We start from the raw sequence: 57,671 nt of genomic DNA, 5'->3' as shown, positions 1-57,671 counted from the left end.
GGTCGCTCCGAATTTCCTCTTCTAGCCATAAATAATTGGGAAAGACTTACTCTGCCCTTGAGTCAATTCACATCGTTGACATCGTACTCTCCAACCTGCAAAAAGACCAAATTATCCGAGTTTGAGTCTCACAGCAGGCTTCGTGTTGGCAATAGTACTCAATTTGCGAGGAAATGACGACAAAGTTGTAGAGTGAGCGATCGCCCCTAGCCAGACCTAGCCAGAAATCGTATCTTTCTGAAGTTCGCCTAGCAGGTCAGTCAACTCCTGTTCGCTGGCATGATACACCGTACTGCAAAACTCACAGGCTGCTTCAGCACCCTGATCATCTTGGATCATCTCTTGCAATTCTGCCTGACCAAACAACTTCAAAGCGTTCAACACCCGCTCATGAGAGCAGCCACAGTGAAAGCGCACCATTTGCACTTCTGGCAAAATAACCAAGCCCATATCGCCCAATAGCTCATCAAAAATGACAGGGAGGGTCTTTCCGGCTTGGAGCAAAGACGTAAACCCAGCTAACTTGCCGAGCCGAGATTCTAGCAACTCAACTAAAGCTTCATCCTGCGCTGCTTTGGGCATGATCTGAATCAGCAACCCTCCCGCAGCAGAAACCCCTTGAGTATCTGTGAATACCCCAACCATAAGCGCCGAAGGCGTTTGCTCAGAGACTGCCAAATAGTGAGTTAGGTCATCCCCAATCTCACCCGACACTAGCTCCACAGTGCTGGAGTAGGGATAGCCAAAGCCCACATCTCGAATCACGTAAACATAGCCATTGTGTCCGACTGCGCCCCCAACATTCAGTTTGCCGTTTGCAGTGGGCAATAGCTCTACTTCTGGATGGGTGACATAGCCACGAACGGTGCCGTCTAGACCTGCATCGACGGTCACACCGCCTAAGGGACCATCGCCTTCAACCCGAATATTGACCCGCGATCCGGGACGTTTCATACTGGAAGCAAACAGAAGTCCGGCTGCCATTGTGCGTCCTAAAGCAGCGGTGGCAACGTAGGATAATTTGTGCCGCTGTCGAGCTTCTTCAGTTAAAGCGGTGGTGATAACGCCAACGGCTCGAATTCCACCCTCAGCGGCGGTTGCGCGAATAAGCTGATCTGCCATGAAAACCTTAAAACTACTAGAGAACATTTCGTTACAGAGTATGCTTCTATTCTAGGATCTTGAGGGAATGGCAGGAGAGATTTGAGTGGAATCCAACAGATTGGGGAAGTTGTGGGCATAGAGACGCTTTGCGAATTGCCTCTACTATTGCGGAAGTCATCTAAATCCGTTAAAACAGGCAGCACGGATGAATGATCAAAGTCGCTTCTGCAATTGCGACTTGCGAGTGTGTATAAACCAGCGTGGTATTGGGTGGAGTAACAGTCTATGTGTGGAATTGTCGGCTATATCGGAACGCAAGCTGCCAGCGGAATTTTGTTAGAAGGGCTGCGAAAGCTAGAGTATCGGGGCTATGACTCGGCTGGCATTGCCACCATTCTGGACGGCACTATTCATTGCGTTCGGGCTAAGGGCAAACTCCACAACCTGCAAGAAAAGCTAGAAGGCGAACAAAATCCTGCTCAAGTTGGCATTGGTCATACTCGATGGGCAACCCACGGCAAACCTGAAGAATACAACGCCCATCCCCATACCGATACCAAACGCCGGATTGCTGTCGTCCAAAATGGCATTATTGAAAACTACCGCGAACTGCGAGAGGACTTGAAAGCCCTCGGTCATGAATTTCGTTCAGAAACCGATACGGAGACGATTCCTCACTTGATTGCTGAGGAGATGAGTCAAGGATCAAAGAGTCAAGGATTAGAAGATAGCAGCACTCAGCAATCGCTGCTATTTTTTGAGGCGGTGCGTCGGGCGGTGAATAAACTCCGAGGAGCCTTTGCGATCGCGGTGATCAACGCCGACTATCCCGATGAACTGATTGTCGCTCGTCAGCAAGCACCCCTCGTCATCGGCTTTGGGCAGGGTGAGTTTTACTGTGCCTCCGATACGCCAGCGCTGGTGCCTTATACCCGTGCTGTTCTAACCCTAGAAAATGGCGAAATTGCCCGACTGACTCCCTTGGGCGTTGAGGTGTATACCTTTGAAGGGCAGCGGCTCAAAAAAGCCCCCCGCACTCTCAACTGGAATCCGGTCATGGTGGAAAAACAAGGGTTCAAACACTTCATGCTCAAAGAGATTTATGAGCAGCCTGGAGTGGTTCGCGCTTGTTTGGAGAACTATTTAAATGACAAATGGGGCAATGAATCGGTGATGGGCGTGATGGATGAAATCTTGGCGACGGATGGAATTCATGCGACCCCTACCCCACTTCTTAATTCTCCGGTTCGCCTCAATCTTCCCCTCGATCTCTACACCAATTTGCAGCAGATTCAAATTGTGGCCTGTGGCACCAGTTGGCACGCGGCGCTTGTGGGTAAATATTTGTTAGAGCAGTTGGCAGGGATTCCGACCCAAGTTCAATATGCTTCTGAGTTTCGCTATGCACCCTCGCCGCTGACTCCTCACACCCTGATGATTGGCGTAACCCAATCTGGCGAAACCGCCGATACGCTGGCAGCGCTAGAGATGGAAATTCGGCGGCGTAAAGATTTGGCTGCCGACTATCAACCGCGATTGTTGGGCATCACAAACCGTCCTGAAAGTTCTTTGGGAAATTTGATACTGAATATTATTGATACCCATGCTGGCATTGAGATTGGGGTGGCAGCAACCAAAACCTTTTCGGCTCAGTTAGTTGCGTTTTATTTGTTGGCGATCGACTTGGCCTATCACCGCAACACTCTTTCAACAGACCAGTTGGAAAAGCTGCTGGATGGGTTGCGGCAACTTCCGGCTGAGATTGAAATGATTTTGGAAAGTCAGGAGCGCTACATCGAAGAACTGGCGCACGCTTTTGCGGAAACTCAGGACTTTATCTTTTTGGGTCGCGGCATCAATTTTCCGATCGCTCTCGAAGGTGCGCTCAAGCTCAAGGAAATCAGCTACATCCACGCGGAAGGCTATCCTGCTGGCGAAATGAAACATGGACCGATCGCCCTGCTGGATGCCAAAGTGCCTGTAGTGACGATCGCGATGCCGGGAACGGTGTTTGAAAAAGTGCTATCGAACGCTCAGGAAGCAAGAGCGCGGGATGCCCAACTGATCGGCGTTACCCCCATGGATGAGAAAGACGCAGAAGATACTTTTGATACCCTGATTCCTGTGCCGCATGTGGATGAGATTTTGTCTCCCCTGGTCACGGTGATTCCGCTGCAACTGCTGGCATACCATATCGCCGCACGGCGCGGCTTGGATGTCGATCAGCCTCGCAACCTCGCCAAATCTGTAACTGTAGAATAGGTCAATCTATGAAACTAGCAGATCTGTAAAGCGCAAACAAACTTCTTTACTAGCAAATAAAGTCGTATACTGCAAAACAAACTTCTTTACTGACAAATAAAGTCGTATACTATTATATAGGGCTGGGAAGTTTGTACTAGCAGAGTACCTCTCCACGTCTAGAGTTACTAGATTTGCTGGATGAAGTTATCCAATGGCTAAACGTAATCGTAGTACTGATCAGCAGAAGATTGAAAAACGACTGAAGGAAGGACGCGGCGAGGGTAGAAGATCTGACTACCAACCCTGGCTGCGAATTCAGGATGTTCCTTCTCAGGGATTAGCTAGCCGTGTCAAAGGCTGGAAAACGGCTAGGGAGCATCATTTGATGAGCAACCTGGAAACCGGCTACCTCTTTGTTTTAGATTGGTCCCAATCAGTACTGGATATCCGAGAACAGTTTCCCTTACTGCCATTGGAGGAAACTCAACAAATTGCAGAGCAGTGCGGATTTATCCATCCTACTGATCCGCAAACTCAGCAATCTGTGGTGATGACCACGGATTTTTTGATCACCTTAAAGCAGAGCGATCGTGAGGTAGAACAAGCGCGTGCCATTAAACCTGCTGCTGATCTCCAGTCACAGCGTACTTTAGAGAAATTGGAGATTGAGCGACGTTACTGGGAGTATCGGAGTATCGATTGGGGAATCGTTACCGAGCAAGAAATGCCCAAAACCTTTATTGAAAATCTCAAATGGCTACGCTCCTGTTACTGGCTTGAAGATTTGGCTCCACTAAATCAAGGTGATATCACACGAATTGAAACAGTGCTAACACCGCAGATTCTACAAGGGAAATTAGCACTAACCAGGATTACAAATGCATGTGATGACCAGTTGGGGCTATCTCCTGGTACTAGCCTGTCAATTGTGCGTCATTTAATCGCTAATCGACGATGGCATGTTGATCTGAGCCAGCGTATTCAACCCAGTAAGACACTTAAACTCCTTTCTACCCCGTCAGCAAGTTTGCACCAGGAGATCGGAGGTGTAGGATGAAGCTCTTTGTAAACTTGCTTTTGGAATGGCAGGACGGTACTGACATTGCGCGTATAGAACGCTTACTCTGGATTGATCCTTCCTACACAGATGTAGCCATAATTGAGTTGCTGAACCCGAAAGCGCTTCCTACTTGGCAGAAATGTAAAGACTTGGAAGAGGCACTCGAAACACAACGAGCTCATGCCTTAGAGATAGACCCTTATGCCTCTCTCCTAAAACCTGAAGATACTATTCCTGAGAAACATCGGGAGCGACGAGACCAAGCATGGGACATAATTGCCCCTCTTGTAGAAGATAAGGATGAGCGCATCTTCTTCTCTCATGGGCGTGGAGCACTTCTAAATGCCTGGGTTGAAAAGACGGGCTGCACAAAGATGACCCTCTATAAGTATCTCAGACGTTACTGGCAAGGCGGCCAGACAAGGAATGCTCTCTTGCCTCTTTTTAGTAAATGCGGTGCGCCTGGGAAAGAACGTCAAAGCCATGGGAAAAAGCGAGGACGGCCAAACAAAATTAGCCAAGTTACTCAAATGCCAGTAGGAGTGAATGTAGATGACAAGATACGAGAGAAGTTTAGTCGAGGCATTCGCCAATTTTATGAGAATGCGCAGGGACGAACGCTTCAGGATGCGTTTCAGAGAACACTGGAGAAGTCCTTTCATAAAGGCTACACGCTTTCCCCGGATGGAGTCTTGATTCCTTGTCTGCCACCAGCTCATGAGCTACCGACCTTTGGACAATTTCGCTACTGGTATGAGAAGGAGCGAGATATAACCCACGCTCTCACTTCACGAGAAGGAAAACGCCGTTATAATCTGCGCCATCGTGAGGTCCTGGGAGATTCAACTCAGATGGCTTTCGGTCCAGGCTCCATCTACCAGATAGATGCCACGATTGGGGACATTTATTTAGTCAGTTCACTTGATCGCACTCGCATCATCGGTCGCCCTGTTATTTACGTTCTGATCGACGTTTTTAGCCGCATGATTACTGGACTAAGTGTCACCTTAGAAGGTCCAAGTTGGCTAGGGGCAATGCAGGCATTGGAAAATGCGGCGGTAGATAAAGTCGAGTTCTGCCAAGAGTATGGCGTTGAGATTACGGAAGAAGACTGGCCTTGCCATCATTTGTCGGAAGTCATCATTGCTGATCGGGGAGAGTTAGAGGGTTATAACGCGGATAATCTTGTAAAAGCCTTGAACGTAACCGTTTCCAACACTCCTCCCTACCGAGCAGATTGGAAAGGGATTATAGAACGCAACTTCCGCTTAAGTAATGACAAAGTCATTCATTGGACACCAGGAGCTGTTTATAAACCGCGTGAGCGTGGGGAGAATGACTACCGCCTTGATGCTGTATTAGATTTACATCAATTCCGGAAGCTCATGATTCTTGCGATTTTAGACCATAACAAAGAACACCGGATGGATTGGTATCGCATGGATGAGTTCATGATCCAAGAGCATGTTGAGCCATATCCCTTAGACTTATGGAACTGGGGCATCCGCAACCGGGCAGGACACTTGAGGATTAAGTCCCGCGATATTCTGCGCTTGAATCTTTTACCTTCTGAACAGGCTTCCGTCACTTATCGCGGCATCCGTTTTCAAGGCTTGTTTTACTCTTGTGACTTAGCTTTACGAGAGCAGTGGTTTGTACGAGCTAGAGAGCGCAGCAGCTGGAAGATTGATGTGGCTTATGATCCTCGTAGCCTGACTGACATCTACTTGCGTCTTGACGGAGGGCAACGTCTGGAGCGTTGCCAGTTGATTGATGCAGAACATACCTTCCGAGGACGAGATTTGTATGAAACTCTTGATTACCTTGAAACTCGCAAGCAGCAGAAGGAGTTGTCAAGAAGCCGCAAGCAGCAATCTAGCGCTGCTCTGAATGCTCAAATGGAGCAGATTATTAATGAAGGTAAGGAACAAACCTCGACGGCGCTAGAGCAGGTGACAGGACAGAGCAAGCGATCGCGCATCAAAGGCATCCGTCCAAATCGCCAAGAGGAACGCGACATGGAACGCGAAGCTCAAGCTTGGAAGTTGGGAGAAAAGCTACTTCCTGATCATTCTGGTAAAGTAATTCCTCTGATTGTGCCAACTGAAGCTTCAGCACCAGAACCAAGTAAGGATGCTGAAGAGTCCCAGCAGGAAGTTTCAGCCGCTGAGCCAATCGCTCATCAAGAAGACTCAACCCATGTTTCGCAATCCCAACTAATCGAAAAACTGCATAAACTGCGTCCAAAAATGTGGAGCGACGATGAGTAGTAATCAACACATTCCATCTCTTTTAGTAGGCAAGGGTAGAGTTGAGCAGGCAACTTACCTTGATCCGGTCATTCCAAACTATCAGGGTAATCCCTTGATTGAAGCTCTTCCTCCTATCTTGACGCAAGATGAAACCGCAGAGCGTCTTGCGTTCTACCCAGAGTATGACGAAGAGCACCGTAAGATGCCTGCCTATCTTCGGCTACATTTGATTCAAAACACATTGCAATTTTTTGCTCCTTTACCAATTCATTTTGATCTGGAGCAACGGTTTTCCCGTATGATTCGGCTAGGATATCAGGCACGAAATCCTGCAATCATAGGCTTTTGGGGAGATGTACAGTCGCGGGTTCAATCTTTGAGCTTGGTTCGCCAATCCTCCCGTTCAACTGCAACAGGATTTACCATTATTGGCATTAGCGGAGTTGGTAAGACCACGGCGATAGAAGCGATCCTGTCTTTGTATCCGCAGGTTATCCTCCATAATCACTATCACGAGCGTGATTTCGGTTTCACTCAAATTGTCTGGCTCAAGTTAGACTGCCCCTTTGACGGTTCGATCAAGGGCTTATGCTTAAACTTTTTCCAGGCAGTAGATGACCTGCTCGGCACTCGTTACTACGACAACTATGCGGGTGGTCGTAAAACAGTGGACGAATTGCTGCCACGTATGGCTCTGGTTGCGTCTCTTCACTCGATCGGTGTCCTGGTCATTGATGAAATCCAGCACCTTAGCCAAGCTAAAAGTGGCGGTTCCAGCAAAATGCTGAACTTTTTTGTTCAGTTAATCAACACGATTGGTTTACCAGTCGTGCTTGTCGGTACATATAAGGCAATCTCGGTTTTGAGTGGAGAATTTCGCCAGACCCGGAGAGGAACTGGGCAGGGCGATCTGGTTTGGGACAGAATGAAAAATAACCATGATTGGCAATGGTTTGTGAAATGCTTGTGGGGGTACCAATATGTCAAGAATCGCTCTCGTCCAACACAAGAACTGCGCGATGCATTGTATGAGGAAACGCAAGGTATTACTGACTTTGCCATTAAGGTCTACATGCTGGCTCAGATTCGGACGATCGCAAATGGCGAAGAAGCTGTAACCGAGCAAGGAATTCGACTAGTGGCTAAAGAGAGCCTACGGTTGGCGTACCCCATTCTACAAGCCCTAAAAAACAAAGACACTCGGCTTCTTGCCAGCGTTGAGGATGTTCATCCCATTGACATCGATCAGTTTTTGCAGAATGCCCAAAATCAATTGAGTAGAGCTGAACAAGGTCAAACATCAACCGTTACGCGAGTAAACAATCTTGACAGGCAATTGCCACCAACCGCCGTTGATGCAACAGAAGCGCAGATAGCGGCTACTGAAGTCGTCCAAAAAGTTTCTAGAAGACGTAAAAAAACTGCCCCCTTGGAAGGAAGTTTACCTGAGATCTCGGCATCGGGAGAAAAGCAAAAGCTTAGTGCCTATGAAGCCCTTCGGCAAGCAGGACTCATTCGTCCTGCTACTGAATACCTGTTGCAGGAGGTGTCTTGATGATCGGATGCTTTCCCGATCCTTACCCAGATGAGTTGCTGTACAGCATTTGTGCTCGTTTTCATCAACGGGTGCAGTATCCCAATAAGAAGGGAACCATGCGGGAGTTGTTTGGAGATGAGGCCGCGATCGCCGTTGTTGATTTACCCAGTAACCTTGGCAGTCTCGTTTCAGCCTTGCCGCCTAGTAGTCCGTATACGGTTGAACGTTTGATCAATCAACATACGCTGTTCCCACTCTTCGCGCCTTTCTTGCATCCTGAACAGGCGCAGCAGCTTTGGGCTGATATGGAAGGGGCACGAGGACCTGCCATTAAAATGCGTTCTGGTGTCATGGCAAGCACTGTTCAGCCTCCAGAGTGGCTCAGGTTTTGTCCTCTTTGTGTACAGCAAGACAAACAAGAATTTAGCGAGTCCTACTGGCATCGTCTTCACCAGCTACCAGGAGTCGAGGTTTGCACTGAACACAATGTTCGTCTAGTGGATAGCCAAGTTCGAGTTCAGAATCCTCAAACGCGGCATGAGTTTATTGCGGCGGACCAAGGCATTCAATTGCCAAAGTCACGCTCATTCAGTTTGCTGAATTCCCATCATGAGATTCTACTGAAAATCGCTCGGGATTCTGCTTGGTTGCTAAAACAGACCACCGCTCCATCTGGATTAGAGGTGCTGTCGAAATGCTATCGTGAGCTTCTTGCAGAGCGAGATCTTGCTACCTATAGCGGTAGGGTACGGGTTAGCGAACTACTCAGAGAGTTTTGTCAGTTTTATCCAAATAATCTCCTACAAAGTCTTCGGTGTGGCATTGATACTGAAAGTCAACATAACTGGTTGTTTCGGCTAGTACGATCGCCCAAAGGATCTCAGCATCCTTTACATCACCTGTTACTGATTCAATTCCTGAGCCACACAGCTGCGTCATTCTTCCAGGCTCCTCATCAGTTTAAGCCCTTTGGCAAGGGACCCTGGCTTTGTCTAAATCAAGCGGCTCCTCATTTTCATCAACCTGTAATCCAAACTTGTGAAATTACTTACACTCAGGATCATGGAAAACCAATGGGTACATTTCATTGCTCCTGTGGCTTCATGTATTGCCGTACTGGCCCAGATAAAACCCAAGAAGATCTATTCCGTATAACGAAGGTTCGAGCCTTTGGCTCCATTTGGGAAGAGAAGCTAGAGAACCTTTGGGCCGACTCAACCGTCAGCCTGCGAGCAATGGCACGGCAGCTTGGAGTTGATCCAACTACTGTCAAATTACACGCTGCTGCATTGGAATTACCCTTCCCACGTCAGAGCAAGCGGCAGACTAACAAGAGTAAGCGGGTACTTATTTCTTCCTTAAAGATTCAGAAAACAGTCTCAAAGTTTAGCCTAGAGAGCTACAGAGCAGAATGGTTAGCTGCGCGAAGAGATAATCCTGCGTTAGGGAGAACTATACTGAAAAATCAATTTCAGAGAGTTTACGCATGGCTGCGACGCAATGATCGTGGATGGTTGGAAGCTAACATGCCAGCAAAAAAACAAGCAGCCTCACCGTTCCTGCGGGTTAACTGGGAGCACCGAGATATTGAACTCGCAGAAGCAGTGAAATCTGTTGCGACTAATTTATACAAGCAGGCAGGGAAACCGTGTCAGGTAACAGTTGCCGCGATCGCTAGAGAAATTGGACAATTAGCACTGATTCAAAAGCACGCTGACAACCTCCCTTGTACATCAAAGGCATTGAGTGAGCTAGCTGAAACACGAGAAGCATTTGCGCTTCGACGCATCCAATGGGCTTTAGAATGCTATGTGCAAGAAGGCGTTTGCCCTCCAAGCTGGCGCTTTACCCGTCGAGCTGGGTTACGCCCGGAGATCGAATTGCTGCCTTCAGTAGAAAATGCTGTCAGTAAAGCACTGTTAGTTCTAGAACGGATTCCACTTCATCAAAGCAACAAAGATGGTTCGTTGCAGCGAATGTCGCTTTGACCGTAATGCACGAACTACCCTCAGTAACTGTAAGCTCTTTGAGCAATAGTCTATAAAATTTTGTTTGTACTTTTAGAATGTTCAGCAGTATGATCGGTTGCTTCCCAGACCCATATCCTGATGAAATCTTTTACAGTATTTGTGCTCGCTATAAAGAACGGTTGATGTATTTAAGTGAGGCAGATATATGTAGAATGCTGTTTGGAAGCCGCTATAGTGTATTGTATCTTGATCGGCCACTTCGTATTAAATATCTTGTCTCATTACTACCTCCTAATAGCTGTTATTCTATAGAACGTATTATAAAACAAAATACTTTAGTCCCTTTCTATCAAACATTTTTTGGTAAGAGTTATCTTGAAGACTATCAAATCGTTATTGAAAGAGATAGTCCAAAGTTTAGAAATAAAGCCCGATATATAAAAAACACACCCCTCCCAATTTCTCTTCAATTCTGTCCATTGTGTTTGAAGCAAGATAAGGAGCAGTTTGGTGAGGCATATTGGCACCGGATCCATCAAATAGCCGGAATAGCACTTTGTTCTATCCATCACGTTTTTCTACAGCAAAGCAATGTCTATATTCAATCGGACTATGGAGCTCAGGGGCTTAAGACAGTAATAGAAGCTACACACACTAAAGCAATCATTAAAGCTGTTGAGAATGGATTTATCTGCCCACCAGACCCTTTAAGTTCTGCTTATGAAGCTCTATTAAAAGTTGCAAAGTGTGCCAACTGGTTACTCAACAAAGAAGACCTTTCAACAGAACCAATGCACTTACAGAATTGTTATAGGTCCCTTTTTCAAGATAAAGGCTATATAAATGATAATGAAACTTATAATGAGTCCTTAAGTAAAGACTTTTTTGAAATATTTTCTGGTTCGAAAAGCATATATCAATTGCTGTTTTATAAGTACTATGGCTATAAATCCATCTATTCAGAGAAGGATGAGGAAATGATTAAAGGAAAATATTTCTACGAATTTCTTAATGATTTTCTTTCGAATCCAAATGAGCATCATCCGTTATGTCATTTACTCATTATTCATTTTCTAGGATACACTGCGAATAGTTTCTTTCAGTTGCTTCAGAGGATATCTTAAAGGAATCAGTCCTTTAAGAATGATGGTTTGACAGCATTCTTTTGATATGAATATCAAACTTGTTTGTTAACTAATGTCCTTATTTAACATGGCGCAAAATACTAAATTAAACTGATTTTCTTATAAGTAACCAAACTAGTAGACTTTGGCTGGAGTAGAGCTAACATTTAGGTAGGTTTACTCCATCGGTAAACCTATGCCTAAACTTGCTCCAACACCCTTGTAACTAATAGAGACAGAGCGGACGCAACTCAAACAATCATCAAATAGCAAACTTCTCATAGAGTGGGTAGTCTGACTCAACTAGCAGCTCCTTCTGGTGAAACACGCGTGCGTTATTTCTCATTAACTGATGTGCAGACCTTGAAGGTCAATCTGCATACTGGTGCAGAGACAAGGATGCGAGGCGCGATCGAAGTCTGGGTAGCACAGGTAGAAGATTTTGGGCTTGCTGCTGGTATGGAACTTGACCACGGTTGCTTCTTCCAGGCGACCAATCGTGCGAGAGGCGCAGCCTTGGTAGAGTCGGAGCAGGGGATTAAGTTATTGATCAGGCGTATGCTTGGCTCTGCGAGAAGCGATCGCACTATCACTTCAACTCAGATGTGTGGCAGGTGCGGCGCTGGTGGGAGGAGAAAAAACCCCAGCTTCAGGCTCTCGTACGGTCGAGAGGCTATCAGTTTCGCGAATTACGAGCGATTTGGGGTCAGGGGCAGAAAATCGAGGTTTGGTCAGCGTTAGATGCGCTAGTGTTGAAGGCGATGGCGATTGTTTTAACCGCACACCTCAAGCCTCATCTCTCTCTGCGGTGTTTTCATTTGGCGGGTAGTGGGGGGATGAAGGCTGCGGTGCGAGAGGTGGCTGCAAATGTTGCAGATAACGAGTTTATTTTTCGGACAGATGTTAAGGGCTACTATGCCAGCATCAATTATCAGATTCTCATGGGAATTGTGGGGCGTCATGTGCAAGATGAAGCTGTTTTGGCGTTGCTTTGGGGCTATTTACGGCGGTATGTCAATGATGGGAGCAAGTTCATCGAGATTACCCAGGGGATCTCCTTGGGGTGCCTGTTGTCGCCGTTGATGGGGGCGCTATATCTGAAGCCGTTGGATGACCGGATGGCGGCATTGGGCTGCTTTTATGTCCGCTTTATGGATGATTGGGTTGTCCTTGCACCAACGCGGTGGAGGCTAAGGAAGGCGATTAAGGTGGTGAATGAGGTGATGGCTGACCTCCGGGTTGAGCAACATCCCGATAAGACGTTTATTGGGAGGGTTGCACAAGGGTTTGATTTTTTGAGGTATTGGTTTACGACCGAGGGATTGGGGATTGCGTCGAAGACGGTGGAGAGGTTCACTGAACGGGTTTCTCAGCTTTATGAGCAAGGTGTGGGGGAGAACCGCATTGAGGAATACGTTCGGCGTTGGTGGCGGTGGGTGAGAAGTGGGGTTGGTTGTTATCGGTTGGGATGCAAGGCTATGCAGCTACATATGCAATCGACACGCTCTGGTGATTGCACTTTTTTCCTCTGGGTTGGTGCGTTACTTCGTTAACGCACCCTACAAGATCGGTGCTTGCACTGGCGCGCTGTCCGGCATTCACCTTACTTTCCTACTCATTGTTTACCCCATGTCCCCCCCTTCCGGAGCGGGATGGGTGCACTCGCACTCGCCGATGCATTGTTTCGTGCTATCCTGTCTAAATTATCAATCCTCGCTAACTCCGCATTGATTTGACCTAACCACCCAACCTCCTTCGCGACCCTTGCTTGGTGTTTGCCTCCATCGTTTGGCAGTGCTTTCTGCATTTGACGATACTTGATTGACCGCTCTAAATCACCTTTCCACTTCTGAAGTGTTCGGGGGTCCGTGGTAGTTCCCCAATTAAGTATACTCATTCCTGCCTCTACCACATCCACCTTCCCTTTTGATTCTTGTACCTTTTTGTTTGCTCTCTCTTCATCGCCTGACCCCATCCCCAACATCCTGTTTATTTCCTCGCCACTCCTTGCTGTCTCCCCTTTCTGCTGCACCACATGAGTCAACTCATGCGCTAACAACTCTTGACCGCCCCGACTCCCTGGATTATATTCACCCAAACGAAAGAACACATCCTGTCCCGTCGTGAAAGCACGCGCCTGAATTGACCGATTCAACTGGTCAGATTGACCATCCGTGTGAACCTTCACCTCACGGAAATCAGCGCCAAACGCCTGTTCCATCGGTTCGCGGTGGTTGTCTGTGATCGCTTTTCCACCACCCCTTGCACTGTTAATGGAGGCTTCCAAATCCGTTGATGCTTCCCCTCCACCAATTGCTTCCCGGCGCTGCACGATCTCGTTTCCAGATTCCCGCTTTAGTTGCAGTTCTGCTTGCTCTGTTTCCTGACTCTGTAAGGTATCAGCTTGCATTTGTGCTGCATCTTGTCCCAGCACTGCGATCGTTTGCGGTGTGTTGATACGCTGTACCACAGACTTCGCTACCTGATCGGCTTCCTGTTCGTATCGGTCATTCGGTTGCCCGATCGTCAGCTTTGCCTGAATTGGTAACTGCGACGATGCTACCCCTAACTCTCCCGATAACCCTGAAAATTGCGGGCGTTGAGAGATGTCATGAATCTGCTCAATTGCAGCACCGTCTTCCGGTTGTTTTGCCAACCGCGAAGCCGACATCGTTTCTCCCAGCGTTTTCGCTGCTGCGTTCCCCTTTCCCCGACTCTGGTGCAAAACTCTCATCATTACAGCCCTCTATAAAAGTGACTAAAATTTGGTGAATGAGGTGATGGCTGAGCTCCGGGTTGAGCACCACCCGATCAAACGTTCATCGGCATGATTAAGCGAGGGTTTGATTTTTTGGGTATTGGTTTACGACCGAGGGTTTGGGGATTGCGTCGAAGACGGTGGAGAGGTTTGCTGAACGGGTTTCTCAGCTTTATGAGCAAGGTGCGGGGGAGAACCGCATTGAGGAAAAGGTGCGGCGTTGGTGGCAGTGGGTGAGGAGTGGGGTTGGTTTGCTGTTGGGGATTGACAGTTGTCGGTTGGAATGGGGGCTATGCTGCTGAATTGGCTTCCGACATGTAAGGGCGACCAAAATAACTCCTCATTTGTGGGGCGTTAACAAAGTAACGCTTACTACCGGATCCGTTTACTCTCTCAATTCTGCTGCTTTTTCGATCTCTCGTTCTCTCCTGATCCCTCTCCATATACACTGGCCATAAAATTCAGCTTTCCACCAGCAGGTTGGTTGGCTATGACCCGTCGCCCCTCCCTTACCTCACCTGGCCGGAATTCTAGGTCGCCTGGAATCGTTGCCATCGCCTTGTGGTTCTCCAGTAAGTACGCTTCGGCGTCTCGCTGTAGCGCCGCCTGCTCGCTAGTCGTGCCTACGAGCTTTATCGACTTTTGCTCGGGTTGTCCTTTTCGGATTTCTCCTATTTGGATTAAGGTCACTTCTCTTCCCCAGTCCATGCGGACGGACTCACAGAACACTCCACATTGCTTCGCGTATCGGGCGAAGGGCTTTTCTCCTTCGCGGTGGAACTGCCCGGCCCCATGCTCACTCGGCACATAACTCCACATCCCACTCGCCCCTTTTACGGCTACCGGTTGTCCTCCTTCGGCCACCATGGTTCTCTCGCCACCTTCTGCGCTGTGTCGGAATACTAGATTTGGGGGAATCGATTCATACCTCGGATAGTTGTTCATTAAGTACTCTTCCGCGTCCCTTATTATCTCCTTCAGGACTCCCCCTGCCCCCTCTATCATGCATTCTCGTTTCGCCGCCGAGCCATAATTATATAACCTCACATCTATCCCGTTTGGTACTTTGCTCGCGTCCGCAAACACGCCCGTTTTTAACCGGTATCTATAAAATAGTATTGGTTTCTTACGATCTACCCATTGCCCATCTTTATTCTTATGTTCCAATCGTTGCCCATGTTTCATCATGCAGCTCCGTACATATTGGCACGATGTCGGCTTCTCATAACGATAAGCTTTTTTCTTGTCGGATGTCGCGGGGTCGGGCTTTTCTTCCTGTCTCGATTTGTCGTCGGATGTCGCGGGGTCGGGCTTTTCTTCCTGTCTCGACTTGTCGTCGGATGTCGCGGGGTCGGGCTTTTCTTCCTGTCTCGACTTGTCGTATTTTATGGTGACCTCGGGAGACTGAAGATCCATTACTCTCCAGGTGCACTCTTCTTCTTCCCAGACATGGAGAAGAATCTGCGTTACTTTCCCATATCTTTGCAACAGTCTTAATGCGGGTAATTCGTCCGTCCAAAAAACATTCTCTTTGGCAAAACCTCCGTCTTGATAGACGTTAACCTCTCCGCGCGTGCCAACCGAAAACCTTCTTGATATTTCTGCCCAGAGTAATGTAGTTAAATGCCAGTTCATGCCTTTTATGTTATATAGAGGCAACTTATCCAATAGCGTGCCGATTGGGGTTGTTTCCAGGGCAGTGCGGCTTTCGGAAGCCTTCTTTTTTGCCTCTTCTCTACTCACGCCCCCGGACCAGAAGATCCGCTCACTTTCGGTTTCCAGAGGACTCAACCCTCCAATATGTGTCAAATTATCCAAAAATTTCTTTACTAAACTAACCTTCTTATGCCGAAAAATGTCGACCATCTGCTCAAACAATGGTTCTATTTTTGATTTCTCTATATTTGGATTGAGTGTGGTCAAGCGCTTCCCGAATTCAACTATGTTCTCTTCTCGTTTCACATTGAAATCTGCTAGATCTATGTTTGAGTCTGACAGATCGGGTTTGGGAATCCCTGTTGTTAGTTTGTCAAAAAATTCTTCTATTGTTTTAATGGTAGGTGTAACGCTTATTCTATGAAACGTGCCGTCGCGAATGTATAATTTCTCCTCTACATAGTAACCGTTTACATTTATTACTGGATACCATGTTGTTTTTGGTGTGGCATTATTAACTGCCTCCTCGCTATCATCCCAGTTGTCCGTACTGTCACTTAGTTGGGAATAATTAAGGTTCGCATGCCTGGTAACGTTGTCTATTTCTACAATATCGCCATCAGAAACGGTTCCATATACCGACTTTACAAAATCCTCTTTCTTAGAGTTACGCTCCAATGTAACTAAGGTAGTTATTCCATGTACTTGTGTATTCTCTGAGGCTGCTTGGATATGGCAACCACTCAAGGATACAGACGGGATTTCAGTAAGGGATTGTTTTAGTAACGGGTTCAGAGGTAAAGGCGATTTCCTCCCCGCTCCTACCCTCTGCTGCACCACATGGGTCAATTCATGGGCGATCAACTCCTGCCCACCCCCACTCCGTGGGTCATACGCCCCCTGGCGGAAAAACATATCCCGCCCCGTCGTAAACGCCTTCGCCTGTACTGATCGATTTAACTGATCCGCCTGAGCATCTGTATGGACCTTTACCCCACTAAAATCCGCCCCCATCGCCTGCCCCATCGACTGTTGCAGATTCAAATCTAAAGGCTGTCCCCCTCCCCTTGCGCTCCTGATGGCAGATTCCAAATTGGTTGAGGCTTCCCCACCTGCTATCTCTTCCTTTCGGTTTATTGTGTTCTTATCTGTTTTTGCCTGAATTGCTTCCCCTTCTCGGGCTTCAGTTCGCTGTACAGACTGCCCCTGAGATGACTGGACTGAAGCAGGGGCATTGATTTGTTGTACCACCTGGGCTGCTACCTGATCGGCTTCCTGTTCGTATCGGTCATTCGGTTGCCCGATCGTCAGCTTTGCCTGAATCGGAAACTGCGACGCTGCTACTCCTAACTCTCCTGACAACCCCGAAAATTGCGGTCGTTGAGAGATGTCATGAATCTGCTCAATTGCTGCACTGTCTTCCGGTTGTTTTGCCACCCGCAAAGCAGACATCGGTCTTCCCAGCGTTCTCGCAACTGCATGGTCCTTTCCCCGGCTCTGGTGCAAAACTCCCATCATTACAGCTCTCGATAAAGGTGACTAAAATCTTCCCTGCCCATAGCGGTAATCTTTCCGATCCTAGGCTCGATCGCCATAGCAAAAACAAAGATTCGCTAAACCTTTAAGCTGTTTTCACTTTGCTCGTTGTTACAATTTTCAATTGATTGCCATAGGGACTTTGCATCATATCTCCCTGCACCAGTACCTTTTTTTGCAACTTGGTACTCTTTGCCGTCAGCTTCACCGTTTCCTGCCCACTCACCGGAGCACCCGCCGGATCTACCCCCGTAAACATAAACTTGCATTCCGCCTCATAGATTACAGATTGACCGCCCACTTTCAGCTTCGGATATGCCTTTACCTGCACTGGCAGGGCCATCCAAGCTCCACTCTGTGCGGCTGGGTAGGGCATTGCCCCTGGCACGGCAACCACATTTCCTTGAAGGGCGATCGCTTTTCCCATAATCTGAACCTTTTACTGAAGCCAGCCGTTTAACTCCGAGACCCGAACTGGCGATACCCAAGATGGTTCATCAAGAGCAGCCATTACTATATGCAAGATGAAACCGAACCATGTCAGGATGAAACAAAAGCTTTGACCTAGCCCGCAAACTCTATCACCATAACTCGGATTATGCCGTCTCACTCTAAGTCGCCTCTAGACGAGTTGCTGCCGGCCCTCCATTTGCTTGATGGTCTGCTAGACCGCAGCCTAGAGTTGGCAGAAACGCTGCATAGCAGCGGGGAAAAAGCAGCAACACTTCCAAATTCAGGCAGTCTCCGCCAGACCGAACTTGCCCTTCCTCCTGGCTATCCTCGCTACAGCCCCGCTCAATCCACTGAAATGCCATCGAGTCAAATCCAGCCCGCTTCCCGGTTAGGGCTGCTGCAACAGCAATTTGGCTTGTCTGCCTTTGACTTAGATGGGATCTTGATTGCTCTAGCCCCAGAACTCGATCGCCGCTATGAGCAAATCTACGCCTACTTACAGCAGGATGGGCGCAGCGTCCGACCTAGCGTTAACCTGGTTTTGAATTTGCTGTGCACCGATGCAGGGGAGAAACTACAACGGCGATCGCTCTTTGCTCCCACTGCCCCGTTGCTGCATCATGATTTGCTGCACCTCTCTCCGCCCCAGCCCACAAATCATTCATCCCTACTGGCGCAAGAGATTAGCCTCGATCCGGCGATCGCACGTTATCTTCTGAATGAAACGGGATTAGATGCCGACCTCAGCTCCAGTTGTTCACTCATCCTGGCAACGATGCCGCTAGAACCAACGAACCTCCCTGCCTCACTGGGGCAGCAGATCGGTGCAATCGCCCAAAGTTCTTCTCCGACTCACCCCCTCCGGCTGTATCTGCAAAGTACCGATGCCGTTACAACCCAACAGTTTGCTCAAGAGCTTGCTCACCAACTGAACTGCCCCTTACTCACCGTCGATTTAAATGTCTTATTGCAGCAACCGGAACAATTCCGACAACGACTCCGGCGACTGGGGCGAGATGCTTGGTTGCAAAATACAGTCCTTTGTCTGCACCCAGTTGATAGCCTGCATCAAGACACCACTAGCTATTTATATTCGCTTTTGATTAACCTGCTGACAGAAACCAATACCCCGATCATTGTTGCCGGTCGTCAACCCTGGCAGCCTTCCAACGATCACAGTTTAGGCATGGTGACGATTCCCCTTGCTGCGCCTGACTTTAGCGATCGTTGTACCTGCTGGAAAGCTCATTTAGCCGCTGCGGGGCTAGCTGTTGAACCATCCACCATTGCTGACTTAGCCGATCGATTTCGCCTCACGTCTACCCAAATTCAAGACGCGATCGCCACGACTCAAAACCAGCGAGCCTACGGGTTAGAATCAGCTTTGATTGAAGCAGTATTGTTTCAGTCTGCTCGAAATCAATCAGGGCATCATCTCAACAGGCTGACCCAACCGATCCAGCCCCGGTATGATTGGTCAGATTTAGCGTTGCCAGCAGTGCAGTTCGAGCAGCTTCGGGAAATCTGCCTCCATCTGCAACATCGGCATACTGTATTTGAAACTTGGGGCTTCGATCGCAAACTGTCCTTGGGCAAAGGAGTCAACGCCCTGTTCGCTGGACCGTCCGGAACTGGCAAAACAATGGCAGCAGAAGTCATTGCTAAGTCGCTCCAGCTAGACCTTTATCGCATTGATTTGTCTCAAGTTGTGAGCAAATATATCGGCGAAACTGAGAAAAACCTGAGCCAGATTTTCACTGCTGCGGCAAGCGCCAACGCCATCCTCCTATTCGACGAAGCCGATTCCCTATTTGGTAAACGCACTGAGATTAAAGACTCCCACGATCGTTACGCCAACATCGAAGTGGGCTACTTATTGCAGCAAATGGAAGCCTATGAAGGGTTAGCCATTCTTACCACGAATCTGAAAAGCAATCTAGATGAGGCGTTTATCCGGCGCTTACGGTTTATTGTGGACTTTCCTCTACCTTCGATTCAAGAACGATCCCGGATTTGGCAGAACATTTGGCCTCAGTCTCTGCCCCTCGACTCAGAAATCAATTGGAGTGTCTTAGCTAAACAGTTTGATGTAACTGGGGGAAACATTCGTAACATTGCTCTAGCGGCTGCATTCCTGGCCGCTAGCAAAAAAGACAAAGTAACCATTTTCCATATCCAGCAGGCGATCTGCCGCGAGTATCAAAAGATGGGCAAACCGATTATGAATGAAGCTTTTGAATACCTATCTTAAGTAGGCACCAAGCCTTAAGATAATAAACTCAAAAAACGAGATTAGATAAATTCCGGGCATTATGTAAGAATCATGAAAAACTGTTCAGATTTTTTTAAGCTCTGTCAGATAAATAACATTTATTTATTTCGGTATGTACTCGGAAGAGCCTAGACGAGGTATTTTTTGACGAGCAATGGCTTGCTACCTAGATTTAAGCTCATTCACAAACAGGCGTTCAAAATGCTTCATGATCTAGATCTGACGCTTGAAGAATTTTTAAAGGCTGAATTGCCAAATCGATTCGGAGATAGTGTTTCTACAACGCCGATCGCAGTCACTTTTGTGACACCTCATCCAGAATTTATAGTTACGCCTCCGGCACTCAATTTATTTCTTTACGATATTCGAGAAAACCAGGAACTCCGCAGTAGCAGTTGGTCTATGACCCGACAAAACGATGGAACAGCAACGCGAGAGCCGCCCCTAGTACGAATCGATTGTTCATATCTAATCACGATGTGGACGAGTGACCTTAAAGATTTTGCAACAGAGCACCAGATTTTAGGCGAAGTCATGCAGGTCTTGATGAGCTATTCCACATTGCCGCCAACTGTATTGCAGGGAAGATTGGCGGACAGCGATTTGCCTTTAAGGGCTTCAGTGTTGGGACAAGTGAAACTGCAAGGCTTGGGCGAATTTTGGCAAGCTATGGGAGGAAAGCCCAAAGCGACCCTCAACTACACGGTAACCATTTCCATGCCTGTGAACACAGAGAGACAAAAACTACCATTGGTAACGAATGCCCTCGTTTCAGGAGAGAGCAATGGTTAGAACATTACCAATCAATCCTATTAATCATCGAGTTGCAATTTACGGTCGAGTCGCAATTGGGTTTAAGTTGCAGGGTAAGGATAATTGGACACTTTTACCCCAGCCAATCCAACAAGCTCAAGTAGAAATTATTGATGCTCCTGCAAGTTTTCAACGTCGGTTATACCTGAAATCCCTTAGCTATGGTCAAAAATGGGAGTCTTTATCTACTCGTCTTGATCGCGCTTCTATAGCAGTCGATGGCTCTTTCTACTTTATAGATTTGCCACCAGGCAAGTACACCCTAAGAGCAACCTGCTTCCAAAAGGCAACCATCCTCCAAGCGGCTGAAAAGGTTATCACAATCGTTGATGGAGAGAAGCCATCATGGATTGATTTAATCCTGATTACAACTGGTATCGTTGGACAAGTCACAAGCATCCCCAAGGTTGCTAGGTCAGGAACAACAAGCACACCTGAAGAAGAATCGGAGATAGTCCCGGTTGCTTATGCACAAGTACAGTTGCAAAACAGTGGAGAACAGACCCGATGCGATCGCGATGGTAAGTTCCAACTTCTAAATTTAGAGGCTCCAGAGAACCCCTCTACCCGCAAACTGCAACTTCAGATTTCTGCTCCTGGATATGACGCTTACACACAGAATGTTGATCTTTTGCGAGGCGCTGTTTACTCCTTGCCTGATATTCAACTCACCAAAAAAGTGCCAGCTAAAGCCAACGGTACCTCCGCCTAATTATTACTTAAGGAATTACCCACAATGACTACTTATCTTTCCCCTGGTATCTACGTCAAAGAAGTATCGTCTGGCGCTGTCTCAATTGCGGGCGTTGGCACCAGCACCGCAGGCTTTATCGGCATTATTAGCTCTGAAGATTCAAGTGATAGGAATTCCTCAGAGAATCCTCCATCTAGCCCTACTCCATCTAGCCCTACTTCATCTAGCCCTACTTCATCTAGCCCTACTTCATCTAGCCCTACTCCATCTAGCCCTACTCCATCTAGCCCTACTCCATCTAGCCCTACTCCATCTAGCCCTACTCCATCTAGCCCTACTTCATCTAGCCCTACTTCATCTAGCCCTACTTCATCTGCCGTGAATTCTCGTTATCGGTTACAAAAGGTGGTTGGCGAAGTTGTTGGTAAGGTAGATGGAACAACGGAAGAATTTACTCTCAGCCGATACCCAGTTGATTCAAAAGATGTAGTTGTTAACGTAAAGGGAGTAACCAATCAGCCTACTGCCACAGTTAAGGATGATACACAGCAGAAAGTTTCCACGATCACACTTAATCCGGCTCCTGCACCTAATGCACAAGTTACAGTCGATTATTACCCGGTATCTGCTGCTGGAGAGGTGCAACTCTGTACCAACTTTACTGAGTTCAAAAAGTATTTTGGTGATTTTTCAAAGGTTGTAGGGCAATCCAACCTGGCCCATGCAGTTTATGGTTTTTTCCGTAATGGTGGCACCCGCTGCTTTGTGACCTGGGTTGCTAAGGAACCCGACATCAGCAGGGAAACCGACATCAGCGGAGCATTAGAAGACTTCGCCGCTATTGATGAAATTGCGATTGTGGCAGCCCCTGGTTCTACCGACAAAGCCGTATTGGAGAACCTTTCCAGTCATTGTCAGGAGTTAGGCGATCGCGTTGCCATCCTCGATGCCCCCCATGATGCAACAGTCACCACTCTAAACCCTGGTGGAAACAAGATGCCAGGGCGATCTAATTACGCTGCGCTCTACTACCCCTGGATTCAAGTCCTTGACCCTGCTACGAATCAGAAGAAGTACGTTCCGCCTAGTGGTCATATTGCTGGAGTCTATGCCCGAGTAGATGCTCAACGAGGTGTTCACAAAGCTCCTGCCAATGAAGCTATTCTAGGAGCCATTGGCTTAGAGACTGCTCTCACCCGCGCTAAGCAGGAGGGGCTAAATCCTCAAGGGGTAAACTGTATTCGCAATCTCAATGGCAATATTACGGTCTGGGGTGCTCGTACCTGGGGTGGAGACGCAAACGGTGAGTTTAAGTACGTCAACATTCGGCGGTTGTTCAACTTCCTACGAGAGTCGATCGACGAAGGTACTCAATGGGTTGTCTTTGAGCCAAATAGTCCTGAACTCTGGGCTAGAGTTCGTCGCAGCGTCACGGCATTTTTGACGATGGTTTGGCGCAGTGGGGCCTTGTTTGGTGCAACACCGGAAGAAGCCTTCTTTGTGCAATGCGACGCGGAAACCAATCCACCAGAAGTGCGTGATGCGGGGCAACTAATTGTCAAGATTGGGGTTGCTGTGGTGAAGCCTGCCGAATTTGTCATCTTTGAGTTGAGTCAGTGGTCTGGAGGGAAGTAATGCAGACCGAACGCTCTTCGCTACCGGGGCTTTACTGGCAAGATGTATTTCCGCCTAGACCCGTTCTGCCCCTCACAGGAGTACCTGCTTTTTTAGGGATAGGCCCTCAAAAATTTGTATATGTAAATAAGGTTAATCCGCCTCAGGTTTTGCACCTCTGGCCTCAGTTTCAAGAAAAGTTTGGTTTTCAAATGCTGGACAACCACCTAGCCCATGCCGTGCGAGGCTTCTTTGAAAACGGTGGTCGGGATTGCATTGTGGTCTGGCTAGAAGACGATTCACCGCAAGCCTTGGAAAATGGTCTGACAGCGGATTCTATTCTGGATACAGCAGACCTGATCTGTGCGCCGGGTATTACTGACCAAGACAGACAAGCCCAAATCTTGAAGCATTGTGCAGAGATGGGCGATCGCTTTGCCATTCTGGATTCGCCCGACTCGTTCGACTTAGACAAGTTGAAAGCCAATGGAGACAAGTTAAAAAAACTACCTGGTAATGACTACGGAGCCATCTATGGTCCCTGGCTCAAAACTCCCCATGGCAAAGAAGCTGTGCCGCCCTGTGGTCATGTAGCAGGAGTGTATGCAGCCTGCGATCGCGCCAATACTCCCCGCGCTCCTGCCAATATTGCCTTGGAAGGAGTTCTGAATGTTGCAGCCTTATCCCGAGAGCAACAAACTCAGTTAGCCCAACTGTCTGAGACGCCGATTAATGGCATTCGCAGCTTGCGAGGACGGGGAGTTCGCATTTGGGGTGCCCGCACGCTCAGTTCTGATCCTCAATGGCGCTATGTGAATGTGCGCCGACTGGCTATCACCATCCGCCGCTGGATTGCTCTCAACCTGTCAGATGTCGCTTTCGAGCCAAATGACTTCCGCCTATGGGTACGAATCGAACGAGAGTTGAATTCTTATCTGCAAACTCTATGGCAGCAAGGGCATCTCCAGGGTGCAACGCCCGATGAAGCCTTTAGAGTGCGCTGCGATGGAGAGACAAATCCTCCACAGGTGCGCGATCGCGGTGAAATCGTAACATTTATTGAATTTGCCCCAACAATTCCTAATGAATTTATTCAACTGCGCCTGATTCATGGTGAAACAGGCGTTGCGATTGCTTCCTCTTAACCAGTTTTTCTGATCTCAAAATTTAAGGAGACCGAAGATGCCCAATGCTAAAGCCCCACATCAACCTGATCCATACATGGGATATAACTTTTTCGTTGAGTGGAATGGCATCATCCATGCAGGATTTCGGGAATGTAGCGGTTTGGCCGCCACTCGCAGCTCCCACGATTATCGGGAAGGCACTGATCCCCCTACAATGCGAAAGCTTGGAGGCATGAAGACTTATCCTAATATCACCCTGCGTCGAGGGACTACCAATAATCGAGAGCTATGGGACTGGTGGCAAACCAACGCCGAAGGAGTTGCAATGCGTCGGGATATTTCGATTGTGATGCTTGACCATACTGGGGAGGAAAAAATTCGCTGGAATCTGATCCATTGCTGGCCCACCACTTGGACTGCACCTGAATTTAATGCCACGTCTGAAGAAGTGGCGATCGAAGCCCTGGAACTGGTGCATGAAGGCTTAACCGTTGATACATGGTCGTGATGCTCATGCAGGAGATTATGCAACAGACAATGCAGCAAACTGAATTTCCTTTTGTGCTACCGCAGGGTTATGTCGATAGTGAAGGCACACTGCACCGAGAAGGAATAATGCGCCTGTCTACTGCCTACGATGAGATCGCTCCCATGCGCGATCCGCGAGTGCAGTCCAACCCTGGTTATCTGGTCATCATTCTGCTATCGCGGGTGATTACCCAATTGGGAACAGTGCATCCCATTACGCCCAAACTGATTGAAGGTTTGTTTTCCGGCGACCTGATTTTCTTGCAAGACTTTTATCAACGAATTAACCAAAACGGTCACAGTCGCCTACAGGTAACCTGCCCCCACTGTCAGGGTGAGTTTCAAGTGGAGACCGTTCCTTTGGGGGAGTCGTAGGCTATCCAGCGGATCGATTGCGGGAAGAAATTGCCTATCTGGTTTACCACTTTCATTGGTCCTATGAGCAGGTGATGGGAATGGAACACTGGGAGCGGCAGCAATGGGTAGCCGAAATTGCCCGTATTAACCAGAAGTTGAATGATGAACGATAGATGAGAGGCATAGAAAATCATGCGTGGACTAACGGGAATATCGGCGATCGCCTCCGATGTATTAGGCGCGAGTTTAAATCCGTACATGCCTTACAACTTTCTGGTGGAGTTGGATGGGCTAGTAACAGGCGGATTCATGGAGGTTTCTGGGCTAGAGAGTGAAATTAAACTCGAATCCTGCGAAGAAGGCGGACAAAACGATTATGTCCATCACTTTCCCACTCGGACAACCTATCCTAATCTGGTACTGAGTAAGGGACTAACTGATGTTTGGACGCTGTGGGGTTGGTACGACGATGCTTGTCACGGCATGATCCGCCGACGCAACGGCACGATTATGTTGCTCGATCACCAGCGATTGCCCGTAAGGTGGTGGAACTTCAAAGATGCTTATCCAGTGAAATGGACGGGACCTCAATTTAATAGCAGTGCCCAAGACGTTGCGGTTGAAAAAATTGAACTGGTACATCGAGGCATCACAATCCCAATGGCAAGCAAAGGGCTCTCTGGAATTCGCACAGCTGATCAAATTGGTCGTTTGGGGGCTTCTCAAGCAGTGGGCGGCATTGGCGGTGCATCGGTCGCTCGCGCTGGTAGGGAAGTGAGTGAGCGCACACGTGTAGTGAGGGATCAAGCATCAACAGGCTTGAGTAACGTAACGAACAACGCTACAAACGCAATTAATTCCTGAGACTTATGGTTCAAACCCTTTGGCAAGATGCCCTTAATCCACAGCTAGCTCAGCGGCTATTGCGCCCCCTAATTTGTCCTGGTGTCATTCCCGACACTCTGGCAGTGGCAATTTTTGAGCGATCGCGCCAGCTCAAGCAACGCCTTAGCCTACTGCATCAGTTTCAGCAGCGATGGAATCAACAATTGGATCTCCAGGTGCCAGAGCAACCCATTGTCTATGCTTATTGGGTTGCTCCAGCAGCACAAAGCATTGTCTCTGAAAATCCTTCTGATCGAAATCAGGAAGGTTCTAGTGAATCGGTACGTATAGAGCACGAACACACTACTTCAACTCAAACCGTGATTCAGCAGCCTGTCAACGGATCAACAGATTCAACTTCCCCCTCTTTGCCACTGGTAGTTCAAGCTAAATATGTGAATCCTGCCGCTTCAACTGCTACCTCACACCTGCTGCCAACCCCATCTAATTCAACGCCTCTTCAGTCTTCGATTATTGAAGATAGAGAATCAGCTTTACCGAGGGTAAGTGCGGGTGCAGCTTCCACGCCCCCGCATCCCCAGCTTTCGATCGTGGCTGCATCACCGCAATCGCCCTTAATAGAGTCAGAACTCAATAGGGGAAGATCTTCTGTAGAAGAGCAAGCCTTGGTGGTTCAAGCAAAAAATCAACCTGCACTACCAACTTCATCCCAACTGCCAGAACAGAAACCTCTAATGTCTGCTGTAGAAGAGCAAGCACAAAGGCTTGCTCCAGCAGCACAAAGCGTTGTTTCTGAAAATCCTTCTGATCGAAATCAGGAAGGTTCTAGTGAATCGGTACGGATACGGGAACACACTACTTCAACTCAAACCGTGATTCAGCAGCCTGTCAACGGATCAACAGATTCAACTTCCCCCTCTTTGCCACTGGTAGTTCAAGCTAAATATGTGAATCCTGCCGCTTCAACTGCTACCTCACACCTGCTGCCAACCCCATCTAATTCAACGCCTCTTCAGTCTTCGATTATTGAAGATAGAGAAACTGAGGATAGAGAATCAGCTTTACCGAGGGTAAGTGCGGGTGCAGCTTCCACGCCCCCGCATCCCCAGCTTTCGATCGTGGCTGCATCACCGCGATCGCCCTTAATGGAATCAGAACTCAATAGGGGGATAGCTGCTGTAGCAGAGCAAGCCTTGGTGGTTCAAGCAAAGAATCAACCTGCGCTGCCAGCTTCATCCCAACTGCCAGAACAGAAACCTCTAATGCGATCGCCAGCAACCAACCAGCTAACGCTTTCAAGTGCAACATCGCCACCAACTGGTTCAGGTTTAAACACCGCGATCGCAGCCTCAAAGTCTTTATCCCAACCCTTAGAAGAACTGCCCCTCATCAAGGCAGAAACAACTGCTGCATTGCCTTCATCTCAAACGCCCAGACAGCCAGGTCAACCGCTGGTGTTTGCCCGTCCTGCATCGATTTACACTCCTTCCAGCAAACAAGAATCACCTATGACGACCGCTTCTAAGCATCAGTCAACTGAGCGATCGCCTATTGTCAACGCTCAACCTGCTGATCAGAGACGATCTACCTCAACAGTCTCTCCAACCCAACCACCGGCTGTAGATGTTAGCTACTTAACTCAGCAAGTGGAACGAAAACTGATGCGGAAACTTACAGTAGAACGCGAGCGTAGAGGACAACGGACATGGCATTAGTCAAACTCGTTATTGCGGTAGAAGATAAAAATCACGGTTTCTCCACAGCAATTAAGGTCTTGTATAATCCCAACCAAATTACAATTACTAAAACAGGTTGGACTACTGATGCAAAGATTAAGAAACCTTTTAGCAAACCCAGCCCAGCAACCTTAAGCGTGAATCTGTTTTTCGACACCAGTATACCAACTGATATGGCAGGTTCAGACACGGAGCGTTTCTATAAAGAGTCCTTTGGTATCAATAAGTATACATATGAAACTGTTGATGTTCGCAATTATGTTAACCAGATTTTTAACTTAACTAATCCTAGATCTGAATTAAACCGTCCTCCTATTTGCCGTTTAATTTGGGGTGGTAAAAACGAAGCTCTCTCCAGGCTGGAGGGATACAAAGGAACAGTTATGTTCCAGGGGGTATTGCAAAACGTTACAAAGACATTTACTCGGTTTTCAGCAGAAGGGATTCCTGTAAGAGCAAACCTCAGTTGCACGTTTCTGGAATATGAAGACCCTGTTCAAAATGTGAAAAAGCTCAATCCTATTGATGATCCGATTCGCATCATTAAGCAAGGAGAAAGCTTAAGCAGCATTGCTCAAGAGGAATATGGTAATTCGGCTCTGTGGCGAATTATTGCTGATGCAAATCGACTGGTAAATCCCCGCCAATTAACAGTTGGCAGTTTGCTAACTGTGCCACCTTTACCTCGCTAAGAAATCCAGAACAATGCTATTTCCCCTATCTACGTTAAATGCCCCATCTGGGGATGAACTAGTACCAAGAGCCGAGATTTTGATTGGCGATCGCCCTCTTTCGCCTTTGGCTGAAGCGAGTGTGTTGGCTGTAGAAGTCTCCGGGGATATTGATGCAGTGGGTATGTTTACCCTAGAACTGGACAATTGGGACTTGCAAAACCAGACCGTACTCTGGTCTGATGCTGCTGAGTTTGAACCAGGTAACACCGTCGAGATCAAGTTTGGCTACGGCAACCAAACAAAAGCGGTTATGGTGGGAGAAATCACCGGGCTGGAACCCGATTTTTCTGCTGACCAGGCTCCTCGATTAATTGTGCGTGGGCATGACTTAAGCCATCGCCTGATGCGAGGCACCAAAACCCGATCATTCACTGGAATGCGAGACAGCGATATTGTGGCGCAGGTTGCCAGTGCTGCCAAACTAACGGTACAAGCTAGTCGTACTCCAGAACCGTTAGAGTACGTGTTGCAAAGGAATCAAACTGACCTAGCTTTTATTCGCGATCGCGCCTCTCGGCTTGGGTACGAAATTCTAGTTGAGGGCACCATGTTAATCTTTCGTCCCTTGCAGCCTAATGGTGGAGCAGAACTGACGCTAAACCGAACAGATTTGTTGGAATTCTCCCCCCGCTTGAGCACCTTAGGGCAGGTGAATGAAGTGGAAGTTCGGGGCTGGGATGCTCGGCAAAAAGAGCATACTGTGGTGGGGAAAGCCAGCAATAGCGATGTAGTAGCAATGGGCAAAACCAGTGGTATCAGTGCCACCGCCCGTGAATTTGGCAAGACTACCTATGTCGTGATTGACCAGGCAGCAGCTACTCCTCAAGCAGCCAAAGATATTGCTCAGGGACAAATTAATCGAATGGCCCTGGACTACATCACAGGTGAAGGGTCCTGCCAGGGCAACGTAGCTCTGCGAATCGGTCGGGTTATCGAAATCGTGGGGCTGGGGAAGCGTTTTAGTGGAGACTACTACGTGACAGCTACCAACCATCGCTATGCCGTTGGGGAAGGCTATCGCACCGAGTTTAGCGTGAGAAGGAATGCAACCTGATGCCATTAGGAGATTTAGCGAGTTTATTAACACCGGTGGAGACGAACGATCGCATTTATGGGGTCACGATTGCGATCGTCACTAACATCCAAGACCCGCAAAAATTAGGTCGCATGAAGATCAAACTGCCGCTGCTCTCGATGACCGATGAAAGCGACTGGGTGAGGATGCTGACTCCCCTTGCGGGTAATGAGCAGGGGCTATATTGCCTTCCCCAGGTGGACGACGAAGTGTTAGTGGCTTTTGAGCAGGGCGATCCTCAGCGACCCTATGTTTTAGGTGCCCTCTGGAGTGCTAGTGCTATCCCTCCCACAGCCGAAGTGACCCAGCGGCAATTGGTGTCTCGCAGTGGTCACGCGATCGTGTTGGATGACACCAAAGATTCTGAGCAAGTTGAGATTCGCGATCGCACAGGCAAAAACCGCATTGTCATTACCAGTAAAAACAATAGCCTGACGATCGAAACCGAGGGTGAGATCACGATTAAAGCGAAAGGCAAGCTAACCCTGTCGGGTAAGGGAGTAGAGATAGATGCCCAAGGGAGCGAGGTAAATGTCAAGGCTAGCCAGATGGAGGTGAAGTGAGAAATGGATAGCGACTTTTTAGGAGTCGGCTGGACTTCGCCTGTAACGCTTGACGGGGATGGACAAATTCAGTTAGGCCGTTATGAAGAAGCCGTGCGCCAATCGATTCGTATGATCCTAAGCACTGCCAGAGGCGAACGGTTGATGCGTCCTGACTTTGGCTGTAGCCTGCATGATCTAGTGTTTTCTACCAACAGTGCGGCGGCGATCGGTCAGGTAATTAGCGCAGTGCAGGAGTCGTTGATTCAATGGGAGCCTCGCATTGACGTATTGGATGTAACGGCACTTCCCGATGTAGATGAACCCAATCGATTATTAATTGACATTCGTTACTTAGTGCGAACCACGAACAACCGCTTTAACCTCGTTTATCCGTTCTACGTCACCTAACTTTTCTATTCTCCATGCCTCTTCCCTCGCCCAAAATTGATCCCCGTACCTATACAGAACTGGTGGCTAGTGCTGAGTGGCTAGCCCAATGTTTTACCGGCTATGGATTTCTAGTTTTAAGATCTCCTCTTTGGGAAGCACCTCCCCATTGGGAACCACTCTCCGACAGTATTCTGGAATCCCTCAAACTTGATTTGAGAACCCTCAGTAGTGCTAACGACCTTCCTAATGAAGGGTCTGAAGAGTTGAACTTGATATCTAAAGGGTTGAACTGGGTAATTGTTGGCAGGATTGAAGATTCTTACCATATTCGTATCTTTGATAAAGATAAAAGACAAATTTTTGACGCAGGAAAGGGAAAATTTTCACCTGATGAGAGCCTGCGTAAGCTTTTGAAGAATGTGTTTGATCGTAAGGCTAGGGATCAACCAATCGATAAAAAAACGATTGGTGACCTTCTGAGGCAGCTTGCTTTTTCCAAGGAAGGAAGGGGATTAGTAATTGTTGGAAAAGATCAAGACTCGTATCACGTTCGTATTTTCGATTGGGCTGGAAAGCAGATTGTTGATGAATTAATACATGATCCACTTCTCCGCAAACAATTGCAAGATTCGTTTGATTGCCAATCAAATAATCAATTAATTGATGATCAGACAAAGAGTAAACTTCTCAAGAAAATTCAGTCTAGTGTAGGTTTAACTCATGCTTTTCAATGGATTCCTCCAGAAGGCAAAGCTGATGCCGGACGAGCCCTGATTCGCATTTTTGGGCGTATGGCTACGATGGTCACCGATCGCCTCAACCGTGTTCCCGAAAAGCACTTTCTGGCATTTCTCAACCTAATTGGCGCTCAACAGCAACCCCCTCAACCTGCCCGTGTGCCGCTGACGGCTTATCTGGTGGACAACAGCCCGGTCGATGCCCTTGTTCCAGCCCATACTCAGATTGCAGCAGTAGCCCAACCTGGTGCAACCGAAAAAGTTTTGTTTGAAACGGAAGAAGATTTGGTGGTGGTGCGATCGCAATTGCAAGCGGCGATCGTGCATCAGGGTCAGCAATACTGTGATCACCGTTTGACAGCAACTGCCGTTGCCGGAGAGTTTCCGGTATTTGAGATTGAGCAACCCAACACCCTCTATATTGCTGCCGATCAACTGACTACTAAGATAGATTCTCAGGAAATTCAGTTGGCGATCGCCAATCCAGACAACTTGATTCAAGGATGGAACTGGAGCTATTGGGATGGCGAAACTTGGCAAACATTAACTTCAAAAGCTGATAATAATCGACTGAAACTTACAGCGACTGCTCCTGCAAAGGACTGGAAAACACCTAAATCAAAAATGATCGAGGGCATAGAAACTCAATGGCTACGAGGGATTGCGCCTGGAAATTTGCCATCGTTAGCTGAAATTTACCTGGTACGTGCCGAAACTGGAGAGATCGTTCCTGAGCAAGCTTTCTTCAATACCGATGAAATCGATCTGAGCAAAGACTTCCTTCCTTTTGGAGAAACCCCGCGATTTAATGACACTTTTTATGTTGCTAGCCAAAAAATCCTTTCTAGTGCCGCAGCTACTGTTACCGTAAATCTGACTCAAAGCACTCAGAAATCTAAGCCCAAAAAAGTTTCAATCAAGTGGGAGGTATGCACCGGCATATCTTGGGAGCCTGTTCAAAATCTTGCAGAACTCGTGACATCAGATCCAAAGAAAGCTGATTCGGAAAAGTCTGTCACAACAGATTTTATCTCAATCACCTTCAAACTACCTTTGGAGATTAACTTGGTAGAGGTCAATGGCGAAGAAAACTTTTGGCTAAGGGCGAGATTAATAGAAGGAAACTACGGTAATGAACCTCAGTTTAAAACAAAGATAGAGGGTACATCTCCAAATACAGAAACAACTCTAGAACAAGATCCCGATACAGGCTACTTTCCCCCCGTTTTAAAGTCCATTACTCTCAGCCGCAGCAAGATTAGCGATATTGCGCCTAAAAAAGTACTGAAAGCGTTACCGTCCGGGGCTTTTATCCACCCTGACGCTGATACTCTCGTTCCTGATCAGGCTTTTTTCAATATCGATAAAATTGATTTGAGCAAAGACTTCCTCCCCCTTGGAAAAGAACCAAAAATCAACGACACATTCTATGTTGCTAGCCGAAATATTTTCTCTAGCACTGGAGCTACTATCACGATTACTCTAACTAGAAGTGATAGTTATCCCTTTAGTCAAAGCGAGCCTCAACCTCGTGACAACGTTCAAATTCAATGGGAAGCCTGGAATGGAGCTGTTTGGGAGAAAATATCGCAGTCAACTTCACCTGATCTGAATGGTTCGGTTACCGTTACCTTGCCAGCTCGAGTTGCCCCGGTAGAGGTAAATGGAAAAGAAAATTATTGGATAAGGGCAAAGTTGATCACAGGGGACTACGGTAACTCTAGTACAGGCTACTTCCCTCCCAGCCTGAAATCCGTCACTTTTGAAGATGGCTTGTATCTGAGGTTCGATCGCCCCTTCCCCAACCAAGCGATCGCCCTCTACTTACAAGTTGCTCCACCAAAGCCAGGTAAGTTACTGAAATCTAAATCTGTAGAAACGCCTGCAAAACTGAAATGGGAGTATTACGGTGTTGGGGGTTGGCGATCGCTCAGTGTGCAAGACGGCACCCAAAACTTGAGTCAGCGTGGCATGGTGCAGTTTATTGGGCCATCGGATTTTGCCTCGAAAACGCTGTTTGGTCGATCGGGTTACTGGCTGCGATTACGCCTACTGGAAAAAGGGTTTCAGATTCCTCCGCGCTTACAGCAGGTGCTCACGAATACGGTTTGGGCGATTCAGGCAACGACTTACCGAAATGAAGTTTTAGGCAGCGGCACAGGTGATCCGAACCTGGTGTTGCGAATGCTGCATACACCCGTTCTGCCGGGGCAACAGTTGCTCGTGCGAGAACCAGAGCTACCCTCCGCTGAAGAACAGACGGCGATTAAAAAACTGGAAGGCAACGACGCGATCGCCCTTTCTACTGATGCTTCAGGTCAACCGGAAGACATTTGGGTGCGCTGGCACGAGGTCAGCGATTTTTACGCTTCTGGTAGCCGCGATCGCCACTACATCCTCGATCGCATGACTGGCGAAATCCGCTTTGGCGGCGAAGGGCAGGGGTTGGCTCCACCTAGAGGACGCAACAACATTCGCATGGCTTACTACCAGTCGGGTGGAGGCAAGCAAGGCAATTGTGGGGCAGAAACGCTGACCGAACTTAAAACCACGGTGCCCTATGTGAATCGGGTGACGAACCATGAACCCGCCAATGGGGGAGCCGATCTAGAATCGATTGCAGAGGTGCAAGAATCAGCCCCGAAGCAACTGCGCCATTGCAATCGCGCCGTCACCTGGCAAGACATCGAAGACTTGACCTACGCTGCCTCTAGCGAAATTGCTCGGGTAAAAGTGATTACTCCTAAGTTCGATCCAGTAGGGCTGGGCTGGATACCGAACGCAGATGGGCAGTCGTTACCACCTGAAGTAGCGGAGGCAGTGAAGCAAGCAGTGAAGCAAGCAGGTATCGTGACCGTGTTAATTGTGCCACATAGCCCAGCCCTACAGCCCACTCCTAGCTTGGCACTGATAGAACAGGTCAAACGCTACTTGGGCGATCGCATCAGCCCTAGCCTCAAATTACAGGTGACTGAGCCGTTCTGGGTTAAAGTTACCGTCACTGCCCAGGTTGCGCCAGTTTCATTTCAGGCTGCTAATTCACTAGAAGCCACCGTTAAAGCTGCTCTTACAGATTTCCTGCATCCATTGACTGGAGATACGAGAGGACAAGGTTGGTCTTTTGGTCGTAATCCGCATGATTCAGACCTCTATGCCCGAATCGAGCGCATTCCTGGAGTGAGTCATGTAGAGTCTCTCAGTATTGTTAGCGACCCAGCAATTACCAATCTTGCTATGGATAATCGCGATCGCTTTTTAATTTACTCTGGTCAGCACCAGATCACAATTAGTTCGCCGCCTTAGGCTGATCTGCCGAGCTTGTTTCTTCCTGGCAGTTTTGTTGAACGTTTTGTTGAATGCCTTATGCCCCTACCGTTGCCCAATCTCGATGATCATGATTACGCTGACCTGGTGGAAATGGCGCGATCGCTCATCCCTAGCGAATGCCCAGAATGGACGGATCACAACCCCTCTGACACAGGCATTATTCTAATCGAGCTATTCGCCTGGTTAACTGAACTGCTGCTATATCAGGTGAACCAGGTGCCTGACTCATCTCAGCAGGTGTTTCTCCGCCTGCTTAAAGGCGATGAAACCTGGGAGAAACCCAAAAATCAATCACTTCAGGCAGCAACCCAGGAGACAATTTTGGCACTGCGAAAGCGCTATCGAGCCGTCACAGCAGCAGATTATGAAGCTCTGGTGATGGAAAATTTTGCGGTTGGGCGGGTCAAGGTGTTTGAAAACCGTAATTTAACATTAAAAACACAGCCCCCTGAGCCAGTCGCGGGTCATATCAGCCTGGTGATCGTGCCCCAAGAGCCGTTTACTGTCCTCGACCCAGCGTTACAGACAAAGATCGCGGACTTGCTGGAAGAACGACGCTTGTTAGGGACAAAGCAGCATGTTGTCTCTCCTGAATATGTGAACGTTTCTATTACGGCTAATCTGTATTTAGAGGCGGGTCGCGTGTTTGAGCAGGTCAAAGCGGCAGGCATCGCCCAATTACAGCAGTTTTTCCATCCTCTATCAGGGGGAGAAGATAAACAGGGTTGGCCGTTTGGCCGAGCCGTCTATATTTCTGAGATTTACCAGCAGCTAGATCAGCTAGACGGGGTTGACTATGTGGCAAAGGTGGCTGTGACAGTGAAGCCACCAGGTCAGAATGAGTTGCTGTTAAAGAATTACGAATGGCAAGCACACCAATTGGTGAAGCTGAGTCAGAGTCAGATCGTTCTTACTGATCCGGAGGCAAACAGCTAGCCATGAATTTAACTTCCAAGACTGCTAGCAGCTACCTTGACTATCTTCCCGCCGCGCTTCACGAAGACCCATTTTTGGGGCAATTTCTCCTGGCATTTGAAGCCATTCTCAGTGGGGTCTCAGTTGAGGATGTAGTAACTCCGGCTGGGTTTGAGAAAACTTTAGCTGAGATCCATACAAAGTTTTCGGCCAAAACAACGCCGCCAGAGTTTTTACCCTGGCTGGCTGGCTGGGTTGCTCTGAGCCTGCGCGATGACTGGAATGAACAAGTTAAGCGCGACTTTATTCAGCGCATTGTGCCACTTTATAAGCAGCGGGGAACAAAGGCAGCAATGAAGAAGCTGCTTCAGATCTATCTACAAAAGCAAGTAAACCCGCAGGATACATCGGTCACAGAATATGTGGAAATTTTTGAGTTTGATCAAATTCCTCATTACTTTCAGGTGCAGCTTCGCCTCGATAGCCAAGACTTGACCGAGTATCGTCGCAAGGAAACCGTTGCCCGCGCCATTATTGATCGCGAAAAGCCAGCCCATACAATCTATGCGCTGCAAATCTTAATGCCAACGATGCGGTTGGCTTCGTCAGAAAAGCTTTTGGCAGAGGGTGTAAAAAGCGAGGATATTTCCAAACAAAGACTGCGCCTTTTCGCAAACTCTCGTAGCCGAGGTTACAAGATCCATCAAAACAAGACTGCCTTGGGCACAACAACCCAACGCCCCAAATCTACCGATTCCTCCCCCTCAACCTCTAAATAATCCCTAACTATTCTTGAACTGGAGTCATGAATCATGTCAAACGAGTTGAAGCCCCAACCCAAATATGTTGAAAAGCGGCCCCGCTATTTTGATGGTCAATACTTGTCAGTTGATGACTTTGTAAATGAGCAGGAATACCACATTGATCGCCAGCGTCGCATCAGTCAGTTTCTGCATGTTTCTGGAATTCTAGAAGGCTTGCAGGTCACGATTGAAAACACTAGTTTAACGATCACACCCGGAGCCGCGATCAATAACGAAGGGAGACAAATACTGATCGCCCAGAAGATTGAAATTGATTTGTCAAAGCGAGATCTAGCCAAATCAACTACGTATAACCTGTCAATTGCTTGGAACGAAATCGGATCTGATCCGCAGGTGGCGGAGGGAAGTCCGGAAAACACCCGCACTTATGAGGAACCAACAATTGCTATTTCTGAAGAAATATCACCGTCCTCAGTATTGCTGGCTGTCTTAAAACGTCAAGGAACCACTAATTTTTTTGACGCAGATTTAACGAGTTGCCAATATTCTGGCCTCAAATTACCTGCTGAGGATGGTAACGGCGTTACTTTACGATCGCAGAACGGAGCCAGCGATCTCGCAGTTCTCTCTGGCAATTTGAGCATTACTCAGAATCTTGAGATTAATGGCAATGTAGGTATTGGGGGTGCTTCAAGTACAGAAAAGCTGAAGGTAGAAGGAAATACCGCGATCGCAGGCAACCTCTCCGTCACTGGTACTAGCACGTTAAATGGGAATACAGCGATCACAGGTACATTAAATATTACAAGTACTAATGGTGTTAGATTTGCCGTTCCGTCCGGTTTTATGGCTTCGGGATCGCTGACGATCGGCAGCACGAATCAGAATTATGGGGGAGGACAAAGATGGAATGCTAGTACCGCAGGTTTACTCTTAGAAACCCACGACGACACAGAAATTGCTGTTCACGACTCAGATACACGACTTGCTAGCTTCATGCACTACGAGGGTGCAAAGAATAGGTTTACGATTGGCCGTGCTATGAATGGTAATGGTGAAACTAGCGCTGTTGCGATCGCAGGCAACCTCTCCATCACTGGTACTAGCAAATTAGCAGGTAATGTTGGCATTGGTGCAGACCCAGGTATAGAGAAACTGAGGGTGACTGGGTCTGCCGCGATCGCAGGCACTCTCTCAGTCACGGGTGTGAGCTTTGGCTCGAGTATGAGCCAAATGATTGATTTATGGAATAGTGCTTACGGCATCGGCATTCAGGGCGGGACTCAATACTTTCGTACTGACGCGAATTTTGCCTGGTATAAAGGCGGCTCTCACGACGATACTGCGCTGAAAGCAGGCATCAGTGGAACGGTGCAAATGGTCATCAAAGATTGCAATGTGGGCATAAGCACAAATGCTCCAGAATCTAAATTACACATAGACAACGGCAGAGTTGACATTACAGCATCAGATGCAAAAGGTGGCGGTGGAAATCGATTTAATGGATTACTTTCACACACAGAGGGAACGCACAAACGATCGCAGTTAGTTGTGTCCTCTGGTTATAGCGACCTCGTCATTGCTTCCTCTCAGGCAAACGATAATCATGGGAGTAATCTGACATTTGTCACTTCCAATCCTACTGATGCTTCCAAATATCGTAAATGGGTCATCAATCAGGGAAACTGGGGCACTAGGAAGCAATTCTTGGAATTTGGTTATTCAGATAAAGAAACAAGAGCAAATCCTCACGACAATATTAACGACACGGATACAGTTCTTACCCTTGAAGGAGTCGAAAAAAAAGTCGGTATCGGGACACGAACCCCAACCGAGACACTGGACGTCAAAGGCAACATAAAAGCAACAGACGCAACCTTAACAGGCAATCTCTCCATTACAGGTACCAGCACACTAACAGGAAAGGTTGGTATCGGGGGAGCCTCAGGAACGGAGACGCTGAAGGTAACTGGCGATGCCGCGATCGCAGGTGCCTTAGATGTGAACGGAGCGGCAATGTTAGGTTATGAAAGCAACATCACTGATTTTGGCAGTCCGCTCAAGTCAGGATTTTACCAAAATGACGGTAATAAAAAAATTACTGGAAATGTCCCAGATATTTCTTCCGATTGGACGCACTTGATTACAGCTCGGCATTCTAATACAGGCAATAATCACCAGCTTCAAATTGCCGCAAACTATACATCTAATGATCGGCTTTTCTTTAGAAAAATAGCAGTGGGCACGAGTGTAACCTCAAATCCCACGTGGAATGAGGTTGCTACCCGCACTACAAACATATTCAATGGCGATCAAACTATCGTAGGAACCCTGTCCGCAGACGGCCTCAAAATCAAACGTTCGGGAAGCGCGGACGGTGATTGGGGAATCTCGACGGAAGGTGCGTTACAGGTGGCACAGGCTACGATTACCGGCACCATCACCTACCCGGATTTGATCTTAGGGCCCGATCTTCGGATCCGATGGATCGAAGCTCGCAGCAACCGACTCACGGACACTATGACTTTCAAGGAGGCTTACGGTAATGACCACATGGCGCGTAGGGTCGGCGGTGGGCGGAATTACGTAATCCCCCTGAGTGATGGCTATTATGAGGTCTCCCTGAGCGTAACGCCCCCCTCTTCCAGGCGACCGAGCGGCGGGGCGGCGGCCGCGAATTATGTACCGCGGGAGCGGCTCGTCGGACGGGTCGAGGCGATCGATTTATTTAACCGTCTGACAGGCAAATGGAGCGACGCCAAAGGTGACCCGCTCCTATCAACGAGCTTTGACCGGAGTGACCCCAGTGGGATTGATCGGGTCTCCTGAGGGGGGGCTGGGAACCGAACTGCCCCCGAAGTTTCCCCAGGCCACGCCCCCGAAGGAGGAGAAAGGGCGTATGGGAGACGGCCGCGAGCCGCTGCGTACCCTCCGGTGCATCTACCCCGCAACGGATGGAGGATGGACAACACGAGGTGGTGAGGATCACTCTCTGACCACCTTCTAAGCAGAATAGATGATTTTCCCAGGCGGCGTCTCTAAGTGATCGCACGACCAATGAGGGTATTCATTAGGTTACCCGTGCCAGTCGGAAGCCAATATAGCAGCATTGCCCCCAGCCCCACAGACAACGGCCATAGCCGAAGTACAAACCAACCCCACTCTTCACCCAACGCCACCAACGCCGAACATATTCCTCAATGCGGTTCTCTCCCGCGCCTTGCTCATAAAGCTGAGAAACCCGGTCAGCAAACCTCTCCACCGTCTTCGACGCAATCCCCAACCCCTCGGTCGTAAACCAATACCCCAAAAAATCAAACCCCCGTGCAATCCTCCCAATCAACGTCTTATCCGGGTGTTGCTCAACCCGGAGGTCAGCCATCACCTCATTCACCGCCTTAACTGCCTGCCGTAGCCTCCACCTGGTCGGCGCAAGGACAACCCAATCATCCATAAACCGGACATAAAAGCAGCCCAATTCCGCCATCCGGTCATCCAACGGCTTCAGATACAACGCCCCCATCTACGGCGACAACGGACACCCCAAGGAGATCCCCTGGGTAATATCGATGAACTTGCTCCCATCATTGACATACCGCCGAAAATAGCCCCAAAGCAACGCCAAAACTGCCTCATCTTGCACATAACGCCCCACAATTCCCATAAGTATCTGATGATTAATGCTGGCATAGTAGCCCTTAACATCAGTCCAAAAAACAAACTGGTGATCTGCTACATTAGCCGCCACCTCTCGCACCGCAGCCTTCATCCCCCCACTACCCGCCAAATGAAAACACCGCAGCGAGAGATGAGGTTTGAGGTGTGCGGTTAAAACAATCGCGATCGCCTTCAACACCAGCGCATCTAACGCTGACCAAACCTCGATTTTCTGCCCCTGACCCCAAATCGCTCGTAATTCGCGAAACTGATAGCCTCCCGACCGTAAGAGAGCCTGAAGCTGCGGTTTTTTCTCCTCCCACCAGCGCCGCACCTGCCACACCTCATTGTTGAAGTGATAGTGCGATCGCTTCTGGCATAGCCACGCATACGCCTGATCGATGACCACATCCGAGGCAATGAGTTTGAGTAAAGTGCGATCGCTCATCCGCAAGTTGGTTTCATACTTCAACCCAACCCATAAAAGTCTTTCTGATTGTATGGAACTCTGATTGAAATTGCGATCGTAGTTTTCCATCATGGAGTAAAGAAGTGCGATCTCAGCCTTGCTAGATTAGTCTCAAAAAGTGCGATCGCTGATTTGACTTAAGTTTGTGACCCTAAGAGATGCCCTTGCGCTTCAAGGAACTGCCCCAGCAAGGCTTTGAGACTATTTTTTTATCACAGGACATCAAGCAGAGGAGGCTATACACAAGCTTTTGGGCATGTTGAAGAATGGTTTGCATGACCGTCTTCTTATATTTCTGCTTTGTCCTTTCTTTCAAATAATGTCTCGGGCCACGCGTCTTGAGGATGGTGCAAGATCTCAGTTAACTCATCATCCGTCAATCGCTCATACGGCCCATAATAGCTAAACTCATAGAAAACCCCTGGCGCATACCCGCCGCCTTGGGATTGGCATCGATCCACTTCAACACAGTTACTTTCGGATCAATCGGACTCATGATCGTGTATGGTGCGATGAGTCACCTCGCTTATGCTATCCGTTATCCAAACTTTTTATAGTATATTTTCTGTCTCCAAAGTGAAAAACTATTGCATTTCACGTTTTCCCTACTAGAGCCATGCAAGAAAAACTCCAACAACGCCTTCAATCTCTCAAATCCGAATACGAAGCTGGTCAAAAGATGACGGCAGAACTCGAAGTCAAACAAGCTAACCTGCACGATACTCTGTTACGCATTAGTGGGGCAATCCAGGTGTTAGAAGAAGTCCTCAGCGAAGCAAACGAATCAGATTTAGCTGAAAATGAAGCGGTTCCAGAAGCTGATAATGCAAAAGCAGAAGTAGTGTAGCCAGCTTGATAAGCTTGATGCTTGATGCTCTTCGATTTCTCAAAGGAATGAGCAAACATGAAATACTCCCCCACCAAACCCTTCAGGGCATGGTTCACTAACTTGCAACATCACATTTTTCGAGACTGGTCTGCCGCCAAAACCGAACGCAACCGACGCGCGCTCAATCAAGCCATTATCAGAGCCGAAAACGAGCTTTGTCAGGCACGTATGCGAGTCATTGCTATTCCCAGGCAAACAGAAACTACTCAAGTCTTATTAGATGAGTTCCTCTCCTATGAGGCGATTCAGCAGGTTTTTGAGGAGACGAACAAAGGCTCCCTCTTAGCTCAGCTTCAAGCGAAGCGAGATGCATTAAGTCAACAAACAAGCCCAGATCAAACGGATGAAAATGGGGCTAAAACACTTCAGAAGCCTGCCAATTCTAACCCGCAGGTGCTCCAGGCTTTAAACCTGCTGGAAAGAGCCATCAAGCAGCTTGATGAGTTTGAAAACGCGCAAACAATTCAAACCAACGCGGCGCTAAAATTTGAAATTGAAAGCGCAAAACAACTGCTGCAACGAGTTCAAGCGGTTCGAGACGACTTTATCAAGAGCCAGGAAAACCCCAGTATTCTGTGCGATGAGCTGAATCATTTGCAGCTTATGTTAAGCCAGATGCGGTATGAAGTGACTAATGCCCAGCGCCTCTCTACCCTGAAGCGATTTGGTCCCAAAATTGAGCAAATTTCTCAGGTCGCAAAGAGTGTCTCGTCTGACCAGGTCGGTGTTGTCTATCTAGTGGCTTCCACTAGTCTGGAAGTTGAGAGATGGCTCTGCCGCTATCAATGGAATCTAGCCTCCCTGCCAACAGGATGGTTTCTAGGCTATTTTGTCAACCGCTTCCGAGATGTCACCCGACTAATTGGCAGAGTTTCAGGCATTAAAGGGGCACAATACTCTGACAAAAATACAATTAAAGGCAAAATTATTGCTGGCCTGATTGTTTCTCTGTTTATCTGGCTATCCATCTTCTTTGGTGTGAGCCTGCTCATGCTCATCGGCAAGTTTGTCGTTCAATCGATTAACACTGATAACACCAGACGCATTGCTGTCGCCAGAGCTGAAATTAATACCTTGCAAGACAAAATTCTGAAGTCCTTTGATGCCACAGTCAGCACTCTGACCATCTCCCAACTATCTACCTTACCTCTAACTGATAATAAAATCGCACTGCAACTGAGCTATCAAAAAATTGCTGCTACTAGAACCCTCTTACTCTCCTTGCCATCATCCTTACCAAGATGTGAGGTGAATTCAGGTTTCACAGGCTTTGCACCAGGATCAACCTTAGCCGACTGCCGAGAGGACATCACTGCAATTGAACGAAAGAACATCACTGCAATTGAACCAGTCAGCGCTCCCAAGTCTTCTAACCCTCCCCAGAACGAGGAACCAGTCAGCAGTCCCAAGTCTTCTAACCCTCCCCAGAACGAGGAACCAGTCAGCAGTCCCAAGTCTTCTAACCCTCCCCAGAACGAGCTATTAAAATTGCTGCGCCTAGAGTTATTAAGCCTTGAGAATCATCAACAGATCGATAGTATATTGCTGACCTTCTCTACTGCTGTTCAAAATACAAAATCGGATGGTACCTCTGCATACAGCACTCAGATTCAAACAGCTCGGAAGCAAATTATTTCTGAAATTGATACATTAAGAAACAGTGAAACATTTCTTGTTTTAATCGATTTTTTTAATACACTCGACGCAAGCCTACAAGCAAAATTAGAAGGCGATTTAAAACAGCTCACTCCAGCAGCCACGGAACAAAGCAAACCTGACAAAGATGCAAATGATGAAAACGCTACATTAAGCAGCAACCTTCGAGACTTTTATCAAAAGGTGGATAAATCTGATGCAAATTCTCAATTGACAGGAATGTCCAACGTCTTCTTTCAATGGTCTACAGACACGATTTATACCCAGCATATTTATCGCTTCTTATTAGCCTTACTGGCAGGCGGCATCGGGGGAATTATTAGCATTTTTACTCGTATCGATGATATCGAGAAGCAAAACCCCAGTTCTCCCTTCCTTCTAGGACTGCTTCAGCCCCTCATTGGAGCAACGTTTAGTATTGTTGTCATGCTCGTTCTAAGCACTCCAGCCGCAGAAGTAATCAAAATTCTTCCTCAAGAACTTTATCTTAGACCGGACATTAAAAATTCCGTTCAGCAGTCCAATGATGTCAAAAAATTAGACTCCCGCGAAGTCTACCTGATTCTCATTGTCGGCTTCATTGTTGGCTTCAGCGAACGGTTTGCTAAAAATGCCTTCAATGGCATCTCACGCACTCCTTGATCAACCCTCTGAAAAGTTAGTTTACGTCAACAAGGGAATGTTTCCTTACCATTCTTGTCAGTAGCCCTGATGTTATCGCCCGTTTCGACTAAGAGAACTGCACTAGTAACGCGTCGGTATCGTGCTTTCGCTTTAAATCCTGTTAAGACTAATGCTGACACAAAGCCTTCAACGCTGAAATGGTCTCTTCTAGGTTTTTAGGGTGTGAGTCAACGCAATCAACATACTTCCGGTATGCCTGTGGGCAAGTGCAAAATTCCTGCAACGTGAGGTACTTGCTAACCTGCTTTCATGCATTCGATCGCCAGCCTCCTGAATCGGGCACCCTAAGCCTGAACAGAACCTTAAAACATCTCAATACAGTGTACAAAGGGCTCAGTCTGAGCAATAAATCAATGCTTCAACATCCCATAAGGTTCTATTCTGTACCATTCGTACTCAAGATTCAATCCAGTATAAGACTTTATTTTCTCACAATTCTTAACCTGACCTCAGTCTTGTCGGTTTGGTATAAGACTTTATTTTTCCTATGCTTAGAAAAGGCAACGAAAATGCGAGGTTTCAGAAGTTTTTAGTATATAAGTTTATTTTCTAGATACAAGATCTTGTGGAGTAATAAAACGGTCGAACAATTAATAAAACGGTCGAACAATTAATAAAACGGTTGAACAATTTAGCTTAAGTCAATTATAATCCTTGAAAAGCTTGTAGAGCAATTATGGCTATTCACCAACTTCAAGGATACTTTTGTGAGCACACGAAATCACAAGTGGACGCAAGCTACATTGGATCGCTACGTCAAGGAGGGTCGGGGGCTAGGTGAAGGTAAGGACTACAAGCCTTGGCTCACTGTTCGGGACGTTTCTTCGCGCGGCAGATCGTCGAGACCGCCTAGCTGGAAGACTAATCGAGAGCATCACCTACTTTCAGACAATGAGAAACGGCTCTTTTACTTATTTGAGTGGTCAGAGATCATCACAGACATCAGAGAACAGTTTCCTCTTTCTAACCTGAATTTAGCAATGAAAATTGCTGATGAGGTGGGATGGGTCTATCCTAAAGATTCTAAAAGTGGAGTTCCCTATGTTCTAACTACTGATTTTATGCTGACTGTAAAGCGAGATGGTAAGCCAGTGCAGATGGCTCGAACAGTTAAGATGACACAAGAATTAGAGAAGCAATCAGTGGCTAAGAGATTAGAGGTGGAAAGACGCTACTACATAGCGGAAGGGATCGATTGGGATATTGTTACAGAAGAGGGAATTCCTAGGATTTTAGCAGAGAATATTGAATGGATTCATTCTGCCTACTGGCTAGAAGCAACTACTGAGATGAATGTTGAAGAACTCAAATCTCTAGCCAAAACTCTAAAGTTTAGGCTTCAAGGAAGTGATCTTACTATCAATCAAATTACGACGGATCTAGATAATGAGCAGAATCTAGAGAGGGGGACATCGCTTTATCTCTTCAAACACTTAGTAGCTAGAAAGGAAGCAGGGTTATTTCATTCTAGACAGTAGGTGAGCATAGGGTCCAGAGTATGGAAGTCCATTCTCCCCCCTTTGATCGTGATGAGTACGCTTGCAATCGTAGAAGTATTTTCTCACCTACCCGACCCCCGCCGAGGCGCGGGCAGCCGTCATCAGTATGCCGTCTGTTTAGCCTTGTTTACCTTAGCGATCAGTGCAGGCTGTGGCGGATTTATCGCGATGGGAGATTGGTTAGAGGAATACCGTGAATCCCTGATTCTCCTGTTTGGGTCACCGAAACATGGACTACCATCCTATAGTACGATCCGTCGGGTGCTATTAACGCTGGACTATCAATCCTACGGAGCTTGTATCTCAGAGTTCTTCACAATAGAACCGAAAGCGGGAGAAACGATCGCTCTTGATGGTAAGGTCTTACGGGGTTCTTACCAGATTGAGACGAACGCGAGTACGACAGAATCTCATCCTGCGATTCAATTAGTCACGGCATACGTCGTGGAACGAGGACTGATCCTACCTCCCCAGCCCGTGGATTGCAAAAGTAATGAAATTAAAGCGATTCCGCCGATCTTAGAGCAACTGGCAAAACGCGGAGTGGTGTTTGCTTTCGACGCTTTGAACACTCAAAAAAAATATCTGCGCAAATCATCGACTCTGAAAACGACTATCTCGGCGCATTGAAAGGAAACCACGGCAATTTTTACGCTGCAATTACGGCACAATTTCAGTCCGAATCCCATATTAATTGCGTTGAAACGGGGCATGGTCGAGTCGAACGCCGAAGCGTCAGCTTGTGGAAGACCTGGGATGGGTTGCCCGGAGCAGAAGAATGGTCAGGATTACGAAGCATTATTCGAGTCAAGAGCTATCGGCACATCCTCAAGGGGCAATATATCTTGATTAAAAAGCCTGAAATCCGTTATTACATCAGTTCGTTAGACGAAACAGTCGAACAGTTTGGGCGACGGATACGGGATTACTGGCACGTTGAGAATAAAGTCCATCATGTGCGAGATGTGACTCAAGGCGAAGATGGTTCTAGAATCCGAGTCAGCGCACTACCTGTCCTATTTGCCACTGCCCGGAATCTAGCCCTCAACCTCTATCGGGATGCCGGAGAAACTAATATGGCACAGGCAAGGCGGAAAGCAGGTTATGGGCTGAAGTTGTTGAAGAAGCTATTTAGAATGAAATAACCCTGAGAAAGGAAGTCGTTATGGATATTCTAAATACAAAAATATCGAGTTGTCCTTTCGCTAAAACTATTCAAAGAATTATTCATTAGCTTTGCCCGATTAAAAAGATGAACGACTACTTATTCACAAATGATTTAATAGAGTGGAAAAATAGTTCAGACAATCCAGTAATTGAGAGAGTTTTGTGGATTGATGAGGGTTATGTTATTGCATTTGTATTTGACATTAATGCAAAGTTGGGATTTCCTCAACCGAGGAGAGTTTCTGAAATATTAGAAGCCCTCTCTGAAGGATTCGTCACTAAGTTGCCGAACGACCCTTGGGCAAGAATAGTTAGTGATGAGGATTTAACGGATAGGGAGAAAACGCACAGAGTCAAAGCTTGGGGAATAATTTCATCTCTTGTTGCTCAAGAACCATCAATTTATTACAGGGATTTTCGTGGCTCTGCCGTTAAACAAGTTGTTGAGAATTACAACATTGGAAGAAATGAAGAAAAGCTAGTAGAAAAAACTGTTTATAAATATCTAAGAAGGTTTTGGCAAAGAGGAAAAACTGAGAATGCCCTCATCCCCGATTATATTAACTCATCAGGAAAAGGGGAAAACAAAGGATTTGGAGAAAAGAAGAGAGGTAGACCTAGAAAATACAGACAGGATCTAGATATTAGAGAGGGAGTTAATGTTACTGAGGAAGACAGAAAAATTTTCAGAGTAGCCATAGCAAAGTATTACAATACCCCCAAGAAAAACTCACTGACAAGTGCCTATGAGCAGATGGTTAAGGAGTACTACAAAGACGATATTAGATATGACAAAAACGGTGTAATGAAATCTATATTAAAGCCAATATATGAAATACCCACCTTAACCCAATTCAGATACTGGTACCAACTTGAATATCAAAAAAATGTAAAGAAGACAATTACATTGCGTGAAGGAGAAAAAAAATTTGCTTTGAAGCATAGAGCCATTACAGGAACATCCCAAATGGAAACCATTGGACCTGGCTCTCGCTATCAAATTGATGCCACTATTGCTGATGTGTATGTGGTTTCTAAGTACAACCGGACTTGGATCATTGGTAGACCAGTAATTTATGTGGTCATTGACGTTTTTAGTCGAATGGTAGTAGGTGTTTATGTTGGACTAGAGGGACCCTCATGGATGGGCGCAATGATGGCTCTATCCAACGCTGCGACAGACAAAGTGAAGTTCTGTAAGGAGTATGGCATTGAGATTACTGAGGAAGAATGGCTATGTCATCACTTGCCCGATGCAATCCTAGGAGATAGGGGCGAGTTACTAGGAATGCCGATCGAGAAAAACTTCATTCCCAACCTTCATGTTCGCATTGAGAATGCTGCTGCCTACAGAGCTGATTGGAAAGGTTTGATAGAAAGATACTTTTCCATCATTCATGGTCACGTCAAGCCATTTCTACCCGGCTATGTAGACGTAGATTTTAGGCAGAGAGGAGCACATGATTATCGACTTGATAGTAGGCTTGATATCGATCAGTTCACTGAAATTATTATTCGTATCATCCTTTTTCATAACAATCACCATCATCTAGATACGTATGAAAGAGATGAAGCAATGATTGCAGATGATGTACGGTGCTTCCCTACAGACTTATGGAAATGGGGAATCACTAACCGCTCTGGTAGGCTTAGAACCTTTAGCGAAGATGTTGTTAAGCTGAACTTGATGCCAACTGAAAAAGCAACTATTAGTGCTGAAGGTATTAAACTTAAGGGTAAGGAGATGTACTATCTCTGCGAAAAGGCGATTAAAGAGCAATGGCGTGAACGGGCAAGAAGTGGACTTCTGTCCGCATCTGAGAAGTCTCTAAAGGTTGTTTACGATATCAGAAAGCCAAACTTCATCTATCTCCCTTCTGCCGACGGTAGGAGTTTTGAAAAGTGCTTTCTCACTGACTCCTCAGAACGTTATGCAGACAAGAATTTTCATGACATTGAATATTTGATTGCGTATGAGAAACTACAAAATCAAAAAAATCAGGGTAAAGAGTTGCAAGACAAAGTTGATTTAGTTGCCGATATCGAGAATGTAGCTACGAGAGCAGAAAAAATGACTGGGGATGGTTCAAATAGTAATTCAAGCAATAGACAAAGAATCTCTGGTATTAGAGATAAAAGGTCAAGCGAGAAGGCTGAACGGCGCGTGACCGAAGGCTTTGAGTTAGCCAAGGCAGAAAATAATCAGGATTGTGAGTCACCAGCAGATAGCAAATCGCAAGCTTTGGAACAACCAAAATCATTAAAACCAGATCACCTTGGTCTTCTTAGGCAGAAACGGCAAGAGCGCAAAGATGGATAAAAGTAGTGAGGGTAAATGGGTTCAAATTCCTAATGGCAATTGGGCGGTTGTGGCTCAGTACAGAGATCACAAGCTGTCTGAGTACAATGAAAATCCAATCATACAAGCCCTACCACCGATTCTTTCTCATACCAATTTAAATGGTGTCAATGACAGATAGTGCATTGAGGATAAAGGGGTAGCCTGTAAGGGAAGCAATCACTTGAGGGGTTAGCTGGGCTAAGAGTTGATCAACCCTGGATTGCAGTTGGTCAAGCGTTTTGAACGCAGCCCACTTGAGATCCGCCTTGAGATGTTCCCATAAACGCTCGATAGGATTTAACTCTGGGCAGTAAGGCGGTTGAAACACCAAGATAATGTTCTCTGGCACAATAAGGTCTTTGCCTTTGTGGAACCGTCCGTTATCCACTTGCAGGATGTTGAGACTATCGGGGTAAGCCTTGGAGAACTCATCTAAGAACCATTGGTAGCATGCGGTATCGACATGGGAGAATTGCAAGAAAAAGGACTCTCCTGTGGTAGGTTCCACAGCACCGTATAGCCAGAATGCTTTGAATATCCATTGCCACGCCCCGATGGGTTTAACCCCAACTGCCGTAATTAATCGTCCGATGAGCGTGTGAAGTCCAAAGCGACTCTCATCTTGTGCGAAGTAACGAATCGGTCGCTCATCCTGGCGCACCTGCCGATAGTACTGACTCAATAAGTCGAGGTCGTCTGCGAGGTTTGCTTAAATGCCTCTCGCTGGACTCGGTTCTGCTTGATGTTTTGAGGACGGGCGACCTTGAGTTTCGCTTTGAGTCGATAGCGCGTCATCTGGTAGACCGCATGATACTCGGCTTCTACCCCTAAACTCTCTAACAGCCACTGCTGCACCTTCCCATAGCTGCTAAACCCATTGCTCGGTTCCTGCAATCGCTTGGCTAAGGCAACCTCCGCCCACATTGGAATCACCCGGTTGCCTCCTCCTGGAGTGGGTTTAACCACCAGCAATGCTTCTAATCCTTGCGCTCGGTACAGGGCTAACCATTTTTGCACCGTGCCCCGATGCCTGCCAATTGCAATCGCAATCTGACTGACACTCGGTGCGTGCGCTTGTTTGAGCCAGTACAACACTTGCAATCGCTCTTTGAGTATCGGCTGTTCAACCGCTCGCAAACGGGTGCCTAGCTCCTCGAGACTTTCTTTAATTGCGATTGCGCTTACTCCAGCCATTGTTAGACTCTCACCTCTACATCGCTCAGTTTATCTGATCTGTAATGGCTCCAATTTAATTTGGTATGAGCCTGGTACGTCTGAATGTCAGATGTTAGTTTGCTGACTTCAGCTTTTTCGGCTTCTAATTGTTGGCTTTCGGCTTCAAGTTGAGTGGCAGCAGTTTGAATTTGCGATCGTAGATCCTTTGCGTAACGATCTGCCTGATTGAGTTGGTCAACCACCTGAATAACTCTTTTGCCAAACTCACCATCCGCTAAAACACCAACGCCACACGCCATAGTCACCGCAGTCGCTAGATTTTTCGCGTCTTCTGAATACTGGTTATCTTTTGATAAACTCGCTCCAACTGCTTCCCTGCAAACAACTTCTACCTGGTACTTTGCCATGAATGCATTGACATTCCGATTGTATGTTTCCAGTTCAGTCTTCAGCTGATTTTTCTGAAGCTCTATGTTTGAGAGTTTTTGTTGTCTGCCTAACATCCGCTCTGCTAGTAACTCCATTTCCTGTTCCAATGGCTTAATCTTCGCTGTAATACTTTGCTGTCTGGTTTCTCTTACTCTTTCTGCTGCTAATTGGGTGCGCTCCTGTTTAGCAGACTCATTGTCTGACTCCTCTCTCGTTTGGATTGCGGCTCCAGATTGGGTTGGTGGAACTGTCGTAGAACAGCCAGCGAGCACTAGAAAGCAAACTCCAAGAGCTAATGTTTTTTGCAACATACTTCATCCTTGTGGTGATTAGAAATTTCTGCCCTGTGATTCAACCAATTTGGAGTAAATGCATCCTGTGGTTAGGGTTCTATTTCTTTTTCCCTCTCAGGATTAGGAGCATATGCAAGCTGAAAAGAACATTGATCAGTTCAAATTGATAGACATGCAAAACGCTGATAACCTCACGCCTATGAATTCCTTTGAAGGAGAAGACACAAGCATGAGGTTAGAGGAGACCTAGCAAAAATGGTTGACTTAATGGATGAGGCTATTCATGCTCGTGAGATTTCCGTAAGCGGGTGTGACGTTTGAACAGGGTGCCAATCACAGTTGCCCCACCCAACATCAACATCGTGCTAGGTTCAGGAACAGCAGCAACATCGGGTTCAGGAATGAAATCGGGAACTGGGTCAGATGCGACATCAGACATGGCAGCGGTGGTTAAGTTTAGGCGAGCAAACGAGTCACTATTGTAGAATAACCCGCTCACATTCACCGCCAATTCGTTGCCGCTAAAGGTGACGCGCTCCGGTGTGAGGCGCAGCGTCGTGCGTGGGTCGATCGCCACACCTGTAATTTGCAAGGCAAGCGGTGCGGTAAATGCGAACACGTAATCATTCCGAAATGTATTTGAAAAGGCACCAAAGCCTGCATTCGCGTAATTGAGTTCTACGTAATCTGCACCTGCATCGATCGCTGCATTTACAATAAAAAATCCTGGAAAGTCACCGGGAGGAAATAGGCTCTGGGCATTTGGGAACTCGACCGCCGATTCACTCACAATCGCAGACACGGGAAAGCGGTTGACAAGAAGTTCGCTGGTTGGAGTGCGCTGTACTTCGGCACGTAGTCTCAATTCTGACCCAATTAAGGAGAACGCGGAAGCGGCACTACCACTCAAAGCAACGATCGCTACGGAGGCAAACAGCGAAATGGTTTTACGCATGATGCAATTGTCCTTGTTGATATTCATAAGCAAATAGCCAACTTACTATTACTTTCCACTGAAGTAGATGCACCGTATATCTACGGAATATTTACAGAATCTTCACAGGAATAGTGAGAATCCCTAAACAACCCTGTGATCGGGCATCATTTTTAGACAATGCTGAGGCTGTTCAGATTACCTGTAAACCCGGTAATTTCGATGATGCTGTCTGCGCTGGCAGAAAACCCAGCCCTGCTGTCATTGAGTGCCAAGAAAGTGCGATCGCTCAATCCATCTCGGAATTTAAACGTGGAAGCACCATTAACCACAAAGTTATTCGGGGTCAGAGTCTGCTGAATGGCAGTTTCAGTCAAGTTGCTCACATAGCCCAGTTTCTTGATTTGAGCGGCTGCAACTGCTCTTGGCCCATCGATTGCATCGACACCGATCGCGAAATCTTTGATGCGATCAAAGTTAGCCAACAACGAATCCGAATAGGATTGGTACTGGAACGTATCTACACCCAGCCCACCCGTCAGAATATCGCCACCCCCGCCGCCGCTAATCAGGTCATTACCTGCGCCCGCATTGATGATGTCATTGCCAGAACTCGTGAAGATGGTGTCATCTTTGCTTGTACCCGTGACGGTGAACCGTTCGATGCCCGTGAAGGTGACAAAGTCCAAGACAGTAGCGTTTGTGCTGCTGACGTTGCGCAAGGCGGTGCCATAGAGGCTACTGCCATTGAACCGCATCCCCGTGCCGGTATCGCCGATGGAATAGTCCACAATCAGGTGATCCAGTCCAGCGCCCCCAAAAACAGTGTCGGAACCCAGCCCAGCATTAACGGTGTCGTTGCCTGCCCCCGTCTGGATGTAGTCGTTGGCTCTGAAGACCGCACCATTGACAATGCCAGTTTGGAGGACAGTGTCGTTGCCACTGCCTGTGATCAGGCTAAACCGCTCAAAATTGGTCGCCCTGATCACTCCAGAGACATTGATGTCTAAGAGATTGGAGAGGTTGAGGTTAGCCGTTTGGTTGGAAAGGTCGAGGGTCAGAGTGTCGATGCCCGTGCCGCCATCGAAAAACCCAAGATTGCCCGCGATCGGTCGGGGGATGCTGACTTGGTCATTGCCGGCACCGGCCCGAATCACGCTGTTTTGGGTCGTCAGGTTGTAGAAGGTGTCGTCCTTGCTGGTGCCGGTGACGGTGAATTGCTCAATTTCGGAAAACAGAATGGAATCAACGCGATCGCTCGTTCTACGCCAAGCGCTAGTCCCTGCGTTGAAATCTACGCCGCCGCCGGTATCGCCCACGGAGTAGTCCAAAATCAGGTGGTCAAGGCCATCGCCCCCGTAGACATAGTCACGACCCAGTCCGGGGTTGATGGTGTCGTTGCCGCCATTGGTGCGAATGACATCATCACTAAAAATGACGTTCATGAGTTGAATGATGCGATCGTTACCATTACCTGTAGTGATGTTCATAATTTTCAATGTGCTTTCGTGGTTTGAACAGTGGAATTCCCCTAATCTTGGGGTTCCATGGGTTTGTCCCTCTCACGATTTAGAGCATATGCAAAAGTTTAGACATGAGTTGACATGGGCAATGTCAAGTTCTATCCAAGAGCGGCGATCGCCCCTTATCACCTTGACTCACTATCATCCAAGTTCGGAGTGCAAAGTTTGGAGTTCGGAGGGCGATCGTTCCCCTTCAGACCTCGAACATTGCACCTCGAAGCACGATCGCCCAGGCTGCAAACCGGAATGCTGGAAATCAAGGGTGCGATCGCCGGGGAAATACTACAACTGCTGTAATAATCGGGTCAGTCTGTGCGATCGCGTAGCTGCCGCCCCTGCATAACCTCCTACCATTGGGAGTGATGTAAGGTTGTTGAGTTACTATCCCCCTGATGCACCACCAAAACCGCGACTCCAAACTGAGATGGACATCCACGCTGCTCTCTGCGGTGATGTTCTAGACTTGTGGAAATAAGAGAAAATCAGACAGGTGTTATTGCTCAATTTACAGCATGGTTTTGGAACCCGTTCTTTGTCCGGCTTGTGGCACTGATAATGTAGTGAAGCACGGTCGATCTGAGGTAGGTAAACAACGCTACAAGTGTCGTAACCCTGAGTGTAACCGCAGTACTTTCATGCGAGATTATATTTACCGAGGCTACTTGCCAGATGTCAAACAGCAGATTGTAGACATGGCGGTTAACGGCAGTGGCATCCGAGATACCGCCCGTGTGCTAAAGATTAGTCCTACAACCGTGATTGAAGCATTAAAAAAAAGATCGGCATCTGCAATCGATCAATCAAGCGCGGTTAGCTGAGATAGAACCAAGTCAGACAGTCGTGCGGCTGTGTCAATGGGAGGAGGTAGAGGCAGAAGTGGATGAAATGTGGAGCTTTGTCCAATCTAAGCACCAACAACGGTGGTTATGGCATGCAATTGACCACCACACAGGTGCGGTATTGGCTTATGTGTTGTCAGACCACAAAGACACGGCTTTTCTCGAACTCAAATCCTTGTTGGAGCCATTTGGAATTACCCAGTTCTATACAGATGGTTGGGGAGCCTATGAACGCCAGCTTGAGCCTGTTGTCCATACCGTTGGTAAAGCCAATACTCAAACCATTGAACGCAAACATCTCACCTTGCGGACTCGGATTAAGCGCTTAGCTCGAAAAACGATTTGCTTCTCCAAGTCCATTTGGTTACATGATGTGGTCATAGGTCTATTCATCAATCGCTATGAATTTGGCTTGCTGGTTTAGAGCTATCCACAGGTCTAGAACATTAGTGCGCCGAGCGAAGCTCGGCTCTGCCAACCAGGGGAAGAACCTGGTCAGGGAAGCCTTGGCAAGGCACCAAGTACCGAGTGTTGCGCTGTCATCGGCAACGAGGACAGTGAAGCGTACACAGGGAGATGATGGGCTGCAATGCGAAAGCGTGAAGGGATTGAGCCCCGAAATTAGACATACACGTGGATGCCGACACAGTTCGTGTTGTGGAAGGCAAAACCAACAGAGCCAACTGCCAGGGTTCTGGAGGGTCCACCGGGGTCGGAGACCGTAGCACGTCATCAAGGTAGAGTCGGGAACTCGGGAGGTCCCATGAACTCCTCCATCGGGGGGTAGAGCCGCACAACCGGCAAACCGGAAGAACGCTCAACGATTCATGGGAAGTCGGATGTCCCCATAGTAGTGAAGAAGTGGGGTAACGCCCACGGAGCGAAGGGGGACACATTGGGTCGAACACTCGAAGGCAACATCAACCACACTCAGAGGTGGAAGTATGGTGACAACAGGAATCGAGCGGATAGCCGAACGGGCTCACAGAGAACCAGGGACTGTCTTCAGTGCCCTGATGCACCACTATAGTGTGGAGAATCTGCGAGCCTGCTTTCAGTCGCTAGACAACAAAGCGCCTGGAATCGATGGAGTGACGAAAACGGAGTACGGACAGAACCTGGAGGAAAATCTACAGGGGTTGCACCGGAAACTGAACCAGATGTCGTATCGACCCCAAGCGGTACGACGAGTCGAGATTCCCAAAGAAGATGGCAGCTTGCGCCCTCTGGGAATTAGTTGCGTTGAAGACAAAATCGTTCAGGAGATGACTCGTCGGGTCTTAGAATCAATTTACGAACCGGTATTCCTCAGTAACTCCTATGGGTTTCGACCCCATAAAGGATGTCATGATGCCCTGCGGCAACTGCATCAGGAGGTCATGGGGCAACCCGTTGGGTGGATTGCAGACCTAGACCTGGCTCAATTCTTCGACACCATGCCGCACCAGGAAATCCTCAAGGTATTAGCCCTGCGGATTCGGGATAGAAGATTCCTACAGGTGATTGCGCGAATGCTCAAAGCCGGAGTCCAAACCCTAGGCGGCGTAGTACAGGATGAATTGGGTAGCCCGCAAGGCTCGATAGTCTCCCCCGTCATTGCAAATGTGTTCTTGGATTTTGTGCTAGATCAGTGGTTTACCACCATTGTGCGCCAGCACTGCCGAGGCTACTGCGCTCTGATCCGGTATGCGGACGATAGCATTGCCTTGTTTGAGTTCGAGGACGATGCTCGACGATTCATGCGGGTTCTGCCCAAGCGATTGGAGAAGTTCGGCTTGCGCCTCAATGAGGAGAAAACCCAACTTCTTCCCTGCGGCAAGCGGCAAGCGGGTCTAGCCCTCAAGTACGGGAGAAAATTCCCCAGCTTTGATTTTCTGGGGTTCACCCATTACTGGGGCAAGAGTCGCAACGGAAAAGCCCGATTAAAGCGCAAGACTTCAAAGAAACGATTTCGCCGTGCGTTAGTCACCCTCAATCAATGGTTGCAGCAAAAACGCAATGCTCATAAGCTGCCTCAGCTATGGCAAGCAATCGGGCAAAAGCTGCGCGGACACTTCAACTACTTTGGGGTCACCGACAACGGTCATGCGCTCTACCACTTTGAAGACGCAGTTCACAAGCTGGTCTTCAAATGGCTGAATCGACGGAGTCAACGACGTAGCTTTCGCTGGGAGAGCTTTCTACGCTATCTGGCGTGGCATCCTCTCCCCAGACCTGGTCGCTTAGTGTCGCTTTATTAGAGCAGGTGAATGGCTCAATGAAGAGGCTTGTGCGGGAAAACCGCAGGCAGGCTTCTGTGAGGGGGAGGTTTCCAACGATGCAAGGCTAAATCGTGTGACACTCTCGTATTCCGAAAGGGGAGAGCAACGGGGAATACAAAGCAAGCCTAAACATTGGAGGAACCCTCTCTACTCGACCCTGCCATAGTATGGGTGGCATGATCCTCCTCACCTTTTGCCGTCTCTTTCCGGAATCTTTGGGCGATCGCGTAGCTGGGCTAGTGCTAGTAGACACGACTTACACCAACCCAATCAAAACTGCCATCCTGAGCCAAATTCTCACGCCCCTTCAGAAGCCACTGATTGAACCCTTGCTATACGTGACGATCGCGCTGGCTCCGATCTCGTGGTTGATGAGTGGTTTGAGTTATACCAATTTAAATTGAGTAAGCGGCAAATGGACTAGACTGAGCGGAGTTGTTTGGAGAGTCTAGTCATGGCAGGTGTAACGTCAATAGACGTGAAAGAAAGTTTGGATGACTTAGCTCAACAGTTGCGGCAAGCCGAAACGCCAAGCGCTAAAGAACGATTGCAAGTGCTCTACTGGTTGAAACAAGAGAATGCGCCGAGCATTAGTGCGATTGCCAAAGCGGTCGGGAAACATCGAAACACGGTGCAAAGCTGGCTATTGATGTATCGCACTGGAGGAGTGGGGGCGATGCTAGAAATCAAGAAATCGCCGGGGGGAGTGCGAGTGATACCCCAATGGGCAGAGGATGCTTTGGCAAAGCGGTTACGACAGAGACACGGCTTTCAAAGTTATGGAGCAGTACAACAGTGGTTGGCAGAAACCTTGGGAGTAGAAGCGGAGTATCACGCGGTCTACCAAATGACCCGCTATCGGCTCAAAGCCAAGCTAAAGGTTGCTCGTCCTCAAAATTGCCAGCAGGATAGTGAACAGCGATCTGCTTTTAAGCAAACCTCAAGGGCGACCTCAGCTTGCTGAGTCAGTATGCTCGCCACCGGGGGCAGGATGAACGTCCCATTCGCTATTTTGCTCAGGATGAGAGTCGTTTTGGACTGCATACTCTGATGGGACGATTGATCACGGCGTGTGGCATCAAACCGATTGGGCAGTGGCAGTGGTTGTTCAAAGCGTTCTGGCTCTACGGGGCGGTTGAACCTGCCACGGGAGAGTCCTTTTTTCTGCAATTTTCTCATGTTGATACCGAGTGTTATCAACGATTCTTGAATGAATTTTCCGACGCTTATCCGGATAGTCTGAACGTCTTGCAAGTGGATAACGGGCGGTTTCACAAGGGTAAAGCGTTGGTGGTGCCAGAGAACATCATCTTGTTATTCCAACCGCCTTACTGCCCTGAGCTAAATCCTATTGAGAGGTTGTGGGAACATCTCAAGGCAAGTTTGAAGTGGGCTGCGTTCAAAACGCTCGACCAACTACAAGTCAAAATCGATCAACTCCTGGCTGAGTTAACACCACAAGTAATTGCTTCTCTCACAGGTTATTCCTTTATCCTGGATGCCCTATCTGCCTTGAATACTGTTTAAATTGGTATTACTTAAACGGTTCCATGTATCTTGCAGCCGAGATTTCGGGCTTTACAGGACACGAGACACGGGGGCATCTCGACTTCACGACTCGCTTGGGGCTACTGGGATCACCAGGCGTTTTAGCGCGAGGTGTGCTGGCGATGTTGCGCTTTGACG

General features: G+C 47.8%; 50 protein-coding genes and 1 pseudogene (2 of these 51 cut by a window edge). 38 read left to right on the top strand and 13 right to left on the bottom strand.

Annotated features, from left to right (window positions below):
* Together JOY44_RS21675 and hslO are read right to left on the bottom strand one after the other, a co-directional pair.
* Positions 1–29, bottom strand: the 5' portion of a protein-coding gene (locus JOY44_RS21675) for a chromosome segregation ATPase (protein WP_171575566.1). The gene continues 2,125 nt to the left of window position 1, outside the view; only the first 29 of its 2,154 coding nucleotides appear in the window; it begins with the start codon at positions 27–29; its stop codon lies off the left edge, out of view.
* Between the two features lie 187 nt (positions 30–216).
* Positions 217–1,122, bottom strand: coding sequence for an Hsp33 family molecular chaperone HslO (hslO, locus tag JOY44_RS21670; protein WP_171575565.1), 906 nt, complete (start codon positions 1,120–1,122; stop codon positions 217–219).
* Positions 1,123–1,389: 267 nt separating this feature from the next.
* Here hslO and glmS point away from each other — a divergent pair, with 267 nt between their 5' ends.
* From glmS to JOY44_RS21640, 6 genes are all read left to right on the top strand, one after another.
* Entirely contained in the window at positions 1,390–3,366 is a 1,977-nt protein-coding gene (gene glmS / locus JOY44_RS21665; RefSeq protein ID WP_171575564.1) for a glutamine--fructose-6-phosphate transaminase (isomerizing), read from the top strand.
* Positions 3,367–3,559: 193 nt separating this feature from the next.
* On the top strand, positions 3,560–4,405 hold the full coding sequence (locus tag JOY44_RS21660; RefSeq protein WP_171575563.1) for a TnsA endonuclease N-terminal domain-containing protein: 846 nt from the start codon (positions 3,560–3,562) through the stop codon (positions 4,403–4,405).
* Entirely contained in the window at positions 4,402–6,678 is a 2,277-nt protein-coding gene (locus tag JOY44_RS21655; RefSeq protein ID WP_171575562.1) for a Mu transposase C-terminal domain-containing protein, read from the top strand. The genes JOY44_RS21660 and JOY44_RS21655 overlap by 4 nt, the downstream gene beginning before the upstream one ends.
* Positions 6,671–8,215: an ATP-binding protein gene (locus JOY44_RS21650; protein WP_171575561.1), complete on the top strand. Its 1,545-nt coding sequence runs from the start codon at positions 6,671–6,673 to the stop codon at positions 8,213–8,215. Before JOY44_RS21655 ends, JOY44_RS21650 begins: the two co-directional genes overlap by 8 nt.
* Complete coding sequence (locus JOY44_RS21645; protein ID WP_171575560.1) at positions 8,215–10,185, top strand: TnsD family Tn7-like transposition protein; 1,971 nt, start codon at positions 8,215–8,217, stop codon at positions 10,183–10,185. Before JOY44_RS21650 ends, JOY44_RS21645 begins: the two co-directional genes overlap by 1 nt.
* 77 nt (positions 10,186–10,262) lie before the next feature.
* A complete protein-coding gene (locus tag JOY44_RS21640) occupies positions 10,263–11,291 on the top strand; it encodes a TnsD family Tn7-like transposition protein (protein ID WP_203032086.1) in 1,029 nt (342 codons plus the stop codon).
* 345 nt (positions 11,292–11,636) lie between these two features.
* Here JOY44_RS21640 and JOY44_RS32460 read toward each other — a convergent pair whose 3' ends face one another.
* Positions 11,637–11,765, bottom strand: a complete 129-nt coding sequence (locus JOY44_RS32460) for a hypothetical protein (RefSeq protein ID WP_281063316.1) — start codon at positions 11,763–11,765, stop codon at positions 11,637–11,639.
* Positions 11,766–11,896: 131 nt separating this feature from the next.
* Between JOY44_RS32460 and JOY44_RS21635 the strand changes: the two genes are divergently transcribed.
* A complete protein-coding gene (locus tag JOY44_RS21635) occupies positions 11,897–12,844 on the top strand; it encodes a reverse transcriptase/maturase family protein (protein ID WP_203032085.1) in 948 nt (315 codons plus the stop codon).
* A 62-nt stretch (positions 12,845–12,906) separates the two neighbouring features.
* On the opposite strand, the gene JOY44_RS21630 is transcribed toward JOY44_RS21635, so the two are convergent.
* Complete coding sequence (locus tag JOY44_RS21630) at positions 12,907–14,028, bottom strand: DUF4157 domain-containing protein (protein WP_197985645.1); 1,122 nt, start codon at positions 14,026–14,028, stop codon at positions 12,907–12,909.
* A 161-nt stretch (positions 14,029–14,189) separates the two neighbouring features.
* Between JOY44_RS21630 and JOY44_RS21625 the strand changes: the two genes are divergently transcribed.
* On the top strand, positions 14,190–14,351 hold the full coding sequence (locus JOY44_RS21625; protein ID WP_171575557.1) for a hypothetical protein: 162 nt from the start codon (positions 14,190–14,192) through the stop codon (positions 14,349–14,351).
* A gap of 91 nt (positions 14,352–14,442) precedes the next feature.
* Here the strand turns inward: JOY44_RS21625 and JOY44_RS21620 are convergent, their stop codons facing one another.
* Positions 14,443–17,157: a DUF4157 domain-containing protein gene (locus JOY44_RS21620; RefSeq protein WP_197985644.1), complete on the bottom strand. Its 2,715-nt coding sequence runs from the start codon at positions 17,155–17,157 to the stop codon at positions 14,443–14,445.
* A 169-nt stretch (positions 17,158–17,326) separates the two neighbouring features.
* Positions 17,327–17,668 carry a hypothetical protein gene (locus JOY44_RS21615; RefSeq protein ID WP_171575556.1) on the bottom strand — a complete coding sequence of 114 codons (342 nt, stop codon included), beginning with the start codon at positions 17,666–17,668 and terminating at the stop codon, positions 17,327–17,329.
* Between the two features lie 171 nt (positions 17,669–17,839).
* Here JOY44_RS21615 and JOY44_RS21610 point away from each other — a divergent pair, with 171 nt between their 5' ends.
* From JOY44_RS21610 to JOY44_RS21525, 18 genes are all read left to right on the top strand, one after another.
* A complete protein-coding gene (locus tag JOY44_RS21610) occupies positions 17,840–19,945 on the top strand; it encodes an ATP-binding protein (protein ID WP_171575555.1) in 2,106 nt (701 codons plus the stop codon).
* A 222-nt stretch (positions 19,946–20,167) separates the two neighbouring features.
* Entirely contained in the window at positions 20,168–20,758 is a 591-nt protein-coding gene (locus JOY44_RS21605; RefSeq protein ID WP_171575554.1) for a DUF4255 domain-containing protein, read from the top strand.
* A complete protein-coding gene (locus JOY44_RS21600; protein WP_171575553.1) occupies positions 20,751–21,491 on the top strand; it encodes a hypothetical protein in 741 nt (246 codons plus the stop codon). Before JOY44_RS21605 ends, JOY44_RS21600 begins: the two co-directional genes overlap by 8 nt.
* 24 nt (positions 21,492–21,515) lie before the next feature.
* Positions 21,516–23,108: a phage tail sheath family protein gene (locus JOY44_RS21595; RefSeq protein ID WP_197985643.1), complete on the top strand. Its 1,593-nt coding sequence runs from the start codon at positions 21,516–21,518 to the stop codon at positions 23,106–23,108.
* Complete coding sequence (locus tag JOY44_RS21590) at positions 23,108–24,232, top strand: phage tail sheath family protein (RefSeq protein ID WP_171575552.1); 1,125 nt, start codon at positions 23,108–23,110, stop codon at positions 24,230–24,232. Before JOY44_RS21595 ends, JOY44_RS21590 begins: the two co-directional genes overlap by 1 nt.
* 37 nt (positions 24,233–24,269) lie before the next feature.
* Positions 24,270–24,722 (top strand): phage tail protein, encoded by a 453-nt coding sequence (locus tag JOY44_RS21585; RefSeq protein ID WP_171575551.1) that lies wholly within the window; start codon positions 24,270–24,272, stop codon positions 24,720–24,722.
* 17 nt (positions 24,723–24,739) lie between these two features.
* Complete coding sequence (locus JOY44_RS21580) at positions 24,740–25,117, top strand: hypothetical protein (protein WP_197985642.1); 378 nt, start codon at positions 24,740–24,742, stop codon at positions 25,115–25,117.
* A 17-nt stretch (positions 25,118–25,134) separates the two neighbouring features.
* A complete protein-coding gene (locus JOY44_RS21575; protein WP_171575550.1) occupies positions 25,135–25,272 on the top strand; it encodes a DUF6760 family protein in 138 nt (45 codons plus the stop codon).
* A gap of 19 nt (positions 25,273–25,291) precedes the next feature.
* A complete protein-coding gene (locus JOY44_RS21570; protein ID WP_171575549.1) occupies positions 25,292–25,963 on the top strand; it encodes a phage tail protein in 672 nt (223 codons plus the stop codon).
* 5 nt (positions 25,964–25,968) lie between these two features.
* Positions 25,969–27,660 (top strand): hypothetical protein, encoded by a 1,692-nt coding sequence (locus JOY44_RS21565; RefSeq protein ID WP_171575548.1) that lies wholly within the window; start codon positions 25,969–25,971, stop codon positions 27,658–27,660.
* Entirely contained in the window at positions 27,651–28,373 is a 723-nt protein-coding gene (locus tag JOY44_RS21560; protein ID WP_171575547.1) for a LysM peptidoglycan-binding domain-containing protein, read from the top strand. Before JOY44_RS21565 ends, JOY44_RS21560 begins: the two co-directional genes overlap by 10 nt.
* 13 nt (positions 28,374–28,386) lie before the next feature.
* The gene (locus tag JOY44_RS21555; protein ID WP_171575546.1) at positions 28,387–29,469 is read left to right on the top strand and encodes a phage late control D family protein; all 1,083 of its coding nucleotides are present in this window, start codon (positions 28,387–28,389) and stop codon (positions 29,467–29,469) included.
* Positions 29,469–30,053, top strand: coding sequence for a phage baseplate assembly protein V (locus JOY44_RS21550; RefSeq protein WP_171575545.1), 585 nt, complete (start codon positions 29,469–29,471; stop codon positions 30,051–30,053). Before JOY44_RS21555 ends, JOY44_RS21550 begins: the two co-directional genes overlap by 1 nt.
* Before the next feature lie 3 nt (positions 30,054–30,056).
* Complete coding sequence (locus tag JOY44_RS21545; RefSeq protein WP_171575544.1) at positions 30,057–30,443, top strand: GPW/gp25 family protein; 387 nt, start codon at positions 30,057–30,059, stop codon at positions 30,441–30,443.
* Between the two features lie 14 nt (positions 30,444–30,457).
* Positions 30,458–34,465, top strand: coding sequence for a putative baseplate assembly protein (locus JOY44_RS21540; RefSeq protein WP_171575543.1), 4,008 nt, complete (start codon positions 30,458–30,460; stop codon positions 34,463–34,465).
* Positions 34,466–34,525: 60 nt separating this feature from the next.
* Positions 34,526–35,425, top strand: a complete 900-nt coding sequence (locus JOY44_RS21535) for a baseplate J/gp47 family protein (RefSeq protein WP_171575542.1) — start codon at positions 34,526–34,528, stop codon at positions 35,423–35,425.
* Between the two features lie 2 nt (positions 35,426–35,427).
* The gene (locus JOY44_RS21530; protein WP_171575541.1) at positions 35,428–36,183 is read left to right on the top strand and encodes a phage tail protein I; all 756 of its coding nucleotides are present in this window, start codon (positions 35,428–35,430) and stop codon (positions 36,181–36,183) included.
* A 33-nt stretch (positions 36,184–36,216) separates the two neighbouring features.
* A complete protein-coding gene (locus tag JOY44_RS21525) occupies positions 36,217–38,997 on the top strand; it encodes a hypothetical protein (RefSeq protein WP_171575540.1) in 2,781 nt (926 codons plus the stop codon).
* A gap of 241 nt (positions 38,998–39,238) precedes the next feature.
* On the opposite strand, the gene JOY44_RS21520 is transcribed toward JOY44_RS21525, so the two are convergent.
* The gene (locus JOY44_RS21520) at positions 39,239–39,691 is read right to left on the bottom strand and encodes a reverse transcriptase domain-containing protein (protein ID WP_203032083.1); all 453 of its coding nucleotides are present in this window, start codon (positions 39,689–39,691) and stop codon (positions 39,239–39,241) included.
* Positions 39,692–40,366 carry a hypothetical protein gene (locus JOY44_RS21515; RefSeq protein WP_171575538.1) on the bottom strand — a complete coding sequence of 225 codons (675 nt, stop codon included), beginning with the start codon at positions 40,364–40,366 and terminating at the stop codon, positions 39,692–39,694.
* A gap of 544 nt (positions 40,367–40,910) precedes the next feature.
* Here JOY44_RS21515 and JOY44_RS21510 point away from each other — a divergent pair.
* The 5 genes and pseudogenes from JOY44_RS21510 to JOY44_RS21485 all read left to right on the top strand — a co-directional run bounded on the left by JOY44_RS21510 (position 40,911) and on the right by JOY44_RS21485 (position 48,509).
* A complete protein-coding gene (locus tag JOY44_RS21510) occupies positions 40,911–41,141 on the top strand; it encodes a hypothetical protein (RefSeq protein ID WP_171575537.1) in 231 nt (76 codons plus the stop codon).
* A 57-nt stretch (positions 41,142–41,198) separates the two neighbouring features.
* A complete protein-coding gene (locus tag JOY44_RS21505) occupies positions 41,199–43,481 on the top strand; it encodes a hypothetical protein (protein WP_171575536.1) in 2,283 nt (760 codons plus the stop codon).
* A 749-nt stretch (positions 43,482–44,230) separates the two neighbouring features.
* Positions 44,231–45,001, top strand: coding sequence for a TnsA endonuclease C-terminal domain-containing protein (locus tag JOY44_RS32455; protein ID WP_171575535.1), 771 nt, complete (start codon positions 44,231–44,233; stop codon positions 44,999–45,001).
* Positions 45,002–45,052: 51 nt separating this feature from the next.
* Positions 45,053–46,167, top strand: a pseudogene (locus JOY44_RS32935) (ISAs1 family transposase).
* Between the two features lie 107 nt (positions 46,168–46,274).
* Positions 46,275–48,509, top strand: coding sequence for a DDE-type integrase/transposase/recombinase (locus JOY44_RS21485; protein WP_171575534.1), 2,235 nt, complete (start codon positions 46,275–46,277; stop codon positions 48,507–48,509).
* Positions 48,510–48,645: 136 nt separating this feature from the next.
* On the opposite strand, the gene JOY44_RS21480 is transcribed toward JOY44_RS21485, so the two are convergent.
* The 5 genes from JOY44_RS21480 to JOY44_RS21460 form a co-directional block, all read right to left on the bottom strand.
* Positions 48,646–49,212: an IS630 family transposase gene (locus JOY44_RS21480; RefSeq protein ID WP_171572406.1), complete on the bottom strand. Its 567-nt coding sequence runs from the start codon at positions 49,210–49,212 to the stop codon at positions 48,646–48,648.
* Positions 49,209–49,724 carry a helix-turn-helix domain-containing protein gene (locus JOY44_RS21475; protein WP_171572405.1) on the bottom strand — a complete coding sequence of 172 codons (516 nt, stop codon included), beginning with the start codon at positions 49,722–49,724 and terminating at the stop codon, positions 49,209–49,211. Before JOY44_RS21475 ends, JOY44_RS21480 begins: the two co-directional genes overlap by 4 nt.
* A gap of 2 nt (positions 49,725–49,726) precedes the next feature.
* Positions 49,727–50,446 (bottom strand): hypothetical protein, encoded by a 720-nt coding sequence (locus JOY44_RS21470; RefSeq protein ID WP_171575532.1) that lies wholly within the window; start codon positions 50,444–50,446, stop codon positions 49,727–49,729.
* A 259-nt stretch (positions 50,447–50,705) separates the two neighbouring features.
* A complete protein-coding gene (locus JOY44_RS21465) occupies positions 50,706–51,383 on the bottom strand; it encodes a PEP-CTERM sorting domain-containing protein (protein WP_171575531.1) in 678 nt (225 codons plus the stop codon).
* Positions 51,384–51,535: 152 nt separating this feature from the next.
* Entirely contained in the window at positions 51,536–52,852 is a 1,317-nt protein-coding gene (locus JOY44_RS21460) for a calcium-binding protein (RefSeq protein WP_171575530.1), read from the bottom strand.
* Between the two features lie 121 nt (positions 52,853–52,973).
* Between JOY44_RS21460 and JOY44_RS21455 the strand changes: the two genes are divergently transcribed.
* From JOY44_RS21455 to JOY44_RS21420, 7 genes are all read left to right on the top strand, one after another.
* Positions 52,974–53,228, top strand: coding sequence for a hypothetical protein (locus JOY44_RS21455; protein ID WP_203032082.1), 255 nt, complete (start codon positions 52,974–52,976; stop codon positions 53,226–53,228).
* A 169-nt stretch (positions 53,229–53,397) separates the two neighbouring features.
* Positions 53,398–54,148, top strand: a protein-coding gene (locus JOY44_RS32930) for an IS1 family transposase (RefSeq protein WP_415881120.1) whose coding sequence is annotated in 2 segments (ribosomal slippage) — positions 53,398–53,655 and positions 53,657–54,148 — 750 coding nt in all. Because the reading frame shifts where the segments join, the coding sequence is not laid out codon by codon here.
* 520 nt (positions 54,149–54,668) lie between these two features.
* Complete coding sequence (gene ltrA, locus JOY44_RS21440) at positions 54,669–55,964, top strand: group II intron reverse transcriptase/maturase (protein ID WP_171574387.1); 1,296 nt, start codon at positions 54,669–54,671, stop codon at positions 55,962–55,964.
* Between the two features lie 188 nt (positions 55,965–56,152).
* Positions 56,153–56,389 carry a hypothetical protein gene (locus tag JOY44_RS21435; RefSeq protein WP_197985640.1) on the top strand — a complete coding sequence of 79 codons (237 nt, stop codon included), beginning with the start codon at positions 56,153–56,155 and terminating at the stop codon, positions 56,387–56,389.
* Between the two features lie 50 nt (positions 56,390–56,439).
* Positions 56,440–56,949 carry a helix-turn-helix domain-containing protein gene (locus JOY44_RS21430; RefSeq protein ID WP_171573305.1) on the top strand — a complete coding sequence of 170 codons (510 nt, stop codon included), beginning with the start codon at positions 56,440–56,442 and terminating at the stop codon, positions 56,947–56,949.
* A complete protein-coding gene (locus JOY44_RS21425; protein ID WP_171575528.1) occupies positions 56,943–57,512 on the top strand; it encodes an IS630 family transposase in 570 nt (189 codons plus the stop codon). The genes JOY44_RS21430 and JOY44_RS21425 overlap by 7 nt, the downstream gene beginning before the upstream one ends.
* A gap of 23 nt (positions 57,513–57,535) precedes the next feature.
* Positions 57,536–57,671 carry the 5' end (the start) of an alpha/beta fold hydrolase gene (locus JOY44_RS21420; protein WP_171575527.1) on the top strand. 218 nt of this gene lie beyond the right edge of the window, so only the first 136 of its 354 coding nucleotides appear in the window; the start codon lies at positions 57,536–57,538; its stop codon lies off the right edge, out of view.

The organism is Leptolyngbya sp. Cla-17 (genome assembly GCF_016807185.1).
Classification (GTDB): Bacteria; Cyanobacteriota; Cyanobacteriia; order Leptolyngbyales; family Leptolyngbyaceae; genus ULC077BIN1.
Note: the sequence above shows the minus strand (reverse complement) of the source record. Positions and strands in the feature narration are given on the sequence as shown.

Bases quoted from the DNA above. Each gene is read 5' to 3' on its own strand.
- JOY44_RS21545 (WP_171575544.1), top strand. From the start codon at position 30,057: ATGGATAGCGACTTTTTAGGAGTCGGCTGGACTTCGCCTGTAACGCTT.
- JOY44_RS21660 (WP_171575563.1), top strand. From the start codon at position 3,560: ATGGCTAAACGTAATCGTAGTACTGATCAGCAGAAGATTGAAAAACGA.
- JOY44_RS21540 (WP_171575543.1), top strand. From the start codon at position 30,458: ATGCCTCTTCCCTCGCCCAAAATTGATCCCCGTACCTATACAGAACTG.
- JOY44_RS21640 (WP_203032086.1), top strand. From the start codon at position 10,263: ATGTTCAGCAGTATGATCGGTTGCTTCCCAGACCCATATCCTGATGAA.
- JOY44_RS21615 (WP_171575556.1), bottom strand. From the start codon at position 17,668: ATGGGAAAAGCGATCGCCCTTCAAGGAAATGTGGTTGCCGTGCCAGGG.
- JOY44_RS21645 (WP_171575560.1), top strand. From the start codon at position 8,215: ATGATCGGATGCTTTCCCGATCCTTACCCAGATGAGTTGCTGTACAGC.
- JOY44_RS21430 (WP_171573305.1), top strand. From the start codon at position 56,440: ATGGCAGGTGTAACGTCAATAGACGTGAAAGAAAGTTTGGATGACTTA.
- JOY44_RS21505 (WP_171575536.1), top strand. From the start codon at position 41,199: ATGAAATACTCCCCCACCAAACCCTTCAGGGCATGGTTCACTAACTTG.
- JOY44_RS21595 (WP_197985643.1), top strand. From the start codon at position 21,516: ATGACTACTTATCTTTCCCCTGGTATCTACGTCAAAGAAGTATCGTCT.
- JOY44_RS21555 (WP_171575546.1), top strand. From the start codon at position 28,387: ATGCTATTTCCCCTATCTACGTTAAATGCCCCATCTGGGGATGAACTA.
- JOY44_RS21535 (WP_171575542.1), top strand. From the start codon at position 34,526: ATGCCCCTACCGTTGCCCAATCTCGATGATCATGATTACGCTGACCTG.
- JOY44_RS21520 (WP_203032083.1), bottom strand. From the start codon at position 39,691: ATGGGGGCGTTGTATCTGAAGCCGTTGGATGACCGGATGGCGGAATTG.
- JOY44_RS21435 (WP_197985640.1), top strand. From the start codon at position 56,153: ATGGGTGGCATGATCCTCCTCACCTTTTGCCGTCTCTTTCCGGAATCT.
- JOY44_RS21460 (WP_171575530.1), bottom strand. From the start codon at position 52,852: ATGAACATCACTACAGGTAATGGTAACGATCGCATCATTCAACTCATG.
- JOY44_RS21485 (WP_171575534.1), top strand. From the start codon at position 46,275: ATGAACGACTACTTATTCACAAATGATTTAATAGAGTGGAAAAATAGT.
- JOY44_RS21475 (WP_171572405.1), bottom strand. From the start codon at position 49,724: ATGGCTGGAGTAAGCGCAATCGCAATTAAAGAAAGTCTCGAGGAGCTA.
- hslO (WP_171575565.1), bottom strand. From the start codon at position 1,122: ATGGCAGATCAGCTTATTCGCGCAACCGCCGCTGAGGGTGGAATTCGA.
- JOY44_RS21455 (WP_203032082.1), top strand. From the start codon at position 52,974: ATGTCAAGTTCTATCCAAGAGCGGCGATCGCCCCTTATCACCTTGACT.
- JOY44_RS21650 (WP_171575561.1), top strand. From the start codon at position 6,671: ATGAGTAGTAATCAACACATTCCATCTCTTTTAGTAGGCAAGGGTAGA.
- JOY44_RS21610 (WP_171575555.1), top strand. From the start codon at position 17,840: ATGCCGTCTCACTCTAAGTCGCCTCTAGACGAGTTGCTGCCGGCCCTC.
- JOY44_RS21465 (WP_171575531.1), bottom strand. From the start codon at position 51,383: ATGCGTAAAACCATTTCGCTGTTTGCCTCCGTAGCGATCGTTGCTTTG.
- JOY44_RS21590 (WP_171575552.1), top strand. From the start codon at position 23,108: ATGCAGACCGAACGCTCTTCGCTACCGGGGCTTTACTGGCAAGATGTA.
- JOY44_RS21510 (WP_171575537.1), top strand. From the start codon at position 40,911: ATGCAAGAAAAACTCCAACAACGCCTTCAATCTCTCAAATCCGAATAC.
- JOY44_RS21605 (WP_171575554.1), top strand. From the start codon at position 20,168: ATGCTTCATGATCTAGATCTGACGCTTGAAGAATTTTTAAAGGCTGAA.
- JOY44_RS21530 (WP_171575541.1), top strand. From the start codon at position 35,428: ATGAATTTAACTTCCAAGACTGCTAGCAGCTACCTTGACTATCTTCCC.
- JOY44_RS21570 (WP_171575549.1), top strand. From the start codon at position 25,292: ATGCGTGGACTAACGGGAATATCGGCGATCGCCTCCGATGTATTAGGC.
- JOY44_RS21630 (WP_197985645.1), bottom strand. From the start codon at position 14,028: ATGATGAGAGTTTTGCACCAGAGTCGGGGAAAGGGGAACGCAGCAGCG.
- JOY44_RS21560 (WP_171575547.1), top strand. From the start codon at position 27,651: ATGGCATTAGTCAAACTCGTTATTGCGGTAGAAGATAAAAATCACGGT.
- JOY44_RS21655 (WP_171575562.1), top strand. From the start codon at position 4,402: ATGAAGCTCTTTGTAAACTTGCTTTTGGAATGGCAGGACGGTACTGAC.
- JOY44_RS21515 (WP_171575538.1), bottom strand. From the start codon at position 40,366: ATGATGGAAAACTACGATCGCAATTTCAATCAGAGTTCCATACAATCA.
- JOY44_RS21600 (WP_171575553.1), top strand. From the start codon at position 20,751: ATGGTTAGAACATTACCAATCAATCCTATTAATCATCGAGTTGCAATT.
- JOY44_RS21525 (WP_171575540.1), top strand. From the start codon at position 36,217: ATGTCAAACGAGTTGAAGCCCCAACCCAAATATGTTGAAAAGCGGCCC.
- JOY44_RS21565 (WP_171575548.1), top strand. From the start codon at position 25,969: ATGGTTCAAACCCTTTGGCAAGATGCCCTTAATCCACAGCTAGCTCAG.
- glmS (WP_171575564.1), top strand. From the start codon at position 1,390: ATGTGTGGAATTGTCGGCTATATCGGAACGCAAGCTGCCAGCGGAATT.
- JOY44_RS21585 (WP_171575551.1), top strand. From the start codon at position 24,270: ATGCCCAATGCTAAAGCCCCACATCAACCTGATCCATACATGGGATAT.
- JOY44_RS21550 (WP_171575545.1), top strand. From the start codon at position 29,469: ATGCCATTAGGAGATTTAGCGAGTTTATTAACACCGGTGGAGACGAAC.
- JOY44_RS21580 (WP_197985642.1), top strand. From the start codon at position 24,740: ATGCAACAGACAATGCAGCAAACTGAATTTCCTTTTGTGCTACCGCAG.
- JOY44_RS21470 (WP_171575532.1), bottom strand. From the start codon at position 50,446: ATGTTGCAAAAAACATTAGCTCTTGGAGTTTGCTTTCTAGTGCTCGCT.
- JOY44_RS21620 (WP_197985644.1), bottom strand. From the start codon at position 17,157: ATGTCTGCTTTGCGGGTGGCAAAACAACCGGAAGACAGTGCAGCAATT.
- ltrA (WP_171574387.1), top strand. From the start codon at position 54,669: ATGGTGACAACAGGAATCGAGCGGATAGCCGAACGGGCTCACAGAGAA.